Source organism: Streptomyces sp. NPDC101151, from assembly GCF_044768335.1.
Lineage (GTDB): Bacteria > Actinomycetota > Actinomycetes > Streptomycetales > Streptomycetaceae > Streptomyces.
The window spans coordinates 1-56,775 of sequence record NZ_JBIWPP010000023.1 but is presented as its reverse complement, the minus strand read 5'-3'; the positions used below and the strand labels follow the sequence as shown (position 1 = coordinate 56,775).

Annotated in this window: 51 protein-coding genes and 1 tRNA gene (1 of these 52 only partly in view); 25 read left to right on the top strand and 27 right to left on the bottom strand. The window is 71.0% G+C overall.

What is annotated here, in order from left to right:
- Positions 1 to 1,056 carry the 5' portion of a penicillin-binding transpeptidase domain-containing protein gene (locus ACIRU3_RS32415; protein WP_404063864.1) on the bottom strand. It extends 612 nt beyond the left edge of the window, so the window shows 1,056 of its 1,668 coding nt (coding positions 1-1,056); it begins with the start codon at positions 1,054 to 1,056; its stop codon lies beyond the left edge, outside the window.
- Positions 1,057 to 1,152: 96 nt separating this feature from the next.
- Complete coding sequence (locus ACIRU3_RS32410; protein ID WP_404063861.1) at positions 1,153 to 2,787, bottom strand: penicillin-binding transpeptidase domain-containing protein; 1,635 nt, start codon at positions 2,785 to 2,787, stop codon at positions 1,153 to 1,155.
- 281 nt (positions 2,788 to 3,068) lie between these two features.
- Here ACIRU3_RS32410 and ACIRU3_RS32405 point away from each other — a divergent pair, with 281 nt between their 5' ends.
- A complete protein-coding gene (locus ACIRU3_RS32405) occupies positions 3,069 to 4,235 on the top strand; it encodes a PP2C family protein-serine/threonine phosphatase (RefSeq protein ID WP_404063859.1) in 1,167 nt (388 codons plus the stop codon).
- Positions 4,236 to 4,352: 117 nt separating this feature from the next.
- On the opposite strand, the gene crcB (ACIRU3_RS32400) is transcribed toward ACIRU3_RS32405, so the two are convergent.
- From crcB (ACIRU3_RS32400) to ACIRU3_RS32385, 4 genes are all read right to left on the bottom strand, one after another.
- On the bottom strand, positions 4,353 to 4,721 hold the full coding sequence (gene crcB, locus ACIRU3_RS32400; protein WP_404063856.1) for a fluoride efflux transporter CrcB: 369 nt from the start codon (positions 4,719 to 4,721) through the stop codon (positions 4,353 to 4,355).
- A complete protein-coding gene (locus ACIRU3_RS32395; protein WP_404063853.1) occupies positions 4,721 to 5,065 on the bottom strand; it encodes a DUF190 domain-containing protein in 345 nt (114 codons plus the stop codon). The genes crcB (ACIRU3_RS32400) and ACIRU3_RS32395 overlap by 1 nt, the downstream gene beginning before the upstream one ends.
- 83 nt (positions 5,066 to 5,148) lie before the next feature.
- Entirely contained in the window at positions 5,149 to 5,778 is a 630-nt protein-coding gene (gene crcB, locus ACIRU3_RS32390) for a fluoride efflux transporter CrcB (RefSeq protein WP_404063851.1), read from the bottom strand.
- A 492-nt stretch (positions 5,779 to 6,270) separates the two neighbouring features.
- Entirely contained in the window at positions 6,271 to 8,019 is a 1,749-nt protein-coding gene (locus tag ACIRU3_RS32385) for a dolichyl-phosphate-mannose--protein mannosyltransferase (protein WP_404063848.1), read from the bottom strand.
- A 133-nt stretch (positions 8,020 to 8,152) separates the two neighbouring features.
- On the opposite strand from ACIRU3_RS32385, the gene rsmI reads away from it, so the two are divergent.
- The 11 genes from rsmI (at position 8,153) to ACIRU3_RS32330 (ending at position 22,356) form a co-directional block, all read left to right on the top strand.
- Positions 8,153 to 9,001 carry a 16S rRNA (cytidine(1402)-2'-O)-methyltransferase gene (gene rsmI / locus ACIRU3_RS32380; protein WP_404063845.1) on the top strand — a complete coding sequence of 283 codons (849 nt, stop codon included), beginning with the start codon at positions 8,153 to 8,155 and terminating at the stop codon, positions 8,999 to 9,001.
- Between the two features lie 417 nt (positions 9,002 to 9,418).
- Entirely contained in the window at positions 9,419 to 9,850 is a 432-nt protein-coding gene (locus ACIRU3_RS32375) for a hypothetical protein (protein ID WP_404063842.1), read from the top strand.
- A gap of 47 nt (positions 9,851 to 9,897) precedes the next feature.
- Complete coding sequence (locus tag ACIRU3_RS32370; RefSeq protein WP_404063839.1) at positions 9,898 to 10,803, top strand: TatD family hydrolase; 906 nt, start codon at positions 9,898 to 9,900, stop codon at positions 10,801 to 10,803.
- A gap of 157 nt (positions 10,804 to 10,960) precedes the next feature.
- Entirely contained in the window at positions 10,961 to 12,340 is a 1,380-nt protein-coding gene (locus ACIRU3_RS32365) for a ubiquitin-like domain-containing protein (protein ID WP_404063837.1), read from the top strand.
- Between the two features lie 49 nt (positions 12,341 to 12,389).
- Positions 12,390 to 13,259 (top strand): 16S rRNA (adenine(1518)-N(6)/adenine(1519)-N(6))-dimethyltransferase RsmA, encoded by an 870-nt coding sequence (rsmA, locus tag ACIRU3_RS32360; protein WP_404063835.1) that lies wholly within the window; start codon positions 12,390 to 12,392, stop codon positions 13,257 to 13,259.
- The gene (locus ACIRU3_RS32355) at positions 13,256 to 14,167 is read left to right on the top strand and encodes a 4-(cytidine 5'-diphospho)-2-C-methyl-D-erythritol kinase (RefSeq protein ID WP_404063833.1); all 912 of its coding nucleotides are present in this window, start codon (positions 13,256 to 13,258) and stop codon (positions 14,165 to 14,167) included. The genes rsmA and ACIRU3_RS32355 overlap by 4 nt, the downstream gene beginning before the upstream one ends.
- A gap of 105 nt (positions 14,168 to 14,272) precedes the next feature.
- Positions 14,273 to 15,532: a HEAT repeat domain-containing protein gene (locus ACIRU3_RS32350; RefSeq protein ID WP_404063830.1), complete on the top strand. Its 1,260-nt coding sequence runs from the start codon at positions 14,273 to 14,275 to the stop codon at positions 15,530 to 15,532.
- A gap of 48 nt (positions 15,533 to 15,580) precedes the next feature.
- A complete protein-coding gene (locus tag ACIRU3_RS32345; RefSeq protein ID WP_404063827.1) occupies positions 15,581 to 17,386 on the top strand; it encodes an ABC-F family ATP-binding cassette domain-containing protein in 1,806 nt (601 codons plus the stop codon).
- A gap of 326 nt (positions 17,387 to 17,712) precedes the next feature.
- Positions 17,713 to 19,503, top strand: a complete 1,791-nt coding sequence (locus tag ACIRU3_RS32340; RefSeq protein WP_404063824.1) for a PQQ-binding-like beta-propeller repeat protein — start codon at positions 17,713 to 17,715, stop codon at positions 19,501 to 19,503.
- A 67-nt stretch (positions 19,504 to 19,570) separates the two neighbouring features.
- On the top strand, positions 19,571 to 21,418 hold the full coding sequence (locus ACIRU3_RS32335) for a PQQ-binding-like beta-propeller repeat protein (protein WP_404063821.1): 1,848 nt from the start codon (positions 19,571 to 19,573) through the stop codon (positions 21,416 to 21,418).
- Positions 21,419 to 21,648: 230 nt separating this feature from the next.
- Positions 21,649 to 22,356: a LuxR C-terminal-related transcriptional regulator gene (locus tag ACIRU3_RS32330; RefSeq protein ID WP_404063818.1), complete on the top strand. Its 708-nt coding sequence runs from the start codon at positions 21,649 to 21,651 to the stop codon at positions 22,354 to 22,356.
- Positions 22,357 to 22,395: 39 nt separating this feature from the next.
- Here ACIRU3_RS32330 and ACIRU3_RS32325 read toward each other — a convergent pair whose 3' ends face one another.
- Together ACIRU3_RS32325 and ACIRU3_RS32320 are read right to left on the bottom strand one after the other, a co-directional pair.
- A complete protein-coding gene (locus ACIRU3_RS32325) occupies positions 22,396 to 22,734 on the bottom strand; it encodes a hypothetical protein (RefSeq protein WP_404063816.1) in 339 nt (112 codons plus the stop codon).
- A gap of 21 nt (positions 22,735 to 22,755) precedes the next feature.
- Positions 22,756 to 24,447: a sodium:solute symporter family protein gene (locus ACIRU3_RS32320; protein ID WP_404063813.1), complete on the bottom strand. Its 1,692-nt coding sequence runs from the start codon at positions 24,445 to 24,447 to the stop codon at positions 22,756 to 22,758.
- Positions 24,448 to 24,641: 194 nt separating this feature from the next.
- Between ACIRU3_RS32320 and galT the strand changes: the two genes are divergently transcribed.
- Genes galT through galK form a run of 3 tightly spaced genes read left to right on the top strand, consistent with a single transcriptional unit; the run spans position 24,642 to position 27,832 of the window.
- Positions 24,642 to 25,703, top strand: coding sequence for a galactose-1-phosphate uridylyltransferase (galT, locus tag ACIRU3_RS32315; protein WP_404063810.1), 1,062 nt, complete (start codon positions 24,642 to 24,644; stop codon positions 25,701 to 25,703).
- Complete coding sequence (gene galE, locus ACIRU3_RS32310) at positions 25,700 to 26,677, top strand: UDP-glucose 4-epimerase GalE (RefSeq protein WP_404063807.1); 978 nt, start codon at positions 25,700 to 25,702, stop codon at positions 26,675 to 26,677. Before galT ends, galE begins: the two co-directional genes overlap by 4 nt.
- Positions 26,678 to 27,832, top strand: a complete 1,155-nt coding sequence (gene galK / locus ACIRU3_RS32305) for a galactokinase (protein WP_404063804.1) — start codon at positions 26,678 to 26,680, stop codon at positions 27,830 to 27,832. It abuts the gene before it with no gap.
- 23 nt (positions 27,833 to 27,855) lie between these two features.
- On the opposite strand, the gene ACIRU3_RS32300 is transcribed toward galK, so the two are convergent.
- On the bottom strand, positions 27,856 to 28,170 hold the full coding sequence (locus tag ACIRU3_RS32300; RefSeq protein WP_404063802.1) for a hypothetical protein: 315 nt from the start codon (positions 28,168 to 28,170) through the stop codon (positions 27,856 to 27,858).
- Between the two features lie 394 nt (positions 28,171 to 28,564).
- Between ACIRU3_RS32300 and ACIRU3_RS32295 the strand changes: the two genes are divergently transcribed.
- Positions 28,565 to 29,182, top strand: a complete 618-nt coding sequence (locus ACIRU3_RS32295; protein WP_404063799.1) for a hypothetical protein — start codon at positions 28,565 to 28,567, stop codon at positions 29,180 to 29,182.
- A gap of 365 nt (positions 29,183 to 29,547) precedes the next feature.
- Here the strand turns inward: ACIRU3_RS32295 and ACIRU3_RS32290 are convergent, their stop codons facing one another.
- On the bottom strand, positions 29,548 to 30,003 hold the full coding sequence (locus ACIRU3_RS32290; protein WP_404063796.1) for a GNAT family N-acetyltransferase: 456 nt from the start codon (positions 30,001 to 30,003) through the stop codon (positions 29,548 to 29,550).
- Positions 30,004 to 30,265: 262 nt separating this feature from the next.
- Between ACIRU3_RS32290 and ACIRU3_RS32285 the strand changes: the two genes are divergently transcribed.
- Positions 30,266 to 31,033 (top strand): LuxR C-terminal-related transcriptional regulator, encoded by a 768-nt coding sequence (locus ACIRU3_RS32285; protein WP_404063793.1) that lies wholly within the window; start codon positions 30,266 to 30,268, stop codon positions 31,031 to 31,033.
- Here the strand turns inward: ACIRU3_RS32285 and tamR are convergent.
- Positions 30,992 to 31,489 (bottom strand): MarR family transcriptional regulator TamR, encoded by a 498-nt coding sequence (gene tamR, locus ACIRU3_RS32280; protein WP_053661755.1) that lies wholly within the window; start codon positions 31,487 to 31,489, stop codon positions 30,992 to 30,994. The two genes, ACIRU3_RS32285 and tamR, sit on opposite strands and share 42 nt — an antisense overlap.
- Before the next feature lie 88 nt (positions 31,490 to 31,577).
- Between tamR and ACIRU3_RS32275 the strand changes: the two genes are divergently transcribed.
- On the top strand, positions 31,578 to 32,402 hold the full coding sequence (locus tag ACIRU3_RS32275; RefSeq protein WP_404063791.1) for a trans-aconitate 2-methyltransferase: 825 nt from the start codon (positions 31,578 to 31,580) through the stop codon (positions 32,400 to 32,402).
- A 2-nt stretch (positions 32,403 to 32,404) separates the two neighbouring features.
- Positions 32,405 to 32,785, top strand: coding sequence for a VOC family protein (locus ACIRU3_RS32270; protein WP_404063789.1), 381 nt, complete (start codon positions 32,405 to 32,407; stop codon positions 32,783 to 32,785).
- Here ACIRU3_RS32270 and ACIRU3_RS32265 read toward each other — a convergent pair.
- From ACIRU3_RS32265 to ACIRU3_RS32250, 4 genes are all read right to left on the bottom strand, one after another.
- Positions 32,760 to 33,011, bottom strand: a complete 252-nt coding sequence (locus ACIRU3_RS32265) for a type II toxin-antitoxin system RelE/ParE family toxin (RefSeq protein WP_404063786.1) — start codon at positions 33,009 to 33,011, stop codon at positions 32,760 to 32,762. The two genes, ACIRU3_RS32270 and ACIRU3_RS32265, sit on opposite strands and share 26 nt — an antisense overlap.
- Positions 33,008 to 33,262, bottom strand: a complete 255-nt coding sequence (locus tag ACIRU3_RS32260; RefSeq protein WP_404063783.1) for a type II toxin-antitoxin system Phd/YefM family antitoxin — start codon at positions 33,260 to 33,262, stop codon at positions 33,008 to 33,010. The genes ACIRU3_RS32265 and ACIRU3_RS32260 overlap by 4 nt, the downstream gene beginning before the upstream one ends.
- A 62-nt stretch (positions 33,263 to 33,324) precedes the next feature.
- Complete coding sequence (locus ACIRU3_RS32255) at positions 33,325 to 34,002, bottom strand: TetR family transcriptional regulator (RefSeq protein ID WP_404063780.1); 678 nt, start codon at positions 34,000 to 34,002, stop codon at positions 33,325 to 33,327.
- Positions 33,999 to 35,006 (bottom strand): acyl-CoA desaturase, encoded by a 1,008-nt coding sequence (locus ACIRU3_RS32250; RefSeq protein WP_404063777.1) that lies wholly within the window; start codon positions 35,004 to 35,006, stop codon positions 33,999 to 34,001. The genes ACIRU3_RS32255 and ACIRU3_RS32250 overlap by 4 nt, the downstream gene beginning before the upstream one ends.
- A gap of 309 nt (positions 35,007 to 35,315) precedes the next feature.
- Here ACIRU3_RS32250 and ppc point away from each other — a divergent pair, with 309 nt between their 5' ends.
- Positions 35,316 to 38,048 carry a phosphoenolpyruvate carboxylase gene (gene ppc / locus ACIRU3_RS32245; protein ID WP_404063774.1) on the top strand — a complete coding sequence of 911 codons (2,733 nt, stop codon included), beginning with the start codon at positions 35,316 to 35,318 and terminating at the stop codon, positions 38,046 to 38,048.
- 86 nt (positions 38,049 to 38,134) lie between these two features.
- Here the strand turns inward: ppc and ACIRU3_RS32240 are convergent, their stop codons facing one another.
- The 7 genes from ACIRU3_RS32240 to ACIRU3_RS32210 form a co-directional block, all read right to left on the bottom strand.
- Complete coding sequence (locus tag ACIRU3_RS32240; protein WP_404063771.1) at positions 38,135 to 38,641, bottom strand: hypothetical protein; 507 nt, start codon at positions 38,639 to 38,641, stop codon at positions 38,135 to 38,137.
- Between the two features lie 52 nt (positions 38,642 to 38,693).
- Positions 38,694 to 39,296, bottom strand: a complete 603-nt coding sequence (gene pth / locus ACIRU3_RS32235) for an aminoacyl-tRNA hydrolase (RefSeq protein WP_404063768.1) — start codon at positions 39,294 to 39,296, stop codon at positions 38,694 to 38,696.
- A 91-nt stretch (positions 39,297 to 39,387) separates the two neighbouring features.
- Positions 39,388 to 39,984 (bottom strand): 50S ribosomal protein L25/general stress protein Ctc, encoded by a 597-nt coding sequence (locus tag ACIRU3_RS32230; protein ID WP_404063765.1) that lies wholly within the window; start codon positions 39,982 to 39,984, stop codon positions 39,388 to 39,390.
- A 205-nt stretch (positions 39,985 to 40,189) separates the two neighbouring features.
- A complete protein-coding gene (locus ACIRU3_RS32225; RefSeq protein ID WP_404063762.1) occupies positions 40,190 to 41,170 on the bottom strand; it encodes a ribose-phosphate diphosphokinase in 981 nt (326 codons plus the stop codon).
- A gap of 154 nt (positions 41,171 to 41,324) precedes the next feature.
- Positions 41,325 to 42,773, bottom strand: coding sequence for a bifunctional UDP-N-acetylglucosamine diphosphorylase/glucosamine-1-phosphate N-acetyltransferase GlmU (glmU, locus tag ACIRU3_RS32220; protein ID WP_404063759.1), 1,449 nt, complete (start codon positions 42,771 to 42,773; stop codon positions 41,325 to 41,327).
- Between the two features lie 124 nt (positions 42,774 to 42,897).
- Positions 42,898 to 42,969: transfer RNA gene (locus ACIRU3_RS32215), tRNA-Gln, on the bottom strand.
- A 29-nt stretch (positions 42,970 to 42,998) separates the two neighbouring features.
- Positions 42,999 to 43,865: a hypothetical protein gene (locus ACIRU3_RS32210; RefSeq protein ID WP_404063756.1), complete on the bottom strand. Its 867-nt coding sequence runs from the start codon at positions 43,863 to 43,865 to the stop codon at positions 42,999 to 43,001.
- Between the two features lie 166 nt (positions 43,866 to 44,031).
- Between ACIRU3_RS32210 and ACIRU3_RS32205 the strand changes: the two genes are divergently transcribed.
- Entirely contained in the window at positions 44,032 to 45,342 is a 1,311-nt protein-coding gene (locus tag ACIRU3_RS32205) for a sensor histidine kinase (protein WP_404063753.1), read from the top strand.
- A gap of 95 nt (positions 45,343 to 45,437) precedes the next feature.
- Here the strand turns inward: ACIRU3_RS32205 and ACIRU3_RS32200 are convergent, their stop codons facing one another.
- On the bottom strand, positions 45,438 to 45,932 hold the full coding sequence (locus ACIRU3_RS32200; protein WP_404063750.1) for an SUKH-3 domain-containing protein: 495 nt from the start codon (positions 45,930 to 45,932) through the stop codon (positions 45,438 to 45,440).
- Positions 45,933 to 45,993: 61 nt separating this feature from the next.
- Complete coding sequence (locus ACIRU3_RS32195; RefSeq protein ID WP_404063747.1) at positions 45,994 to 46,509, bottom strand: YwqJ-related putative deaminase; 516 nt, start codon at positions 46,507 to 46,509, stop codon at positions 45,994 to 45,996.
- 287 nt (positions 46,510 to 46,796) lie between these two features.
- On the opposite strand from ACIRU3_RS32195, the gene ACIRU3_RS32190 reads away from it, so the two are divergent.
- From ACIRU3_RS32190 to ACIRU3_RS32180, 3 genes are all read left to right on the top strand, one after another.
- Positions 46,797 to 47,792, top strand: a complete 996-nt coding sequence (locus ACIRU3_RS32190) for an SMI1/KNR4 family protein (RefSeq protein ID WP_404063744.1) — start codon at positions 46,797 to 46,799, stop codon at positions 47,790 to 47,792.
- Between the two features lie 10 nt (positions 47,793 to 47,802).
- A complete protein-coding gene (locus ACIRU3_RS32185) occupies positions 47,803 to 51,003 on the top strand; it encodes an SUKH-4 family immunity protein (RefSeq protein WP_404063741.1) in 3,201 nt (1,066 codons plus the stop codon).
- A 455-nt stretch (positions 51,004 to 51,458) separates the two neighbouring features.
- Positions 51,459 to 52,346 carry a cellulose-binding protein gene (locus ACIRU3_RS32180; RefSeq protein WP_404063738.1) on the top strand — a complete coding sequence of 296 codons (888 nt, stop codon included), beginning with the start codon at positions 51,459 to 51,461 and terminating at the stop codon, positions 52,344 to 52,346.
- Positions 52,347 to 52,371: 25 nt separating this feature from the next.
- Here the strand turns inward: ACIRU3_RS32180 and ACIRU3_RS32175 are convergent, their stop codons facing one another.
- The 3 genes from ACIRU3_RS32175 to ACIRU3_RS32165 form a co-directional block, all read right to left on the bottom strand.
- The gene (locus ACIRU3_RS32175; RefSeq protein WP_404063735.1) at positions 52,372 to 54,015 is read right to left on the bottom strand and encodes a cation acetate symporter; all 1,644 of its coding nucleotides are present in this window, start codon (positions 54,013 to 54,015) and stop codon (positions 52,372 to 52,374) included.
- The gene (locus ACIRU3_RS32170; protein ID WP_404063732.1) at positions 54,012 to 54,419 is read right to left on the bottom strand and encodes a DUF485 domain-containing protein; all 408 of its coding nucleotides are present in this window, start codon (positions 54,417 to 54,419) and stop codon (positions 54,012 to 54,014) included. The genes ACIRU3_RS32175 and ACIRU3_RS32170 overlap by 4 nt, the downstream gene beginning before the upstream one ends.
- A 286-nt stretch (positions 54,420 to 54,705) precedes the next feature.
- Positions 54,706 to 56,199, bottom strand: a complete 1,494-nt coding sequence (locus tag ACIRU3_RS32165; RefSeq protein WP_404063729.1) for an MFS transporter — start codon at positions 56,197 to 56,199, stop codon at positions 54,706 to 54,708.
- A gap of 223 nt (positions 56,200 to 56,422) precedes the next feature.
- Here ACIRU3_RS32165 and ACIRU3_RS32160 point away from each other — a divergent pair.
- Positions 56,423 to 56,775: transposase domain-containing protein (locus tag ACIRU3_RS32160; protein WP_404063726.1), on the top strand; the 353-nt coding region annotated here is incomplete at its 3' end.

Sequence of the window (56,775 nt, the reverse complement as noted above, 5' to 3'; positions counted from 1 at the left end):
GTCGGCGTCGTTGTGGAACGTCCAGCCGGCGAGCTTGTACGTCTTGGGGCAGGGGTGCGACGCCTCCGGGGTGACGAGCCCCTTCTCGAACAGCATGGTCGATGTCACGATCTTCATCGTGGAGCCGGGCGCCAGGGAACCCTGGAAGGCGGTGTTGAAGCCGTGCCCGCTGTTGGCGACCGCGAGGATCTCACCCGTCGAGGGCCGCAGGACCACCACCGAGGCCCGCTCCCGCTTGCCGACCTGCTGCTCGGCGACCGCCTGGAGCGTCGGGCTCAGCGTCGTGCGCACCGTGCCCGGTGTGCCCTTGCTCAGCTCCACGAGCGTCTTGTCGGACAGCTTGTCGGCCTTCGACGCCTTGCCGCGCACCACGCGCAGCTCCACGCCCGCCTTGCCGCCCGCGGTCTTGCCGTACTTCTCCCGCAGCCCGTCCAGGACCGTGCCCAGCGACGGGTACGCGGCGGCCGTCATCTCCTTGCCGTCACGGTCCAGCGCCGTGACCGGAGGGGTGCCGGACTCGCCGGTGACGAGCGTGTCGCCGTCCTTCAGGTCCGGGTGGACCACGGAGGCGTGCCAGTCGACCAGCGGCTTGCCGTCGCTCGCCCGCCGCACGACGGTGAGCGCACTGCCGTACGTGAGCGGCTTGCCGAGGCTCCGGTACGACACCGTCGCCTTGACGGAGAACGGCACCTTGGCACCGGTGGCGGCCGCGGGGGCGAGCGTGACGTCCTTCAGGTGGGCGTCCTTGGTGTAGCCGGTGAGCAGTGCGGTGGCGGCGGTCGAGTCGTCGGTGGCGGCCGCCGCCTCGGAGACCCGGCCATGCTGCCAGGCGGTGAGGAAGCGCGTGGAGGCCGTACGGATCTCGGCGGCGGTCAGCGGGCCGCTCTTGACGGCCCGGTGGCCGGCCGACGCGGACGTCCCCTCGTCGGCCGCCGCGCCGCCGTCGTACAGCGCGTAGACGCCGAACCCGGCGCCGCCGACGACCACGGCGATCATCCCGCCGACCACAGCGGGTCCGGTCTTCCGTCGCTCGGCGACGCGCCTTCTGTTGCCCACAGCCTCAGTTCCTCCACGCCTTCCCCAGGGTCCCCGCAGCCCGCACACTCCTCAACGACGGCAACCACACTAAGGTCCCCGCCTTTGTGGGTGATATCAGCCGGCACTCCGTAGCACGCTTGCGACAATCGGACCGGCCGCGTCGATGCCGTGCCCGCCGTCCTGGACCAGCGCGGCCGCGGCGACGTCGTCGCGGTATCCGGTGAACCAGCTGTCGGACTTCGCGTTCCCGTCGACCTCGGCCGAACCGGTCTTCGCGCCGATGTCCCCGCCGAGTCCGGACATGACGCCGGCCGCGGTGCCGCTGCGGGCGGTGCGGTTCATCATGGCGCGCAGCTGCTGGACCGTGCTCTGCGACAGCCCGCGCGCGTGTGCCGGTTCACGGTGGTCCAGGCCCAGCGGCACGATCACCGGCTGCCGGAAGGTGCCGGTCACCGCGGTCGCCGTCACGGAGGCCATGTTCAGGGGACTCATCTGGACCTGACCCTGGCCGATCAGGGCGGCCGCCTTGTCGGGGCCGCCGGTGGCGGGGACCCGGCCGTCGAAGGACGGGACGCCGACCTTCCAGTTGTTCTGCCCGAGTCCGAACCGGTCCTGGACCTCGTTGGTGAGCGTGTCGTCGTGCACCTCGTTCGCGAACTTCACGAACGCCGTGTTGCAGGAGCGGGCGAAGCTGTCGGAGAGGGTGGCGTGGTCGTCCGGGGCCAGATTCTTGAGGTTGTGGAACGTCTGGCTGTTGGAGACGGCGGACGGCGGGCAGGGCGCCGGCCCGTTCGCGGTGGTCAGGCCGTTGTCGATGAGGGCCGCCGCGGTGACGATCTTCATGGTGGAGCCGGGGGCGCGTTCACCGAGGAAGGCCGCGTTGAAGCCGTCGTCGCGGTGGTTGGCCACGGCCAGGACCTCGCCCGTGCTGGGCTTGACGGCCACGACGGACGCATCGGTGTACTTCTGCACGGCCGTCTCGGCCGCCGCCTGTGCGCTCGCGCTCAGCGTCGTCGGGAGCCTGCCCGGCTTGCCCTTGGACAGGGTCAGGAGGGTGGTGTCGGCCGCGCCTTCCCCCGTCGAGTCGGCGTGGCGTATCACCAGCTCCACTCCGGGCCGGCCGCCCGTCTTGTCGCCGTACCGCTTGCGCAGCTCGTCCAGGACCGGGCCGAGAGAGGGGTACTTCTCCTTGGTCAGCACCTTCCCGTCGCGGTCCACGGCCTCGATCTGCGGGTCCGCGGACTCGCCCGTCGTCAGCGTGTCCCCCTTGCGCAGCTGCGGATGGACGACGGAGGGCTGCCAGTCGACCAGCGGCCGGTGGGAGGTGTCGCCGCGCACGACCGTCAGACGGCTCTCGTAGCTGAGCGGCTGGGACCTGCCCTCGTACGACACCGTTGCCTCGACCGTGAAAGGCACGGTCGTGCCGGTGGCCGCTCCGGGCGTGATGTGCACCTTGGTGATGTGTGCGTCCTCACCGTAGGCTCTCAGCAACTCCCGTGCGCCTTCTGGGTAGTTGGTGTAGGCCGCCGCGGTCGCGGCGTCACCCTTCTCCCAGGCGGCGAAGAACTTGCCGGTCGCCTCCTCGACCTCGTCGGTGCTCGGCGGGCCGCTCTTCACGACCGCGCGCCCGCCGTCCGTCCCCCCGTCACCGCTCAGCGCGGACACGATGTTGTAGGCGCCGTACCCGGCCCCGCCCAGCAAGGCCGCACACACGCCGCCTATGACCGCACCCTTGACTCCGCTGCGCATCGCGCGCATCCCCTCCCCGTTTCCCCGTGCGCGCCTGTCACTCACCCAGGGTTTCCTGAACGTGTTCAAAACCAGAGCGCAGGGGAACTGTAAGCGGTTGCGGGGCTCCTGTGGCCGAAGTTGCCGATTGTTGTCCGAACGGAGATGTTGCCCGGCCGCCACGGTGCGCCGGAACGTCCCGGCGCCCGGCCTGGGGCCTGGCCCGGGGCCCGGACGTCCTCGGGCTGCCCGGGTCCTGCGGCAGAGTGGAGCCGCGGGTCCCGGCGAGGCAGGCTTGATGCATGAAGGCGCTCTTGCGCACACCCCTTCTGCCCGGAGCGGGCGGTCACAGCCGGATCCTCTACGCGCTGATGCAATGTGTGCCTTTCCTCCTCGCGCTTGCGGTGCTGGTCATCGAGCTCACGCCTGCGCACTTCATCTACACGGGTCCCTTTCTCACCGCGGTCCCGGCACTGGCCGCGGTGACGATGGGGCCCAAGGGCACCACCGCGGCGGCGGCTCTCGCGCTGGCGATCAGCGTGACCACCGCGACCTACAACGGGGCGTGGGGCACCCTGCAGGTCTACACCAATTTTCTGGCTCTGGCCCTGGTATCCGTGGCCGGGTTCATCACCAGCAGCGCTGTGCAGACGCGCAGACAGAGAGAGCTCGACCAGGTCCGCCGGATCGCCGTGGCGGCCCAGGAGGTCGTGCTGCGGCCCGTGCCGGCCCGGCTGGGTCCGCTGTCGGCGGGCAGCCTGTGCCTTGCGGCCGGGACGGGGGCAAGGGTGGGCGGTGATCTGTACGAGGCCGTGCAGACGCGGTACGGCATCCGGATGATCGTCGGCGACGTCCGGGGCAAGGGACTGTCCGCCGTGCGAGCCGTCGCGGTGGCACTGGGCGCCTTCCGGGAAGCCGTGCACTACGAGGACGAGCTGGTGGAGGTCATGAACCGCTGCGCGGCCGCGCTGCGACGGGAAGTCGCCGTGCCGGGCGCCTACGGTCAGGAAGTTCTGCTGGAAGGGTTCACCACGGCGCTCATCGCGCAGGTGCCGGACGAACCCGTGGTGCAACTGGTCAACCGCGGGCATCCGCCGCCGCTGCTGCTGCACCAGGGCAGGGCCACGGAACTGATGCCGCCCTCACCGCTGCCGCCGCTCGGCCTGGAAGACCTCACCGACGGCCTTCCCGCCAAGCCCGAGAGCTATCCGTTCGTGGCCGGAGACCGCCTGTTGCTCTACACCGATGGGGTGATCGAGGCCCGCAACCGCGACGACGAGTTCTTCGCCCTGCCGGAACACATGGAGGCGATACACGCGGGCACCACCCCGGCGGAATTCCTCGAGCAACTGCACCAGGCATTGATCCGGCATACCGAGGGCGACCTGGCGGACGACGTGGCGATGATCCTCGCCGATCGGCTCGACGGCGCCCCGGGACCGTCTCCCGGCGGGGCGGACACGGGGTAGTGGCCGGGGGGATGACGGCCGAGCACGACCACGACGTCCCGGCGGCCCGGCGGGGAGGGGCTGACGATGAGCGGCCTGTCCCTGTCTCCGTGCCGCGCTACGCCCACGGGCCCGAGGTCACAACCACGTCAGGAGGGCGTAGCCGGCTGCCGCGGCAGCGACGCCCACGAGGAGGCTCCCGATGGCGTTGAGTCCGGCCTCGGCGAGGGAACCGTCCTCGAGGAGGCGGAGGGTTTCGAAGCTGAAGGTGCTGAAGGTGGTCAGGGCACCGCACATGCCTGTGCCCAGCAGCACCAGGATGTCGGCGGGCAGGGCGTGGGCGGCCACGAGCGCGGCCAGGGAGCCGAGGATGAAGGAACCGACGATGTTGACGGTGAAGGTGCCCAGGGGGAAGACGCTGTCGTGGTGGGCCTGGACGGCCTTGTCGGTGAGGTAGCGCAGGGGCGCGCCGATCATGCCGCCGAGGAAGACCAGGAGGACGCTCATCAGCTCATCTGTTCTTGAGTGGTGCTGGGGCTGGGTGGTGCTTCGCCGTACTGGGCAACGATCTGGACCGGTTCCAGCGTGATCAGCGCGGCGGGGGCGACTTCACGCGCCTGGGGCAGGAAGGCGCGGATGCGGTCCTCCTCGTCGATGATGACGACGGCCAGGGGGAGGTCTTCCGCGAGGTCGAGCAGGCGCGTGGTGTGCACGACCGACGAGATGCCGAAGCCCTCGAAGCCGCGGAAGACGCTGGCGCCGTGGAGCCCGGCGCGGTGGGCGCAGTGAACGATCTGGGTGTAAGCCGGTTTGCGGTGGTACTGGTCCCCCTCGCCCAGATAGACGGTCATCCGCAGGACCGGGCCGTTCAGGGGCGGGCGCGTCGGTCGCGGGGGAGGGTTCTCCTCGTGATGGTGCCGGGGAAGATGCGTGTTCATCGCTGCTTCCTTACGGGATCGGATCGCCCGGGCGGCGGGGTGGCCGCTCCGGCGGTCGGCGAGGGGGTGTGGCTGCGTCGGCTGGGTCCGCGGCGCACCGGTAGTCCGGCGGCCCGCCGAGCACCCGCGATGCCGAGCCACACGGCCATCAGCCCGGCAACAAGGCTGGTCAGGGCGTAGGCGTCGGCCTTGGTCCAGTCTCCGAGGGAGAGCAGGTGATGCAGCTCCACGGTGTAGGTGGAGAAGGTGGTGTAGCCGCCGAGGACGCCTACGCCCAGGAAGGGCCGCACATAGCGATTGGGCGGCCACACCTCCATGACGTAGACCATGAGCAGTCCCAGGGCGAAGCTTCCGGAGATGTTGGTGATGAAGGTGGCCCAGGGGAATCCACCGGCCGGTGTGGGCCAGGCGCGGGAGAGGCCGTAGCGGGCGATGCTGCCGAGTCCGCCGCCCAGCGCGATCACCGCCAGGACGTCCGCTTGGCGGGCATGCTCGGCCCTGGCCGGTGGCTGCCGGGGAGGGGCCTGCGGTTTCGCGCCGACCTCGACGTCGGGGTCGACCGGGAGGACCTCCTCCGGCGGCGATGCGTCGTCGCGTGGCCGGGCTGGGGGTTCTCCGCCGGACATCGTCCTGGCTCCTGACTGAGGTGCGCCAATGGGGTCCGCCGGCGGTCCACGCGCCCGTACTCGGCCTGTGCGTCCGACACCAGGGTGGCCCGCCGGGCTGAGATTTGTCCGGGTCGGCTGAGACGCTGTCCGGGACGGTCGGGGCATGATCTTCTCCTACCTGTGGGCGTGCCTGCGTGGCAGGTGCCAGGTAGGGACTGTTGTCGACTGAGGTACACAGTCGCGGTTTCGGCGAGCCCCACCGCCATCGCCCTCAGTCTACGCCGCCGACACGGCGCAAACGAGGTCCCGGCCGTCCTGTCGCGGCTGGTAGGAGGCCTGCGAGTGGCGGCGGTGAGCATGCGTTCGCAAGGGTGTGGACGTCCTCGCCACGATCAGCGGACCGCGCGGCCGAGTCCCGCCGTCCGGGGGCGACCGACGGTCACTGCTGACGGCCGACGACGGCCATGAGGGCGCGGCCGCCGACCGGGCCCTCATGGTGTGTCTGCCCGGCTAGACCCACGTATCCAGCCACATCCGCGACCGCCAGCTGTCGATTGGGATCGCCTGCCCCGTGTACAGGGGCCAGAAGTAGATGAAGTTCCAGGCGATCAGCAGCACCAGGACGCCCGCCGACGACGCACCGATCACCCGGCGGGTGTCGCTGGAGCCCGGTGGGCCGACGATCGCGCCGATCAGCATCGCCACCGCCAGACAGAGGAACGGCAGGAAGACGACCGCGTAGAACAGGAAGATCGTCCGCTCCTGGTACATGAACCAGGGCAGGTAGCCGGCCGCGATCCCGCAGGCGATGGCCCCGGCCCGCCAGTCGCGGCGCATGAGCCACCGCCACAGCACGTACAGGATCGCGAAGCAGCCCGCCCACCACAGCAGCGGTGTGCCGATGGCCAGCACCTCGCGGGCGCACTTCTGGCCGGCATCGGCGGGGCAGCCGTCGGTGCCGGGGGAGGGGGACTCGTAGAAGTACGACACCGGGCGGCCCAGCACGATCCAGCTCCACGGGTTGGACTGGTAGGTGTGCGGGGACGACAGCCCGATGTGGAACTTGTACACCTCGTGCTCGTAGTGCCACAGGCTGCGCAGCCAGTCCGGCAGGAAGGTCCAGCTGCCGCCCCGGCCGTCGGTCGCCGCCCAGTTGCGGAAGTAGCCGCCGGTGCCGTCGGTGGGGGAGAGGATCCAGCCGGTCCAGGAGGCGAGGTAGACGGCGATCGCCACCGGGACCGTCGCGAGGAAGGTGATGCCGGTGTCGTACCTGAGGACGGCCTGGTACGGGTGCCGGGCGCCGGCCACCTTGCGGGCGCCGACGTCCCACAGCACCGCCATCACACAGAACGCGGCCAGGATGTACAGGCCGTTCCACTTCGTGCCGAGGGCCAGGCCCAGCATCAGCCCGGCGCCCCAGCGCCAGGGCCGCCAGCCGAAGCGGAAGGTGTCCCCCACGTGATCGTCCGGGCGTACCCGGCCGTCGGGCCCGGCCGGCAGCGCGGCGGCCAGTTTCTCCCGGGAGCGGTCCCGGTCGATGATCAGGCAGCCGAACGCGGCCAGCACGAAGAACATCAGCACGCCGTCCAGCAGCGAGGTGCGGCTCATCACGAAGTGCAGGCCGTCCACCGCCATCAGCGCACCCGCCAGACAGCCGAGGAACGTCGAGCGGAACATCCGGCGGCCGATCCGGCACAGCAGCAGGACGGAGAGGGTCCCCAGCAGTGCCGTCATGAACCGCCAGCCGAACGGGTCGAACCCGAACATCAGCTCGCCGAGGCCGATGACGTACTTGCCCACCGGCGGATGCACGACGTACGCCGCGTCCGCGGGGATCGCGAGATGGCCGTGCGTCTGCAGCACCAGGTCGTTGGCGTTCTTGTCCCAGTTGACCTCGAAACCGCGGTGGACCAGCGCCCAGGCGTCCTTGGCGTAGTACGTCTCGTCGAATATCACCGCGCGCGGGCTGCCCAGGTTCCAGAACCGCATCAGGCCCGCCATCAGCGTCACCAGCAGCGGACCGCCCCAGCCCGACCAGCGCGTGAGCCGGTCCGTCAGGACCGGCGGGACGCCCAGCACCTGCCACAGGCGCGGACTCGGCTCGGCGTACGGCGGCACCAGCCGGTCGCGAACGTCGCCCGTGGGCGCGTCCTTGGCCGGCGCGTAGCCGAATCGGCGCAGCCGCTGCTGCCACGACGGCCGCTGGTCATGCGGTGCCTGGCCCTGCCGGAGGTCCGTGGAGGACGCGGTACTGGTCACCGCGCCATCGTAGGGAACCGTTCTGTGTGAGTCCCGTGCATGGGCGGTACCGGTCGGGACGGGCTCGCGTTCGGCCGCCCTCTGCGGCCGTCCTCGGGCAGGATCCGGGCCGCGTCCCTGGGAGGATGGGGGCGTGACTGGAACCCTTGTGCTGGCAGGTACCCCCATCGGTGACATCGCGGACGCGCCGCCCCGGCTGGCCGAGGAGCTGGCGGGCGCCGATGTCGTGGCCGCCGAGGACACGCGGCGGCTGCGCCGGCTCACCCAGGCGCTGGGCGTGACCCCCAAGGGCCGCGTGGTGTCGTACTTCGAGGGCAACGAGACGGCCCGCACGCCCGAGCTGGTCGAGGAGCTGCTCGGCGGCGCACGTGTGCTGCTCGTGACGGACGCGGGGATGCCGTCGGTCTCCGACCCCGGGTACCGGCTGGTCGCGGCCGCCGTGGAGAAGGACATCCGGGTCACCGCCGTCCCCGGGCCGTCCGCCGTGCTCACCGCCCTCGCCCTGTCCGGGCTGCCCGTCGACCGGTTCTGCTTCGAGGGCTTCCTGCCGCGCAAGGCGGGGGAGCGGCTGTCCCGGCTGCGGGAGGTCGCCGGCGAGCGGCGGACGCTCGTCTACTTCGAGGCCCCGCACCGGCTCGACGACACCCTCGCCGCCATGGCCGAGGTCTTCGGCGCCGACCGGCGGGCCGCCGTCTGCCGCGAGCTGACCAAGACCTACGAGGAGGTGCGGCGGGGGCCTCTCGCCGAGCTGGCGCGGTGGGCCGCGGAGGGGGTGCGCGGGGAGATCACCGTCGTCGTGGAGGGCGCTCCCGAGTCCGGCCCCGAGGAGCTCGACGCCGGGGAGCTGGTCCGCCGGGTGCGTATCCGGGAGGAGGCGGGCGAGCGGCGCAAGGAGGCGATCGCGGCGGTGGCGGCGGACGCCGGACTGCCCAAGCGGGTCGTGTTCGACGCGGTGGTGGCGTCCAAGAAGGCGGGCGACTGAGCCGTGTGCTCCGTACGGGGGGCTCGTGGGAGGGCGGCGGGAGTGCGCAGGAGCGCGGAACCACGCTGCTGAGCGGTCGGTACGCCGGTGTGCGTCGGCGTTCGAGCGCGCCGCGTCTCGACTGAGCACGCGCCCCCTGGCCTGCGGAAACACGCCCTCTGAGCAGGGATCTTCTCGGCTGAGCGGGCGCCCCATGGGAGGGCAAAAGACCGGCGTGAAAGGCAAAGCGCAGCCCCCTCGGCGGAGCCCCGTTTGGCAAGGAACGTCCAAAACGCCTCCAACACTCGACAGGCCGGATGCATTCGCGCCGGTGGAGGCGTCCACTGGTCGAAGGGACGCACCCGTCCCTCGCCCCAAGGGGTTTCCGGGGGGAATCCCCGCACCGGGGCGCTTGTCCAGCGGACAAGAGGAGCTGGCATGAGTGAGATCGCAGGGCAGACCGGCCTCCGCGGTACGGCCACAGCCGTCGTTCACGAGTCGTACTCGTTCGCCTGCATGCGATGCGGGCACGGCTGGGAGCAGTCGTACGAGATAGAGCACCACACCGACGCCGACGGCCAGGCGTACGTGGTGTACGTGGCCGACGGCCGGGTCGTGCCGTCTCCGCTGAGCCGGCCCGCGTGCCACAACTGCGACGGCCACGTCGTGCGGATCATGCGCGCGGGTCAGGTCGCGTCGGTGCGCAGCGCGGCCGAGCGTCATCGCGACAGCGAGCCGCCGGCCGGGCCGGCGGAGCCCGCGGTGGCGGACGGACGCGCCGTGAGCGCCGGGGCCGCCGAGGCCAAGGACCATCATCACCACTGGCACCTGTCCGATCTCCTGCACCCGTTCCAGCGCCGGGCGAGCTGAGCGGATCTCCGGCGTTCGAACACCTGGTCCTTTCGTAGGATCGGGGCATGTCTTCGAACGCCGGCCGCGCCACCCAGGACGACAAGAACGGCAAGAGCGCCGCACCGCCGCTCCCGGAACCCCTCCGGGTGCCCGTCGCCGACTCCCACACCCACCTCGACATGCAGTCGGGGACCGTCGGGGAAGGCCTCGCCAAGGCCGCGTCGGTCGGTGTGACGACGGTCGTGCAGGTCGGCTGCGACATCAAGGGCTCGCAGTGGGCCGCCGAGACGGCCGCCGCGTACGAGAACGTCCACGCGACGGTCGCCCTGCACCCCAACGAGGCCCCGCGCATCGTCCACGGCGACCCCGACGGCTGGTCGCGGCAGGGCGCCCGTGAGCCGGGCGGCGACGCCGCGCTGGACGAGGCTCTCGCCGAGATCGACCGGCTCGCCGCCCTGCCCCACGTCAGGGGCGTGGGCGAGACCGGCCTCGACCACTTCCGCACCGGTCCCGAGGGCAAGGCCGCCCAGGAGCGGTCCTTCCGCGCCCACATCGAGATCGCCAAGCGGCACGGCAAGGCCCTGGTCATCCATGACCGCGAGGCGCACGCCGACGTCCTGCGCGTCCTGAAGGAGGAGGGCGCCCCCGAGCGCACCGTCTTCCACTGCTACTCCGGCGACGCGGAGATGGCCGAGATCTGCGCACGCGAGGGCTACTTCATGTCCTTCGCCGGCAATGTCACCTTCAAGAACGCCCAGCACCTGAGGGACGCGCTGGCCGTCGCCCCGCTGGAACTGGTCCTGGTGGAGACCGACGCGCCCTTCCTGACCCCGGCCCCGTACCGCGGACGGCCCAACGCGCCGTATCTCGTTCCGGTCACGGTGCGCGCGATGGCCGCCGTGCGCGGCATCGGCGAGGACGCGCTGGCGACGGCCCTGGGCGCGAACACGGCCCGCGCTTTCGATTACTGACAGTGCATCGATAGTAACTGTCGGATAACGCCCACCGGGCTTCGCCCGGACCCCGGTCGCAACCATGTGTAGTCGTGCCGCTTTGGAGAGTGACGAGCGCTCCGCTAGGTTCTGGGGGCCCGATCCGGACCCCTCTGGCCCTCTGGAGCGTGTCGGCGTGAGCAACTCGCAGTACGAGACGTACGGCCCCTACGGCGACGACTCCTCCGTGCACACCGCGGAGACGCTGCCGTACGGGATGTACGAGGACACCTATCGGCCTGCCTACGAGGCCGAGGCGTACTTCGTCACCGAGCCGGCGCTGCCGCGGCCGAGGCCGGTGGCGAGCGCGCCGGAGGCGGTGATTCCGGATCCCGAGCCCGCAGGTGCGGGTGAAACGGATGTGCGCACCGTTCCCAACGGGCGTGCAGTGCGCCGGCGCAGACGGCGCAACGTCGAGCGCCCGGAATCCGCCGTGCGCCGTCTGCTGCCGCAGGCGCTCGTCGTCGCGTTCCTGGCCGGCGGCACCACCGCCTTCGTCGCCAAGGACAAGGCCATCGAGCTGACCGTCGACGGCAGACCGCGCACCCTGCACACCTTCGCCGACGACGTGTCCGGGCTCCTCGCCGAGGAGGGCGTGCGCGTGGGGGCGCACGACATGGTCGCGCCCGCCCGCGGCACGCCACTGGCCAGCGGCGACGAGGTCGCGGTGCGCTACGGCCGCCCCGTGCGGCTCACGCTGGACGGCCAGCGGCGCGAGGTGTGGACGACGGCGAGCACGGTGGACGGGGCGCTCAGGGAGCTGGGGGTGCGCCCGGAGGGCGCGTACCTGTCGGCCTCGCGCTCCCAGAGCATCGGACGCACCGGGCTCGCGATCGACGTACGCACCGAGCGCGCCGTCACGATCATGGCGGACGGCCGCACCCGCACCATCCGCACCAACGCGGCCACCGTCGGCGAGGCCGTCGAGGAGGCCGGCATCACCCTGCACGGCCAGGACACCGTCTCCGTGCCGCCCGCCAGCTTCCCGCGCGACGGACAGACCGTGACCGTGCTGCGGGTGACCGGGATGCGGGAGGTGCGCGAGGAGCAGATCCCCTTCCAGGAGGAGCGGACCGAGGATCCCTCCCTCTTCACGGGCACCGAGGTCGTCGAACAGTCCGGGCAGCCCGGGCTGCGGCAGGTCACCTACTTCCTGCGCACCGTCAACGGTGTCCGGGAGAAGCCGCGCCGGGAGAAGTCCGAGGTGGTGCGGGGGCCCCGCAAGCAGCTGGTGAAGGTGGGCACCAAGCCCAAGCCGCCCTCCGTGCACGGCGCCGACCATCTCAACTGGCGCGGTCTCGCCGCCTGCGAGTCCGGCGGCCGCACGCACGTCGTGGACCCCACGGGGACGTTCGGCGGGCTCTACCAGTTCGACACGCGCACCTGGCACAGCCTCGGCGGCAGCGGACGCCCGCAGGACGCGTCGGCGGAGGAGCAGACGTTCCGCGCGAAGAAGCTGTACGTACGCCGGGGCGCAAGCCCCTGGCCGCACTGCGGGCCGCGGCTGCACGGATGAGCACCGGCTGCCGGACGAAGGGCGTCCGGCAGCCCCGTACCCTTGTCCCGTGAGCAGCCCCACCCCCGACGCCCTCCTCGGCCCCGCCGACATCCGTGAGCTGGCGGCAGCGCTCGGTGTCCGTCCCACCAAGCAGCGCGGCCAGAACTTCGTGATCGACGCCAACACGGTCCGCCGTATCGTCCGCACCGCCGGGGTCCGTCCCGACGACGTGGTCGTCGAGGTCGGCCCCGGGCTCGGTTCCCTCACGCTCGCGCTGCTGGAGGCCGCCGACCGGGTCACCGCCGTCGAGATCGACGACGTGCTGGCCGGCGCGCTGCCCGCGACGGTCGCCGCCCGCATGCCGGAGCGTGCCGACCGGTTCGCGCTGGTCCACTCGGACGCGATGCATGTGGCCGAACTGCCCGGCCTCGCACCGACGGCACTGGTCGCGAACCTCCCCTACAACGTGGCCGTACCGGTGCTGCTGCACATGCTCGAGACCTTCCCGAGCATCGAGCGGACGCTCGTGATGGTGCAGTCCGAGGTCGCCGACCGGCTGGCCGCCGCACCCGGCTCCAAGGTGTACGGCGTCCCGTCCGTGAAGGCCAACTGGTACGCCGACGTGAAGCGGGCCGGTGCCATCGGGCGCAACGTCTTCTGGCCCGCGCCGAACGTCGACAGCGGGCTGGTCTCGCTCGTCCGGCGGGCCGAACCGATCAAGACCACGGCCTCGAGGAAGCAGGTCTTCGCGGCCGTCGACGCGGCGTTCGCGCAGCGCCGCAAGACCCTGCGTGCGGCGCTGGCCGGCTGGGCCGGGTCCGCGGCCGCCGCCGAGGCGGCCCTGGTCGCGGCCGGGGTCTCGCCGCAGGCGCGCGGGGAGTCACTGACGGTGGAGGAGTTCGCTCGGATCGCCGAGCAGAGGGAGGCGGGCAAGTGAGCGTGACGGTCCGGGTGCCGGCAAAGGTCAACGTCCAGCTCGCGGTGGGCGCCGCCCGCCCCGACGGGTTCCACGACCTCGCCAACGTGTTCCTGGCGGTCGGTCTGTACGACGAGGTCACCGTCACGCCGGCGGACGACCTGCGCGTCACCTGCGAGGGGCCGGACGCCGGCCAGGTCCCCCTGGACGGCACGAACCTCGCCGCACGCGCGGCCGTCGCGCTCGCCGCACGCCGGGGCATCGAGCCGGCCGTGCACATCCACATCGCCAAGGACATCCCGGTCGCGGGCGGCATGGCGGGCGGCAGCGCGGACGGCGCGGGCGCCCTGCTCGCCTGCAACACCCTCTGGGGCGCCGGGGCCTCGCGCGCCGAACTCCTCGCCATCTGCGCCGAACTGGGCAGCGACGTCCCGTTCAGCCTGGTCGGGGGTGCGGCCCTCGGTATCGGGCGCGGGGAGCAGCTGACCGTCCTGGAGGTCGGCGGCCCCTTCCACTGGGTGTTCGCGATGGCCGGGCGGGGACTGTCCACCCCGGCCGTCTTCCGCGAGTTCGACCGCCTCGCCGAGGGGCGTGACATCCCCGAGCCGGTGGCCTCGGCCGACCTCATCGACGCGCTCGCCAAGGGCGACCCCGACGCGCTCGCGGCCGCCGTCTCCAACGACCTGCAGCCCGCCGCGCTCTCCCTCTTCCCGGAGCTGGCCGACACGCTCGACGCGGGCCGCGGCGCGGGCGCCCTCGCCGCGCTCGTCTCCGGCTCGGGGCCCACGACGGCCTTTCTCGCCCGCGACCCGGAGTCGGCCACGAAGATCGCCGACGTCCTCCGGTCCTCCGGCACCTGCCGCACGGTACGCACGGCGACGGCGCCCGCGCCGGGCGCCACGGTGACCGGCCTGCCCGCCGCACCGTAAATCGGCTGCCCCGGCCGGTGGCATCCTCCTAGGCTCTCCCGGCCGGTTCCGCCGGGGAGTTCCGCCGGCTCCGCCGGGGAACGGTGACAGCCAGGGGGCAGACACATGGACGCGCAGGACGTGGCACCGCTCGTCGCAGCCGTACGCAGCGGGGACGCCGGGCACGTCCGGGAGCTGCTGGACGCCGGTGCCGATCCGGACACACCCGACGGGAGCGGGAGTGTCCCGGTGCTGTGCCGGGCGATCGCCGCGGACGACCAGCCGGTCGCCGAGGCCCTGGTACAGGCCGGGGCCGACGCGCTGCGGCGGCTGCCCGACGGCACCACGCCGCTGCTGCGGGCGGTGGACGGCGGCTCACCACGGCTGATGTGGGCCGTGTTCCCCGAAGTGGTACGCCGTCCCGGCCCGGCGCGCGAGGAGCTGCTGGAGCACGCACGCCGCCGGGCGCAGACCGACCCGGAGACCGAACTGCGGCGCCTGACCGGCCTGCCGGGCCCGGCCGGGCGGACCCGGGTGGAGGACGAGGCCGGCACCTGGTACGAGAAGCTCACGCTCGGCGGGCTGACGCTGTGCGACGGGCACCTGGCGATCCTCACGGCCGTGGAGGCGAAGCTGCGGCTGCGCCCGCCCTTCGCCGAGCTGCACGCGCGCGCACTGGCCCGCCCGGACCGCGACCACGCGGTGTGGAGCGAGTCGGCGATGGCGCTGGGGCACCGGCTGGACGAGGAGACCTGGGCCACGGCCACCGCCCTGAGCCGCGACCCCGGCCCGCTGAACCGCCTTTTCGCCGCCGACGTGCTGCTGAGCACGGTCATCGCGGACATGCAGCACAGAGAACCCCGCTTCCAGGACCGGGCCCGGGAGCTCCTCCCCTGGGCCGAACGGGAAGGGGACGCACGAGTGCTGGACGCCCTGCTCAACGGGCTGACCTGGGTCGGCGGACCCGAGGCCGAGGCGGTCGGCCTGCCGTACGTCACGCATCCGGATCCAGGCGTCCGCTCCTGGGTGCCGGAGCTGCTGGACGCCGGTCCGCAGGGGCTCGCCCCGCGGAGCCTGGCCGCGCTGCTCGCCCTGGCCCGCGACCCGGACGCCGACGTGCGCGCCGCCGCCTGCCACCGGCTCGGGCACTACCGGGGCCCCGAGCCGGAGATCGGCGACGCACTGCTGGAACTCACCCACGACGAGCGGCAGCGCACGCGTGCCCACGCGGTCGCGGGGCTGGCCCACCGCGACGACCCGCGCTGTGTGGAGGCCGAACACCGCATCGGCCCCGTGGACGGGGAATCCGTGGACGAGATCCTGCCGCTGACGGCGGTCTGGCACTACCTGCGGCGCCAGGAGGAGCGGCAGAAAAGCGACGGCTGACCTCCGACTACCCTGGAAGGTCGATCCATCCCCCTGGGCAGGAGTGAAATGGCCGTCAACCTGGTCAATGTCGAGAACGTCAGCAAGGTGTACGGCACCCGTGCCCTGCTGGACGGCGTCTCGCTCGGTGTGTCCGAGGGCGACCGGATCGGTGTGGTGGGCCGCAACGGCGACGGCAAGACCACCCTCGTCCGGATGCTCGCCAAGCTGGAGGAGGCGGACACCGGGCGGGTCACCCACTCCGGCGGACTGCGCCTCGGCGTGCTCACCCAGCACGACTCCCTGGACCCCGCCGCGACCGTCCGGCACGAGGTCATCGGCGACATGGCCGACCACGAGTGGGCCGGCAACGCCAAGGTCCGGGACGTGCTCACCGGCCTGTTCGGCGGGCTCGACCTGCCCGGGTTCCCGAAGGGCCTGGACACCGTCATCGCACCGCTGTCCGGCGGTGAGCGACGCCGTATCGCGCTCGCCAAGCTGCTCATCGAGGAACAGGACCTGATCGCCCTTGACGAGCCCACCAACCACCTCGACGTCGAGGGCATCGCCTGGCTCGCCCGGCACCTGCAGAACCGCCGCTCGGCGCTGGTGTGCGTGACGCACGACCGGTGGTTCCTGGACCAGGTGTGCACCCGCATGTGGGACGTGCAGCGCGGTGCCGTCCACGAGTACGAGGGCGGCTACTCCGACTATGTCTTCGCGCGCGCGGAGCGCGAGCGGATCGCCGCCACCGAGGAGGTCAAGCGGCAGAACCTGATCCGCAAGGAGCTGGCCTGGCTGCGCCGCGGGGCGCCCGCGCGTACCTCCAAGCCGCGCTTCAGGGTCGAGGCCGCCAACGAGCTGATCGCGGACGTGCCGCCGCCCAGGGACACCAGTGAGCTGATGAAGTTCGCCTCCTCCCGCCTCGGCAAGACCGTCTTCGACCTCGAGAACGTCACCGTGCAGGCCGGGCCCAAGGTGCTGCTCCAGCACGTCACCTGGCAGCTCGGCCCCGGCGACCGCATCGGGCTCGTCGGCGTCAACGGCGCCGGCAAGACCTCCCTGCTGCGGGCCATGGCCGAGGCGGCCCGGACCGAGGGCGAGACGCAGCCGGCCGGCGGCCGCGTCGCCGTCGGCAGGACCGTCAAGCTCGCCTACCTCTCCCAGGAGGTCGCCGAACTCAACCCCGCCCTGCGGGTCCTGGAGGCCGTGCAGCAGGTCCGGGAACGCGTCGACCTCGGCAAGGGACGCGAGATGACCGCCGGGCAGCTGTGCGAGACGTTCGGGTTCAACAAGGAGAAGCAGTGGACGCCGGTCGGCGACCTGTCGGGTGGTGAGCGACGGCGCCTGCAGCTGCTGCGCCTCCTCATGGACGAGCCCAACGTCCTCTTCCTCGACGAGCCCACCAACGACCTCGACATCGAGACCCTCACCCAGCTCGAGGACGTCCTCGACGGCTGGCCCGGCTCGATGATCGTCATCTCCCACGACCGGTTCTTCGTGGAGCGCACCACGGACCGGGTGTTCGCCCTCCTCGGCGACAGCACCCTGCGGATGCTGCCGCGCGGCATCGACGAGTACCTGGAGCGGCGGCAGCGGATGGAGGAGGCGGTCGCCGCCCAGACCGCCGCGGTGCCCAGGACGGCCGGGGCGGACAGGAGCGCCGCCGACCAGCGTGCCGCCAAGAAGGAACTCCAGAAGATCGAGCGGCAGTTGGACAAGGTCTCCGAGAAGGAGTCCAGGCTGCACGCCCAGATCGCCGAGAACGCCACCGACTTCGCCAAGGTCGCGGAACTGGACGCCCAGTTGCGCGATCTGGCCGGGGAGCGCGAGGAACTGGAGCTGCGCTGGCTGGAGCTGGCGGAGGACGCGTAGCGCGCACGCGCGCACGCTGCCGTCCTGCGCAAGGGCGTGCGCGGCTGGATCGCGCGCCTGCGACGCGGCGCACCCACTTGGCGTGCACAGCGTGAACCGGCCGCGCGCAAGGCTGTTGCGTGCGCCGCGTGAAGGGGGCGTGAAGGCGCATAACGGCGGCATCACGGGCCGGTTCTCCCTTGGGAACAGGCGCGGGCTCGGGCCCGTGCGCTGTCGGCGGCGGGTGATAGAAAGAGCCGTCTGAGAACTGTCTGAGTACGACCTTGGGTCCGTGAACGAACCTCAGGGCGTGGCTAAAAATCAGTGAACGAGGGGGAAGAGCGCTGATGAACCAGCCGCCCGACCAGCCGCCGCAGGGCGGCTTCGGAGCACCGCAGGACCAGCCGCCGCACGGCGGTGGATTCGGCGCCCCGCAGCCGCCACCCCCGCCGGCCCAACCGCCCCAGGCACCGGCTCAGCCCCCGCAGCCCCAGCCCGGCTACGGCTACCCCCAACAGCCCGGCCCCTACGCCCAGCCGGGCCCGTACGGAGCCCCCGGCGCACCCGGAGCCGGCGCACCGGGCCCGTACGCCCAGCCCCAGCAGCCCGGCCCGTACGCCCCCCAGCCCGGCTACGGCTACCCGCAGCAGCCGCCCCAGTACCCGGGTGCCCCCGGCACCGTGCCCGGCGGCGCGCCCTTCGGCGGGAAGCCGGCGAAGGGGCGGACCGCGCTGATCATCGGCGCCGCGGTGGCCGCGCTGGTCGTCGTCGGCGGCACCGTCTACGCGGTCACGAGCGGCGACGACGGCGGCAAGAAGAAGCCGGTCGCCCAGCAGAGCGACGACGACAAGCAGTCCTCCTCCGACGCCCCGGTCAACCCCGGTGACGGCAGCGGCGACGGCGGTGCGGACCCGGAGAACCTCAACGAGGGCCGCAAGCCCGGCGAGGCGAAGGTGCTCTGGTACAAGACCGCACCCGACGCCCCTGGGTCCGGCGCCGACGCGCCCGGCATGTGGATCACCGACAAGACGGCGGTGAAGGCGGCGTACAAGCAGCTCTTCGCCTACAACGTCGGCGACGGCAACCCCGCCTGGGACCCGATCACGTTCCCGCAGAAGATCTGCTCGGTCACCCCGCAGAAGTCGGCCGACGACAAGATCGTCGTGGCGTACATGAGCGGAGTCAGCGACCGCGCCAAGTGCAACCAGCTCCAGCAGATCGACCTGAACACCGGCAAGAAGGGCTGGACCGCCCAGGTAGCCGACGGCGAGCTGTTCGACAGCGCGATCAGCATCGAGCTGACCACCAGCGGGAAGACGCTGATGGTCGGCCGCTCGCAGTCGGGCACGGCGTACGACATCGACACCGGACGCAAGCTGTTCGACAAGAAGAAGTACGGCTCGGCCTGCTTCCCGACCGCGTTCGCGGGCGGCTCGGGCCGGCTGGTCCAGGTGGCCTCCTGCAACGCGGGCGCCGCCAACGAGCACGACGAGATCCAGGAACTCGACCCGGCGGGCGGCAAGGTCAAGTGGACGCAGCCGGTCAAGAAGGGCTGGAAGGTCGCGCGGACGTACTCCCTCGACCCGCTCGTGGTCTACCTGACCAACGAGAGCAAGAAGGCCTGGAACATCTCCACCTTCACCAAGGACGGCAAGTTCCGCTCGGAGGTCAAGGTGAACGAGAAGTTCGCCCCGCGCTGCGGCTGGGCGATCCTCGCACGCGACCTGCAGGGCTGCCAGGGCGTCGCCGTCGACGCGGACACGCTGTACCTGCCCACCGACGCCACGAGCGGCGCCAACGAGATCGTCGCCATCAGCCTTGCCAACGGCAAGGAGAAGTGGCGCGTCAAGTCGCCCGCGGACGAGTCGATGTCACCGCTCAAGGCGGAGGGCGGCAAGCTCATCGCCTATGTGGAGCCGTCCTACGACGCGGGCGGCCAGGTCGTGTCGATCCCGGTCGCCGGTGGCGCGCACACGACGGCCAAGCTGCTGCAGAACCCGGCGGGCACCGCGGAGATCGAGAACGCCTTCTTCGACGGTGCCGTCGACTGGGCCGACGGACGCTTCTACATCTCCTCGACCCGGCTCTCCGGCAACGACGACTCGAAGGAGAAGCTGATGATGGCCTTCGGCAAGTGAGCCCCGGCCCGTCTCCCGTCCTCCTTCCGCCGTCCGGCCCCGACAGCTTCACCGAGGTACCCGCGTCATGACCCAGCCGCCCCCGCCGCCCAGCCAGCCGCCGAACCAGCCCCCGCAGCAGGGCGGTTTCGGCCCGCCCCAGAACCAGCCGCCCACGGCCCCGCCGGTCCCGCCGACCCCGCCGGGCTTCCAGCAGGGCCCCCAGCCCGGTGGCGGCCACCCGCAGCAGCCGCCGGCGCCTCAGCCGCCCCAGCCCGGCTACGGCTACCCGCAGCAGCCCCAGGCCCCCCAGCCCGGCTACGGCTACCCCCAGGCGCCCCAGCCCCCGCAGCCGCCCCAGCCCGGCTACGGCTACCCCGGCACGCAGCAGAACCCGTACGGCCAGCCGGCCCCGCCCACGGGTCCCTATGCCCAGCAGCCGGGTTACGGCTACCCGGGCGGCCCCGCCGCGCCGATGCCGCCGCAGCCCGCGCAGTCCGGCGGCGGCAAGAACAACAACGCCCTCGTCATCATCGTCGCGGCGCTCGTCGTGATCGCCCTGATCGTCGGCGGCGGAATCTGGTACGCCAAGTCCGCCAAGGACGACGGCAAGAAGGACGAGACCGCCAGTTCCAGCGGTGGCTCGGGCGGCAAGGACGGCTCCGGCGGAACCACTTCCGGCGGCAAGGAGAAGGCGCCCGCGAACCCCGCGGCCGACATCCTGTTCAAGGTGCCGCTGCCCCAGACGAAGGACACCGTCGTCACCGCGGGTTCCTGGCTGACCGACAAGGTGTACGCCAAGAGCGGGGTCGCGGAGATCGTCGGTTACGACCCCGCCAAGGGCACCGAGCTGTGGACGCTCAAGCTGCCCGGCCCGGTGTGCACGGCCAGCGATCACGTCACCGAGGACAACAAGACGGCGATCGTCTTCCAGCCGGAGATGCCCGCCAAGAACTCCACCGCCGGCTGCACCCAGCTCGCCGCCGTCGACCTCGACAAGGGCACCCGGCTGTGGACCAAGACGGTCAAGACCGGTGATGTCTCGGTCAACCTCCAGAACGTGACGGTCTCTCAGCACACCGTCGCGGTCGGCAGCACCGACGGCGGTGCCGCGTTCGACATCGACTCCGCCAAGGTGCTGTGGCAGCCGAAGCCGGAGGACTCCTGCTTCGACGCCGGGTACGGCGGCGGCGCCAAGCTGGTCGCGGTGCGCAAGTGCGGCACCTACGACAACCGTCAGCTGCACATCCAGACCATCGACCCGAAGTCCGGGAAGGTGATCTCCGACTACCAGATGGCCGAGGGCATCGAGTACGCCAGCGTCGTCTCGACCGACCCGCTGGTGGTGGCCGCCGATGTCGGCGACAGCGCGGGCGACGGCAGCGGCGTCTCGGACTACTTCTCCATCGACAACAAGACCGGCAAGCTGCTCACCCGTATCTCCGCGCCCAGCGACACCTACGCCGGCCGGTGCGACGGCATCAGCCGCGTCGAGGACTGCAAGGAGATCGTCGCCGGCAACGGCAGGCTGTACGTGCCGACCGAGGAGCACGACGACGGCGGCAAGTACAGCAAGACCAACGAGATCGTCGCCTTCGACCTGGCCACCGGCAAGCAGACCGGCCAGCGCGCCACGGCCGGCAGCGACTACACGATCTCCCCGCTGCGCATGGACGGCGGCAACCTGATCGCCTACAAGCGCCCGCCGTACGACAAGGGCGGCCAGATCGTCAGCATCGACGGCGGCTCCTTCAAGGCGACCACGCTGCTGGAGAACCCGGCCACGCAGGACGTGCGGCAGGAGGAGACCGGGATGCTCCCGGAATACTCGGAGATCCTGTTCGGACAGGGCCGGCTGTACATGTCGGCCGTGTACGCGCACAAGACCTCCTACGACAAGGAGTACCTGCTGCTCGCGTTCGGCGCGGGCGGCTGATCGCACGCCCCCGAGCGCTTCAGGGCGCCCGGGGCGAATGCGAGGTATTACCAGGGAGTGCCCCGGATTTCATCGATCCGGGGCACTTCTCCTTCATAGGGGCAGCGCGACGTCGAACAAGCGTGTAGCTTCCGGGGGCATGAAGGCGGGGTGCCGGGGGGCCCTCTGTCGTTGTGGACCGGTGGGCGTCCATAGTGGGGCATCCATGGGGGGGACTGGGGGGTTGCTCTATGGGAGTGCGGCTCATGGTCGTCGACGACCATCGCCTGCTCGCGGAGGCGTTGGCGTCGGCGCTGAAGCTGCGCGGGCACCGGGTGCTGGCGGCGGCGGCGCCGGCGGCGGGTGCGGCGGACCTGGTGATCGCGCGGGCGCCGGAAGTGTGCCTGCTGGGCACGGCGGCGCCGGCCGAGCCCGGGGCCTTCGACCCGGTGGTGAAGATCAAGCGGGAGCGGCCGCAGGTGGCGGTGCTGGTGCTGGGCCCGGTGCCGTCGCCGCGGGGCATCGCGGCGGCGTTCGCGGCCGGTGCGTCGGGGTACGTGCGCCACGACGAGCGGATCGAGGGGGTCGAGCGGGCCATCATGAAGGCCCGGGCGGGGGAGGCGGCGGTGGCCCCGCAGTTGCTGCAGGGGGCCTTCGGTGAACTGCTCAATCCGGCGGCGCAGCCCGATGACGAGGGGCAGCGGCTGCTGCAGATGCTCACTCCGCGCGAGGTGGAGGTGCTGGTCAGGGTCGCCGACGGGGAGGACACCCGGTTGATCGCGGCCGGTATGGGGATCGCGCCGAGCACCGCGCGTACGCATGTACAGCGGGTGCTGATGAAGCTGGGCGTGGGGTCGCGGCTGGAGGCGGCGGCGTTGGCGGCGCGGACGGGGCTGCTGGACCGGGCGGGTCCGGTGACCAACACGGACTGGACGCCTCCTGCGGGGCCGGAATCGTAGGGACTCCGGCCCCGGCCGTCCGCCCGCGACGGGAGGCCGTTACTCCTTCTCCTCCGGCAGCCCCTGCGGGGGCAGCGGCGGCGGAGTGGGCCGCAGCTTGAGCCAGGCCAGGAAGAAGATGCCCAGGAGCAGCATGCCGATGCCGGTCCACAGGTTGATGTTGATGCCCTCGGCCTTGTCGATGGCGGCCTGGGAGTCGGTGATGCCGGTGATCGTGACGATGACGCCGTAGAGCACGAAGAGGCCGCCGATGATGCGGCGCAGGTCGAAGATGCGGGCCGCGGTCGCGGACTTGCCCTGCAGCTCGGTGACTTCCCGCTGGACGTCTTCCTCGCTGTAGTGGAACTGCTCGGGGCGGCCCTCGGAGTGTTCGGTCATGGTTTCCTCATCCTCCCGCGGTCAGAACGAGAACGGGATGTAGCAGGCGGCGGCCAGGACGATCGCGCCCCAGCCCAGCAGGGCGGGCTTGCGGTACCAGGCGTCGTCGCCGGCGGCGGGCGGTTCGGACATGCCGGGGGAGCGGGTGCCGTAGACGAGACCCTGCAGTTCCTCGGCCGGCTTCGGCCTGGTGAACAGGGAGACGGCGAACATGACGACCGCGCCGGCGACGAAGCCCGCGATCGCGGAGACGAAGTTGGCGCCCTGGTCGGTGGGGATCGAGATGATGCCCTTCTTGTAGAACACGAAGTAGTTGACCATCGCGGTCACGGTGCCGGCGAGCAGCCCCCAGAAGCCGGACTTGGCGGACGCGCGCTTCCAGAACATGCCGACGATGAAGACGACGAACATCGGCACGTTGAAGAAGGAGAACAGTGTCTGCAGGTAGGCCATGATGTTCGAGAACGAGGACGCCAGGAACGCCGTGCCGACGGAGGCGGCGACGCCGATCGCGGTGATCAGCCGGCCGAAGCGGACGTAGTACGTGTCCTCGCGGCCGCGCACGACGTAGCGGGCCCAGATGTCGTTGGTGAACACCGTGTTGAACGACGACACGTTGGCGGCCATGCCGGCCATGAACGCGGCGAGCAGGCCGGTGACCGCGATGCCGAGCACGCCGTTGGGGAGCAACTCCTGCATCAGATAGGGGATGGCGTCGTTGTACTGCAGGCCGGAGCCGGCGGTGCCGATCTTCGGGACGAGTGCGGCGGCGACCAGGCCCGGGATCATCACCAGGAAGACGATGAAGACCTTCGGGTAGGCGGCGATCAGCGGGGTGCGCTGCGAGGCGGAGAGGTTCTTCGCGGACAGGGCGCGCTGCACCTCGGCGAAGTTGGTCGTCCAGTAGCCGAAGGAGAGGACGAAGCCGAGGCCGAGGACGATGGTCAGCCAGTTGGCGCCGAGCGGGTTGGCGCTGCCGATGCCGGTGCCGCCCCAGGCGGTGGTGAAGTCGGCGCCGTGGGTGGCGGTGAGCTTGTCGGTCAGACCGCCCCAGCCGCCGACCTTCTTCAGTCCGAGGATGGTGATCGGGATCAGGGCCGCCAGGATCACGAAGAACTGCAGCACCTCGTTGTAGATCGCCGAGGACAGGCCGCCCAGCGTGATGTACGCCAGCACGAAGGCGCCGGCGACCACGATGGCCACCCACTGCGGCCAGCCGAGCAGCGCCTCGACGACGATCGCGAGGGCGTAGAGGTTGACGCCGGCGATCAGGATGGCCGCGAAGGCGAACAGGATCGAACTGAGCAGGTGGGCGCCCCTGTCGAAGCGCAGCAGCAGGAACTCGGGGACCGAGCGGACCTTGCTGCCGTAGTAGAAGGGCATCATCACCAGGCCCAGGAAGACCATGGCGGGGATGGCGCCGATCCAGTACCAGTGCACGGTGTAGGCGCCGTACTGGGCGCTGTTCGCGGCCATGCCCAGGATCTCGGTGGCCGCCAGGTTCGCCGAGATGAAGGCGAGGCCGGTGATCCAGGCGGGCAGCGAGCGTCCGGAGAGGAAGAAGTCGAGGCTCGTCTTCACCGAGCGGCGGGCCGCGAAGCCGATGCCGAGGACCACGACGAAGTAGATCGCCAGGATCGTGTAGTCCAGCCAGTTGGTGGGGAGTCGTAGCTCCGCCGCCAGGTAGGCGGGGGCATGTGTGGGGGTTTGCATGAGTACTCGCTTCGTTGCGCGAACTGATCCAGAGCGGAACCTACGCCTCCGCGTTCAGTAATTGAACACTTCTGATGGTGTTCTTTGTTTGATTGTGATGGTCGCAGGTGTTGTCGGGTTGTGGTCTGTTATGTTTGTTTGTGTTGAGTGATTGGTGCGGGACACACCCTTCGGGGCTGAACAAGGAGTCCGGCGTGAAGAAGACCTCGACCCGGCTGGCCGACGGTCGTGAGCTGATCTACTACGACCTCCGGGACGACACCGTGCGGGACGCCGCCGACCGCCGCCCGCTGGACCGTACGGTCACCACGTCCGAGGTCCGCCGCGATGCGCTGCTCGGCGATTCGGTCGCGATCGCCTCGCACCGTCAGGGCCGCACCTACCACCCGCCGGCCGACGAATGCCCGCTGTGCCCGACACGGGATGAGCGGCTGAGCGAGATCCCGGACTCCACGTACGACGTCGTCGTCTTCGAGAACCGCTTCCCCTCGCTGGCCGGCGACTTCGGCCGCTGCGAGGTCGTCTGCTTCACCTCCGACCACGACGCCTCCTTCGCCGACCTCGCCGAGGAGCAGGCGCGCCTGGTGCTGGAGGCGTGGACGGACCGGACGTCGGAGCTGTCGCATCTGCCCTCCGTCGAGCAGGTGTTCTGTTTCGAGAACCGGGGTGCGGAGATCGGCGTGACCCTGGGCCACCCGCACGGTCAGATCTACGCCTACCCCTTCACCACGCCCCGCACCGCCCTGATGCTCCGCTCTCTCGCCGCCCACAAGGAGGCGACCGGCGGCGAGAACCTCTTCGACGCCGTCCTGGAGGAGGAACTCGCCGGGGAGCGGGTCGTCCTTGAGAGTGAACACTGGGCGGCCTTCGTGCCCCACGCCGCGCACTGGCCCTACGAGGTCCACCTGTACCCGAAGCGCCGGGTGCCCGATCTGCTCGCGCTCGACGAGGCCGCGCGCACAGAATTCCCTCAGGTCTATCTGGAACTCTTGAGGCGCTTCGACCGGATCTTCGGCGAGGGTGAGCCGCCGACGCCGTACATCGCGGCCTGGCACCAGGCCCCGTTCGGCGCGCTGGAGGAGTTCGACGGTGTGACGCGGGACGATTTCGCGCTCCACCTCGAGCTTTTCACCATCCGCCGCACTTCCGGCAAGCTGAAGTTTCTCGCGGGTTCCGAGTCCGGCATGAGCGTGTTCATCAACGATGTGCCGCCGGAGCGCGCGGCCGAGCGACTGCGAGAGGTAGCGAGTTCATGAAGTACCTGGTGACGGGTGGCGCAGGTTACGTCGGCAGTGTCGTGGCCCAGCACCTGCTGGAGGCCGGCCACGAGGTGACCGTCCTCGACAACCTCTCCACCGGCTTCCGCGAGGGCGTGCCCGCAGGCGCCGCCTTCGTCGAGGGCGACATCCGCGACGCCGCCAAGTGGCTCGACTCCTCCTACGACGGCGTGCTGCACTTCGCCGCCTCCTCGCAGGTCGGCGAGTCGGTCGTGAAGCCGGAGAAGTACTGGGACAACAACGTCGCCGGCAGCCTGGCCCTGCTCGGCGCCATGCGCGCGGCGGGCGTCCGCAAGCTGGTCTTCTCCTCCACGGCGGCCACCTACGGCGAGCCGGAGCAGGTCCCGATCGTGGAGACCGCCCCGACGAAGCCCACCAACCCCTACGGCGCCACCAAGCTCGCCGTCGACCACATGATCACCAGCGAGGCGAACGCCCACGGCCTGGCCGCGGTGTCCCTGCGCTACTTCAACGTGGCCGGCGCGTACGGCACGTCCTCCGGTGTCATGGTCGGCGAGCGCCACGACCCCGAGTCGCATCTGATCCCCCTGGTCCTCCAGGTCGCCCAGGGCCGCCGCGACGCGATCTCCGTCTACGGCGACGACTACCCGACCCCGGACGGCACCTGCGTCCGCGACTACATCCATGTCGCGGACCTGGCCGAGGCCCACCTGCTGGCCCTGACGGCCGCGCAGCCGGGCGAGCACCTGATCTGCAACCTCGGCAACGGCAGCGGATTCTCCGTCCGTGAGGTCGTCGAGACGGTCCGCAAGGTCACAGGCCACCCGATCCCCGAGGTCATCGCGCCGCGCCGCGGCGGCGACCCGGCGGTCCTGGTCGCCTCGGCCGACACGGCCCGCGAGAAGCTGGGCTGGAACCCGTCCCGCGCGGACCTCGCGGGGATCGTCGCCGACGCGTGGGAGTTCACGCGGACCGTCACAAGGGAGCAGTAGGTGGGGGAACAGCAGGTCCGGGAGCGCTTCGCCGAGTTGTACGGGGCCGAGCCGGAGGGGGTGTGGGCGGCGCCGGGCCGGGTCAACCTGATCGGCGAGCACACGGACTACAACGACGGCTTCGTGATGCCGTTCGCGCTGCCGCACCGGGCGACCGCGGCCGTCTCCCGCCGCACCGACGGCATCCTGCGCCTGCACTCGGCGGACGTCGAGGGCGGGATCGTGGAGCTGTCGCTGGACGCGCTCGCACCGCAGAGCGACCAGAACTGGACGGCGTACCCGGCGGGCGTGGCCTGGGCCCTGCGCGAGGCCGGGCACCCGGTCACCGGCGCCGACGTCCACCTCGCCTCCACGGTCCCGACCGGCGCGGGCCTGTCCTCCTCGGCGGCCCTGGAGGTCGTGATCGCGCTCGCGCTCGGCGACCTGTACGGCCTCGGCCTGCAGCGCTGGCAGCTGGCCCGCCTGTGCCAGCGCGCCGAGAACGTCTATGTCGGCGCGCCGACCGGAATCATGGACCAGACGGCCTCGGCCTGCTGCGAGTCCGGACACGCCCTGTTCCTCGACACCCGTGACCTGTCCCAGCAGCAGATCCCCTTCGACCTGGCGGCCGAGGGTCTGCGTCTGCTGGTCGTCGACACACAGGTCAAGCACGCCCACAGCGGCGGTGAGTACGGCAAGCGCCGGGCCGGCTGCGAGAAGGGCGCGGCCCTGCTGGGCGTGGACGCCCTGCGCGACATCGCCTACCCCGACCTGGACGCGGCCCTCGCCCGGCTCGGCGACGAGGAAGAAGTCGTCCGCCTGGTCAGGCACGTCGTCACCGAGGACCAGCGGGTGGAGCGCGTGGTGGAACTGCTGCGCGCCGGCGAGACCCGCTCGATCGGCCCGGTCCTCACCGAGGGCCACCTCTCCCTGCGCGACGACTTCCGCATCTCCTGCCCGGAACTGGACCTGGTCGTGGACACGGCCCTGGCCACCGGCGCGCTCGGCGCCCGCATGACCGGCGGCGGCTTCGGCGGCTCGGCGATCGTCCTCGCGGAGGCCACCGACGTCGACACCCTGACCAAGGCGGTCGAGGAGGCCTTCGCCGCGGCCGGTTTCACGGCCCCGCGCGTCTTCGAGGCGGTGCCGGCGGCGGGGGCCCGGCGGGTGAACTGAGACAGGGAGGAGGCGGTGTCGGTTCAGCCCTCGGTGCCGCCGCCCGCGAAGCGCACGGCGGACACGAGCGCGATGCGAATCAGGCCGGGCTCGGGTGGCGGGGCGTCGTAGACACAGGCGACGGTGAGGGCCGGGCGGGTGTCCGTGGGTTCGAGGCGGGTCGTGCAGATCTTCATCTCTCCGACGGCACTGCCGGCCCGCCGACCGAGCGTCGGGGTCTTCTCCAGTTCGGCGCGCAGGGCTTCGACGGCTTCGACATGCCCTCGGCCGATGGCCTGACAGCGGGCGAGGGCCTCATGCGTGACTTCGGCAACGACCGGCTGCCGGCCGTCGGTCACCGCGCTGTCCCTCGTGCCTTCGCCGGGGCGCGGCGGGTGAACTGACGGCATTGGTTCCTGCGGCTCACACCGGCTTCGTACGCGATCAGCGTGTACGGGGCCGGTGTCGTCGTTCCAGGACCGCGGCGCCGGGCGCCGAAGTGCCAAGCCGTCGCAGGGCACTTGGCAAGGGCCGGTAATGTACATGGCGCTCACGGCGGCGTTGCGGTCGCACGTCCGCACCTGTCCGGCAGAGCCGGTGGTGGACCGGGGAGAGACACGGGGGAGGCGCCACATGGCGTGGGACGAGTGAGAGTGGAAGAAGGACCTCCTCGCCGAGACCAACACGAACTTCCGCGCCGACAAGTCGCCCAACCCGATCGGCGCCCTCGGCTCCCAGGTCATCAGCAGCCTCATGCGCCAGGGCCAGTACGACACCGAGTTCCTCGACGACTACCGCGAGAAGCTGTTCAAGCAGGACAGGGGAGCGGGGGAGTCGAACACCGACGACCTGTGGGTCAGGGGCTACGACGCGACGGACCTCGTCTTCGGCGACGGCAACGGCCGGGACCCGCTGGAGGGACTGTTCGACGGCCTCTCCCACAACCCCACCAGTGATGACGGACGACGAGACACGGTCCCACTTCGACGGCCGGGGTCTGGTGGAGATGCGGCTCGGCACGTCGGCGAAGCCTCGTGCGGAGGCGCGCTTGGGTACCAGCTGTTGTCGAGCCACCGGATCAGGCGGTGGGTGCTCCTGCTCGTTTTCCGGCGCGATGACGACCCGCTGGCCCGCCGCCGGGCCGGGCAGACCATCGAGCGGCTGCGGGCGGGCGGCCCGGTGCTGGTGGACCGCGAGCTGCCTCAGCCCCCGCCGCCTCCGGCCCCGGCCCCGCCCCTCACGCCCCGGCCGCCAGCACCTCGCCCCCGCCGGTCGATGGAACCCCAGCCGCCTCCACCGCTGGGCCCGCCCGGGGCCCGGATCCCGCCCCGGCCGCCCGCGCCCACCGTCCCCCCGGACTCGCCGGAATGACGTTCGAGCACCGGCCCGAGCAGGAGCGCTCAGGAACTCGGCCGGGCGGTCGGAAGGCTGAGGACGTGACGACCCCGTCCCCTCCCTGGCAGCAGCCGTATCTGGTACATCCGCCGTATCCGCCTCTGACCGGCCATCCGTCGCCTCCCCCTCCAGAACGGCGGTCCAGGCGGGGCTGCCGCGAGGCCAAGCGCGTTGATTGGATACTTGCCCGGCCTGATGGCCTGTGCCGAGATCCTCATTGGGCCCGCGCCCGGACCCGCCCCCCACCCCGCAACACCTGCTCCGGCAGATCGACGCCGTCATACTGAGGCCGCGAGGACCCATGACTCAGCAGAGCCTGTACCGGCGGCTGCGCGACCGGCTCACCCCAGCCGCTTCGTCAGTGTGTACTCCGTGATCCCCGGTGGATAGTCGGGGATCACGCACACCACGTCGTAGCCCTGCTTCTTGTAGAACTCCGGTGCCTGGAAGTCCCATGTCTCCAGCCGGGCGGCCGTGCAGCCGCGGTCGGTGCGGGCGATGCGTTCGGCCTTGGCGAGGAGGTGGGAGCCGAGGCCCGTGCCGCGGTGGCGGGCGTCGACCCACAGGTAGCTGACGTGCAGCCAGGTCGTCCAGGTGTGGCCGACCAGGCCGCCGGCCAGGTCTCCCGCCGGGTCCAGCGCCCAGACGTGGAGGGGGGCTTCGCGTTCGCCGGGTGTGCCGCGCAGGTCCGCCAGGATCGGGGACGCCGCCGTGTTGGTGTCCCGCAGCCGGGAGCGAAGCAGATTACGTCGGTCCTTGTCGACTTCCGCCTCAATACGAAACATGCGCCACACCATAAACGTGCCGGACGGCCAGTTCTGTAAATCGCCTTCCGCTCTCTGCTCCCATCCGTACTCTGATGAGCAGCACCGGTGGGGGCCGGTGCTGATCAGGGGGCGAGACAGGCGGGTACGGCGCCCGCGGTGGGGGTAGCAGTTTCCGCAACGGCGGCGGCCGTGCGGTCGGCGTTCCTTCCGCAGGTGTCGTGCCCGCGCGGGTCGTCGTTCTCCGGACCTTGGGTATCCCCTGCTCCACGCGGAGCCTGGGGAAGGGGGTTACGTGGTTCGTATCCGAGTCCTGGTCGTCGACGACCATCGCATCTTCGCCGAGTCGCTCGCCGCGGCGCTGGCCGCCGAGCCCGACGTCGACGTCTCCGCCGCGGGCAGCGGCCCGGCGGCGCTGCGCTGCCTGGAGCGCGCGGCCACGGAGGGCCGTCGCTACGACGTCCTCCTCGTCGATGCCGATCTGGGCGGCAATCTGCCGGGCGCCCGCCCGGCCGTGCCCGTGCAGGCGGGCAACGAGGAGGGCCTGGTCGACGGGATCTCGCTGGTCGCGGGCGTCCGCTCGGCGCAGCCCGGGGTGCGGACGGTGGTCCTCGCCGAGAAGGACGACCCCCGGCGCGCGGCTCTCGCGCTGCAGGCCGGAGCCTGCGGCTGGGTCGCCAAGGACTGCTCGCTCTCCCGGCTGCTGACGGTGATACGGGGCGTGCTGCGCGACGAGACGCATCTGCCGCCCGCCCTGCTCACCGGCGTCCTCAAGGAGCTGACGGCCGCGCGCAGACACCGCACCGAGAGCGAGCGGCTGGTGGAGTCGCTGACCCCGCGCGAGCGAGAGGTGCTGCGCTGCATGGTCGCGGGCCTGGGCCGCAAGGCCGTGGCCGAACGGCTGTTCCTCTCCCCGCACACCGTGCGCACCCATATGCAGAACGTCCTCGGCAAGCTGGGCGTCCACTCGACGCTGGCCGCCGTGGCGCTCGCCCGGCGCGCGGGCGTGGGACCGGCCGACCTAGCCGGGGATGTTGTCGAACGGGGCGGTCAACTGGCGTAGCAGACCTGCCAGCTCGGCGCGCTGGGCGCGGGACAGCTCGGCGAGGATCGCCCGCTCCTGCTCCAGCAGGCCCGCCAGTGCCTGGTCCGCGCGGTCCCGGCCCGTGTCGGTCAGCCGGACCAGCACGCCCCGCCGGTCGCTCGGGTCCGGCAGCCGCTCCACCAGGCCCTTCTTGGCGAGCCGGTCGATCCGGTTGGTCATCGTGCCCGAGGTGACCAGGGTCTGCGTCAGCAGCTGACCGGGGGAGAGCTGGTAGGGCGTTCCCGCGCGCCTGAGCGCGGTCAGCACGTCGAACTCCCAGGGTTCGAGCTGATGCTCGGAAAAGGCGAGCCGGCGTGCGCGGTCCAGGTGCCGGGCCAGTCTGCTCACCCGGCTGAGCACTTCCAGCGGCTCCACGTCGAGGTCCGGACGCTCCCGGCGCCACGCTGCGACCAGCCGATCGACCTCGTCCTCCATGGAGATCAGTGTAGTGGTTGTGTCGACATGAAGTCTCTTGATCTCAAGTCTCTTGACATCAAGATATATGGGGAGGAGAGTGGACGGCATGACGACACCCACCTGGGACGCGGCCCAGTACCTCCGCCACGCCGGCCACCGCGCCCGCGCCTTCACCGACCTGCTCGCCCGTGTCCCCGCCCTCCCGGCAGAACAGCCCGCGGGCCGGCCCCGCATCGCCGACCTCGGCTGCGGCCCCGGCAATGTCACCGCCCTGCTCGCCGAACGCTGGCCCACCGCCCACATCACCGGCTACGACAACTCCCCCGAGATGCTCGACAAGGCGCACGTGGACCACGAGGGCGCCACGGCCGGGGGCGGCCGCCTCGACTTCGCCCACGCCGACGCCGTCGCCTGGACGCCCGGGGAGCCCTGCGACCTGATCGTCTCCAACGCCGCCCTGCAATGGGTGCCGGGCCACGCCGACCGCTTCGCCGACTGGATCGCCGCCCTGAATCCGGGCGGCACCTTCGCCTTCCAGGTCCCGTACAACATCGACGCCCCGCTGCACGCCCTGATGCGCGAACTGGCCGCCACCCCCCGCTGGAAGTCGCGTCTCGCCGACGTCCTGCGCCACACCGACTCCGTCCACACCCCCGGCGCATACCTGGACCGCCTGGCCCGTCTCGGCTGCGCGACCGACGTGTGGCAGACGACGTACCTTCACGTCCTTCAGGGCGAGGACCCGGTCCTGGACTGGGTGAAGGGCACCGGCCTGCGCCCCGCCCTGACCGTCCTGGCCGACGACCCCGAGGCCCGGGACGCGTTCGTCACCGAGTACCGGGACCTGCTGCGGGAGGCCTACCCGAGTGCCCCGTACGGCACGGTGCTGCCGTTCCGGCGCCTGTTCGTGGTGGCCGTGAAGGGGGAGTGAGCATGCTCGCCGCCGTCGACCACGTCCAGCTGGCCGCACCGCCCGGCTCCGAGGACACCCTGCGGGCGTACTACGTCGACGTCCTCGGCATGACCGAGATCCCCAAGCCGCCGGTGCTCGCGGCGCGGGGCGGATGCTGGTTCCGGGCGGGAGCCGTCCAGCTTCATCTGGGCATCGAGGAGGACTTCCGGCCCGCGCGGAAGGCGCACCCGGGGCTGCGGGTGCGGGAAATCGAGGCCTACGCGGCCCGGCTGGCGGCGCACGGAGCGCTGGTCACCTGGGACGACAGCCTCCCGGGCCACCGGCGCTTCTACTCCGAGGATCCGGTGGGGAACCGGCTGGAGTTCCTGGACACGGTCAGGCCGTCCGGCCGAGGTGTGTGACGAGGATGTGGACCACGTCGTCGTCGATGATGTAGAGGACGCGGTATTCGCCGATGCGGAGGCGACGGAGATACGGCGCCCCGTAGGGAACCGACGCGGGCGGACGGGGATCGTCGGCCAGTTTGTCGATCGTGTCGAGGACCAGGGCGAGGCCGCTCGGATCCTCTTCCAGGAAGCGTGCTGCGGAGTCGAGGGCGCGAGGTTCGAAGACGATCTCGTAGGTCACCGCTGTTCGAGCCCCAGCCGCCTGCGCACCTCTGCCATGGGAATGCCGGGCTCAAGCGTCCCCTCGGCCTTGCGTCGCCGGTAGTCGGCGATGGCCAGGGCGTCCTCGTAATCCTCTATCACCTGCGGCGACACGAGCAGCGCGGCCACATGCCCGTGGTCGGTGAGGGCGATGGTCTCGCGGCCGTGGGCCGCGCGCCGGACCAGGTCGCCGAGCTGGGAACGGGCTGCGCTGATCGCGATCTCGGTCATACCCTGCATGGTTCCACAAGATGAATCTTGCGGTCTATTGATGTCACCTCTTGCGGTGAATCTCAGCTCTTCCGATGCCCTATCAACCGGGGCTTCTGCTCCAGCCCGTCCAGCCCGTGCCACGCCAGATTCACCAGGTGGGCCGCGACCTCCGCCTTCTTCGGGCGCCGCACGTCCAGCCACCACTGCCCGGTCAGCGCGACCATGCCGACCAGGGCCTGCGCGTACAGCGGGGCGAGCTTGGGGTCGAAGCCGCGGGACTTGAACTCGCGGCCCAGAATGTCCTCCACCTGGGTGGCGATGTCGGAGATCAGCGAGGCGAAGGAACCCGTGGACTGCGGGATGGGGGAGTCACGGACCAGGATGCGGAAGCCGTCCGTGCACTCCTCGATGTAGTCGAGCAGCGCGAAGGCCGCCTGTTCGCACAGCTCACGCGGGTGGCCGGCGGTCAGCGAGCCGGTCACCATGTCCAGCAGGCGCCGCATCTCACGGTCCACCACCACCGCGTACAGCCCCTCCTTGCCGCCGAAGTGCTCGTACACCACCGGCTTGGACACCCCGGCCTTCGCCGCGATCTCCTCCACCGAGGTGCCCTCGAAACCCTTCGCCGCGAAGAGCGTGCGACCGATCTCCAGCAGCTGCTGGCGGCGCTCGGCACCGGTCATACGGGTCCGGCGAGTCCGCCGCTGCTTGTCATTGCCCGGATTGCTGCTGGAGTCGGTCGCCACGGCCTCAATCATGCCGCCTCGGCGGCTTTCCTCCGGCGCCGTGAACCGCCTTCCTCGGTGTTACGGCGGGAATCGATACGCGAGCGTGATGGCCAGCGCACGTCGTACGCCCAGCCGAGCAGCTCGAACCAGCGGATGATCCGCGCGGAGGAGTCGATCTGGCCGCGCTCCACCCCGTGCCGCGCCGAGGTCGGGTCGGCATGGTGCAGGTTGTGCCAGGACTCCCCGCAGGACAGGACCGCCAGCCACCACACATTGCCCGAGCGGTCACGCGACTTGAACGGCCGCTTGCCCACCGCATGACAGATCGAGTTGATCGACCACGTCACATGGTGGAGCAGCGCCACTCGTACGAGTGAACCCCAGAAGAGTGCCGTGAACGCGCCCCACCAGGACATCGTCACCAGCCCGCCGACCAGCGGCGGCACCAGCAACGACACCGCCGTCCACAGCACGAACTGACGGGAGACCATCCGGATGGCCGGGTCCTTGATCAGATCCGGCGCGTACTTGTCCTGCGACGTCTGCTCCTCGTCGAACAGCCAGCCGATGTGCGCCCACCACAGGCCCTTCATCAGCGCCGGGAGCGTCTCCCCGAACCGCCACGGCGAGTGCGGGTCGCCCTCCGCGTCCGAGAACTTGTGGTGCTTGCGGTGGTCGGCCACCCAGCGCACCAGCGGGCCCTCCACCGCCAGCGACCCCATGATCGCCAACGCGATCCGCAGAGGCCGCTTCGCCTTGAACGAACCATGGGTGAAGTACCGGTGGAAACCGATCGTGATGCCGTGGCACCCCAGGAAGTACATGAACACCATGAGGCCCAGATCGAGCCAGCTCACCCCCCAGCCCCAGGCCAGCGGCACGGCCGCCACCAGTGCCACGAACGGCACGACGATGAACAGGAGCAGCGTGATCTGCTCGATCGAACGCTTCTGCTCGCCGCCCAGGGTGGCGGAGGAGAGGGGAGTGTCGTCGGCCCTACGGGATTCTTCGATCACATCGGAACGTGAGGTCATGCGTGTCCCCTGTGGGGTTCGAGGGTCGGGGGAGGCACCGGGTCGCCGGGACCGCGCGGGACGGGAAAGCGATACTTCCCTACGGTTCCGTAACCTACGGCGACGTAAGTATGGCAGCGTGTCGAGCGGCGGCAAGAGCCCCAGAGCCTGCGCGTCCCCATGGACACCTATCCTTGGAGTCGGTCGGACAGCGCGGTCCGCTCTGATTCCTTCCCGGACGCTCCGGCCCGTATGCGGCACCAGCCGCGTGGTGGATCGATGCCCGGGTTCCCTCCCAGATGAGCTTCAACACTGCAAGGAGCCGCACCTGTGAGCAGTGCCGACGACCAGACCACCACGACCAGCAGCGAGCTGCGCGCCGACATCAGGCGACTGGGTGACCTCCTCGGCGAGACCCTCGTACGGCAGGAAGGCCCCGAACTCCTCGAACTGGTCGAGAAGGTCCGCCGCCTCACCCGCGAGGACGGCGAGGCCGCCGCCGAGCTGCTGCGCGGCACCGAACTACAGACCGCCGCCCAGCTGGTCCGCGCCTTCTCCACCTACTTCCACCTGGTCAACGTCACCGAACAGGTGCACCGCGGCCGCGAGCTGCGCGCCCGCCGCGCCGCCGAGGGCGGCCTGCTCGCCCGCACCGCCGACCGCCTCAAGGACGCCGACCCGGAGCACCTGAAGCAGACCGTCCGGCACCTCAACGTTCGCCCGGTGTTCACAGCACACCCCACCGAGGCCGCACGCCGGTCGGTCCTCAACAAGCTCCGGCGCATCGCCGCACTCCTGGACGCCCCCGTCCTCGACTCCGACCGCCGCCGCCACGACGTCCGCCTCGCCGAGAACATCGACCTCGTCTGGCAGACCGACGAACTGCGCGTCGTCCGCCCCGAGCCCGCCGACGAGGCCCGCAACGCCATCTACTACCTCGACGAACTGCACGCCGACGCCGTCGGCGACGTCCTCGAGGACCTCACCGCCGAACTGGAGCGCGTCGGCGTCAAGCTCCCCGACGACACCCGCCCCCTCACCTTCGGCACCTGGATCGGCGGCGACCGCGACGGCAACCCCAACGTCACCCCCCAGGTCACCTGGGACGTCCTCATCCTCCAGCACGAGCACGGCATCAACGACGCCCTGGAGATGATCGACGAACTGCGCGGCCTGCTCTCCAACTCCATCCGCTACACCGGCGCCACCGAGGAACTCCTCCAGTCCCTCCAGGCCGACCTGGAGCGGCTGCCCGAGATCAGCCCCCGCTACAAGCGCCTCAACGCCGAGGAGCCCTACCGGCTCAAGGCCACCTGCATCCGCCAGAAGCTGGAGAACACCAAGCAGCGCCTCGCCAAGGGCATCCCGCACGAGGACGGCCGCGACTACCTCGGCACCAGCGAACTGCTGACGGACCTGCGGATCATCCAGACCTCCCTGCGCGAGCACCGCGGCGCCCTCTTCGCCGACGGCCGCCTCAACCGCACCATCCGCACCCTGGCCGCCTTCGGCCTCCAGCTCGCCACCATGGACGTACGCGAACACGCCGACGCCCACCACCACGCCCTCGGCCAGCTCTTCGACCGCCTCGGCGAGGAGTCCTGGTGCTACGCCGACATGCCCCGCGAGTACCGGGCCAAGCTGCTGGCCAAGGAACTCCGCTCCCGCCGCCCGCTCGCCCCCACCCCGGCCCCCGTGGACGCCGCCGGCGCCAAGACCCTCGGCGTCTTCCAGACGGTCAAGCGCGCCCTCGAAGTCTTCGGCCCCGAGGTCATCGAGTCCTACATCATCTCCATGTGCCAGGGCGCCGACGACGTCTTCGCCGCCACCGTCCTGGCCCGCGAAGCCGGCCTCCTCGACCTGCACGCCGGCTGGGCCAGGATCGGCATCGTGCCCCTCCTGGAGACCACCGACGAGCTGCGCGCCGCCGACACCATCCTCGAGGACATGCTCTCCGACCCGTCCTACCGGCGCCTGGTCGCGCTGCGCGGTGACGTCCAGGAGGTCATGCTCGGCTACTCCGACTCCTCCAAGTTCGGCGGCATCACCACCAGCCAGTGGGAGATCCACCGCGCCCAGCGCCGGCTGCGCGACGTCGCCCACCGCTACGGCGTCCGCCTGCGCCTCTTCCACGGCCGCGGCGGCACCGTCGGCCGCGGCGGCGGCCCCTCCCACGACGCCATCCTCGCCCAGCCCTGGGGCACCCTGGAGGGCGAGGTCAAGGTCACCGAGCAGGGCGAGGTCATCTCCGACAAGTACCTCATCCCGTCCCTGGCCCGGGAGAACCTCGAACTCACGGTCGCGGCCACCCTGCAGGCCTCCGCCCTGCACACCGCCCCCCGCCAGTCCGACGAGGCCCTCGCCCGCTGGGACGCGGCCATGGACGTCGTCTCCGACGCCGCCCACGGCGCCTACCGCCGCCTGGTCGAGGACCCCGACCTGCCCGCCTACTTCTTCGCCTCCACCCCCGTCGACCAGCTCGCCGACCTCCACCTCGGATCGAGGCCTTCGCGACGGCCCGACAGCGGAGCCGGCCTCGACGGCCTGCGCGCCATCCCCTGGGTGTTCGGCTGGACCCAGTCACGGCAGATCGTCCCCGGCTGGTTCGGCGTCGGCTCCGGCCTCAAGGCACTGCGCGAGGCCGGCCTCGACACCGTCCTGGACGAGATGCGCGGACAGTGGCACTTCTTCCGCAACTTCATCTCCAACGTCGAGATGACCCTCGCCAAGACCGACCTCCGCATCGCCCAGCACTACGTCGACACCCTCGTCCCCGACGAGCTCAAGCACGTCTTCGACACCATCAAGGCCGAACACGAGCTGACCGTCCGCGAGGTCCTGCGCATCACCGGCGAAAACGAACTCCTCGACGCCCAGCCGGCGCTCAGGCAGACCTTCACCATCCGCGACGCCTACCTGGACCCGATCTCCTACCTCCAGGTCACCCTGCTCAAGCGCCAGCGCGACGCGGCGGCCGCGGACGCCGAGCCCGACCCGCTGCTCGCCCGCGCCCTGCTCCTCACCGTCAACGGCGTGGCGGCCGGCCTGCGCAACACCGGCTGACGACTCCGTCCGCACACGACCGTGCCCCCGGGCTCGTACGAACCCGGGGGCACAGTCATGTCACCTCACCGCACACCGCCACCACGTCACTGCAGGGCCAGGAAGGTCGCCGTCAGCAGCGCGGCCCCCGAACCCCCCAGCACCCACGCCACCCGCGTCAGCCGCAACCCGCCCGCCACCACCACCGCGGCCAGCAGCAGCGCCCCGCCGAGCGGCACCCACGCATACAGGATCCCCGCCGGCCCGGACCGCACCGCATCCCCGGTGCCTGGCTTCAGGACGACGTCGTACGTCCGGCCCTTGCGCACCGCCACCGACTCGTCGATGACCGCCCGGTCCCGCCCGGCCGAACCCTTCGACGCCGACGTGAACGGCCCCGAACACGTGCCCCCGTCACACCGGGTGACCTGAATCGTGCCGCGCTCACGCCCCTTCGTCAGCATCACGTGCTGCGCGGTCCCCCAGGAACCCCACACACCGGCGAACAGGATCAGCGCGGCGAGCACACCCATCGAGGCGACCTGCCCGAACCGCAGCGCGGTCACGGAGGCCTGGCGAGCGGTGGCAGCTGTGGCAGGCATGGCCGGGATCATTGGCCATACCCATACGGCCGGTCAACTCCGCTGGGAGGGATGCCAGGACAAGTCAGGAGTTGTACGCGCCCTGCGCCCGCTCCAGCCCCTCCGTCACCAGACACTCCACCGAATCCGTCGCACGGTCCACGAAGTAGTCCAGCTCCTTGCGCTCCGCCGACGAGAAGTCCTTCAGCACGAAATCCGCGACCTGCATCCGCCCCGGCGGCCGCCCGATCCCGAACCGCACCCGGTGATAGTCCGCACCCATCGCCTTCGTCATCGACTTCAGACCGTTGTGCCCGTTGTCGCCACCGCCCAGCTTCAGCCGCAGCGTGCCGTAGTCGATGTCCAGCTCGTCATGCACCGCGACGATGTTCGCCACCGGCACCTTGTAGAAGTCACGCAGCGCGTTCACCGGCCCCCCGGACAGGTTCATGAACGACATCGGCTTGACCACGATCACCCGCCGGCTCGCCGGCCCCACCGGACCGACCCGCCCCTCCAGCACCTGCGCCTGCGCCTTGCCCGCCCGCTTGAACTTCCCACCGATCCGCTCCGCAAGCAGATCCACCACCATGAACCCCACGTTGTGCCGGTTCATGGCGTACTCGGGCCCCGGATTACCGAGCCCGACAACGAGCCAGGGGGCGCTAGCGGGGGTCGTCACGTCCAAGTCTCCTCACGTGCAACAGCCGCTGCTCCCCCCAGGGAAGCAGCGGCTGGAGCGATACGGCCCGCTGTGGACACAGCTGCCGAAACGAAGCTTAGGCCTCCGCGACCTCTTCGCCCTCGGTCTCCTCGCCCTCCACGGCCTCCTCGGCCTGCGCCTGCAGGACCTGCAGGACGACCGTGTCCTCCTCGACGGCCAGGGTCACACCGGCCGGCAGGGTGATGTCCTTGGCGAGGACGGAGGCGCCGCCCTCCAGGCCCTCCACGGACACGGTGAGCGCCTCGGGGATGTGCGTGGCCTCGGCCTCGACCGGCAGCGCGTTCAGAACGTGCTCGAGCAGGAAGCCACCCGGGGCCAGCTCGCCCTCGGCGTGCACGGGAATCTCGACCGTGACCTTCTCGCCCCGCTTGACCAGCAGCAGGTCGACGTGCTCCAGGAAGCCCTTGATCGGGTCGCGCTGCACGGACTTCGGGATCGCCAGCTCGTTGGTCTTGCCGTCGATGTCCAGGGAGATCAGGACGTTCGGCGTACGCAGCGCCAGCAGCAGCTCGTGGCCCGGCAGGGTCAGGTGCAGCGGGTCCGAACCGTGGCCGTACAGGACACCCGGAACCTTGCTGTCACGACGGATACGACGGGCGGCACCCTTACCGAACTCGGTACGGGTCGCGGCGGCGATCTTCACCTCGGACATGCTTTTCACTCCTCGTAGGACTGGGAAACGAACAAGGTCACCCGGCCACGAACGGCCTGCTACGAAGAGCGCGTCGATAACGGACCGCCGCGATCGCGTACACGACCACGGCCTCCCTCGCCGAGCAACTGCAGCAGTCTACTCGGAGGGGGAGGCCGCACCAAAAGGATCTTCAGCTAGCACGCCAGGGAAGCCTGCAGAAACCTCACTGCTCGTCGAAGAGGCTGGTCACCGAACCATCCTCGAACACCTCACGCACCGCACTCGCAACCGTCGGAGCGATCGACAACACCGTGATCTTGTCCAGATCACGGCCCAGCTCCGCCGGCGTCGGCAGCGTGTTCGTGAACACGAACTCACTCACCCGCGAGTTCTTCAACCGGTCCGCAGCAGGACCCGACAGCACACCGTGCGTCGCCGTCACGATGACATCCTCCGCGCCATGCGCGAAAAGAGCGTCCGCAGCCGCACAGATCGTGCCACCGGTGTCGATCATGTCGTCCACCAGCACACACACCCGGCCCTTGACCTCACCCACCACCTCGTGGACGGTCACCTGGTTCGCCACGTCCTTGTCGCGCCGCTTGTGCACGATCGCCAGGGGCGCCCCCAGCCGGTCACACCACCGGTCCGCCACCCGCACGCGGCCCGCGTCCGGCGACACCACCGTCAGCTTGTCCCGGTCCACCTTCTTGCCCACATAGTCCGCAAGCAGCGGAAGCGCGAACAGATGGTCCACAGGCCCGTCGAAGAAGCCCTGGATCTGGTCCGTGTGCAGATCGACCGTCAGGATGCGATCCGCACCCGCCGTCTTCATCAGATCCGCGATCAGACGCGCCGAAATCGGTTCACGACCCCGGTGCTTCTTGTCCTGCCGCGCGTAACCGTAGAACGGCACAATCACCGTGATGGACCGCGCCGACGCACGCTTCAGCGCGTCGATCATGATCAGCTGCTCCATGATCCACTTGTTGATCGGAGCCGTGTGGCTCTGGATCAGGAAGCAGTCCGCACCACGAGCCGACTCCTGGTAACGGACGTAGATCTCGCCATTCGCGAAGTCGAAGGCCTTCGTCGGAACGACCCCGACACCCAGCTGCTGGGCGATCTCCTCGGCAAGCTCGGGGTGGGCGCGGCCGGAGAAGAACATCATCTTCTTCTCGCCGGTCGTCTTGATCCCGGTCACAGCACTGTCTCCTCAGAGGTGTCTAGCCAGCCGACCGCTCAGGCGACCTCTCGGCTGGGCATGAGAGGCCATATCAGCTGGTAGGGATGCGGGTGTGCACGCGTGCGGATGTGCACTTATCACGGTACGCCGTGTTGGGCGCACCCGTTTCCGGTCAGTCCTCGCCCTCGCCCCGCCGGGACGCCGCCTCGGCCGCCTTCGCGGCCGCACTCCCAGGACGCTTCCGGGCCACCCAGCCCTCGATATTCCGCTGCTGACCACGGGCCACGGCCAGCGAACCGGGCGGCACATCCTTCGTGATCACGGACCCGGCAGCGGTGTAAGCGCCGTCCCCGACCGTGACAGGAGCCACAAACATGTTGTCCGACCCCGTCTTGCAATGCGACCCGACCGTCGTGTGGTGCTTGTTCTCACCGTCATAGTTCACAAACACACTCGCCGCACCGATGTTCGTATGATCACCGATCGTCGCATCACCGACATACGACAGATGCGGAACCTTCGTCCCCTCACCGATCGACGAGTTCTTCGTCTCCACATACGTACCGATCTTCGCCTTCACACCCAGACGAGTACCGGGCCGCAGATACGCAAACGGACCCACCGACGCCTGCGCACCGATCCGCGCACCCTCCGACACCGTGGTGTCCACCCGCGCCCCCGCACCCACCCGGGTGTCCTTCAGCCGGCTGTTCGGCCCGACCTCCGCACCCTCACCCAGGTGCGTCGACCCCATGAGCTGCGTACCGGGGTGCACAACGGCGTCCTGCTCGAAGGTGACGGTCACATCCACCCAGGTGGTGGCCGGATCCACGACCGTCACCCCGTCCAGCATCGCGTGCGTCAGCAGCCGGTCGTTCAGAATGCGACGGGCCCCCGCCAGCTGCACACGGTTGTTGATCCCCGCGATCTCCCGATGATCGCCGGCCACCGAAGCCCCGACACGATGACCGGCCTCACGCAGAATCCCGAGCACGTCCGTCAGGTACTCCTCACCCTGACTGTTGTTCGTCCGCACCTTCTTCAACGCGTCCGCGAGCAACTGCCCGTCGAACGCGAACACCCCGCTGTTGATCTCCCCGATCGCCAGCTGGGCGTCGGTGGCGTCCTTGTGCTCCACGATCGCGGTGACGGCACCGGTCGCCTCGTCGCGGACGATACGGCCGTAACCGGTCGCGTCCGGGACCTCGGCGGTGAGGACCGTCACGGCGTTGCCGTCCGCGTGATGAGCGGCGGCGAGCTGCTTGAGCGTGTCGGCGGTCAGCAGAGGGGTGTCCCCGCACACCACGACCACCGTCCCGTCCACCGCCCCGCCGAGCTCCTCCAGCCCCATCCGCACGGCGTGCCCCGTGCCGTTCTGCTGCGCCTGCACGGCCGTGCGGACAGCGGGGTCGATCTCGGTCAGGTGCGCGGTGACCTGCTCGCGGGCGTGGCCCACGACGACGACCAGGTTCGCGGGGTCCAACTCGCGAGCGGCGGCCAGCACATGACCGACCAGGGAACGGCCGCAGATCTGGTGCAGGACCTTCGGTGTGGCCGACTTCATGCGGGTGCCCTCACCCGCTGCGAGAACGACGACGGCTGCCGGGCGAATGGCGCTCACGGGGTTGCCCTTCGGCTCTGGATGGGTGGGGGTGACAGCCGCAGGATACCGGGGTGGGGTTGGGGGGATATGAGTGCGGGCCCTGACGGTGGTGTCACCGATCAGGACCCGCACTGTGCATGTGCTCCCCTGCCAGGACTCGAACCTGGAACAAATCATCCAAAGTGACCCGTGTTGCCAATTACACCACAGGGGATGGCGTATGCGGCCTAAACGGGCATTTGGTCAATCCGTTGAGGCTGCGGCACCTACTATGCCGCACCACCAGCCTTCGATGCGACGGTACAAGTCGGCACCCTTCAGGACTTTGATCACCAGGCATCCCCGATAGGTCTCGCCGATGTTCTTGCGGACCGTCTTGGGGTTGTGCCTCTTCAGCGTGGTCCTGTTGAAGGTGGAGGTGTCCGCGCCGACCAGGTCGGCCCAGTATCGCTCGGCCCCTTCGACGTCTGCGTTCTCGTGAATCATCACGTGATGTCGCGCGCGCTCCCGCTCCACTTGGAGCAGGTCGAGCCAGGCGAGGTAGACCTTGATCATTCCTGGGTCGCTGTTGACGAAGGCGACGTTCTCACGTCGGTCGTACGGTTTGTCCTTCGAGCCCTCGGCCCAGTAGAGGCCCACCCCCACCAGGAAGAGTTCGCGGGCGGACAGGTCGCCGATGGCCTGCTCGGCCTCTTCCTTGGTGCGTCGGCGCGCCTCGTCGCGGACGCGCAGCCTCTCCTCCCAGCCCTTCCGGGCGATGGCTGCCGCTTCTTCCGGGCTGCGCCTGCGCTCGGGCCTCGGCAGGTCCCGGACCCACAGCGACACCGAACTTCGCGAGCACCCCAGCGCAGCCTCGATCTGGTCGTACGTCCACCCCTGGCGCCGTAGCTCCCGTGCCTTCTCGCGCAGGTCGTCCTTGGCGCGCGGCCGCTTCGTCCACTCCGGCGCCGGCTCCCCCTTCACCAGCCGATTGAGGATGTCGTTGTTGAAGATCTTCAGCTCGTCCCGGATCTGCCGGAGGCTGTAGCCCTCGCGCCGCAGTGCGACCGCTCGCTCCCGCAACCCCTCGAAGTCCTCATACCTGCCGACTTTGCCCTGTGCATGTGTCATACGCATACCGTCCGAGCGGAATGTGGGTTTCCGGCGTCGAACGGGTGGGGTTCAGCAGTTCGAGGGATACCTGCTGGTTTTGGGGTCATTCGATTACGGAGTGTGGTCCGCGCCGGTAGGCGAAAGTCACCGGAAATGCCGTGGCCGGCGCCCTTAGGCTGGATGCATGACCACGACGGGGGAAGACCAGGCCAGGGCCCTGACCGGCCCATGGTGGTGGGCCAGGTGGCGCAGTGCGGTGCTCGACGGGAGTCTCGCGCTGGTGTCGGCCGTGGAGTGCGGCGCGGAGGGGATTCCGTTCGCCCGGGACGCGGGGCTCCCGGTGTCGTTGGGGATCGTGTTCGGGCTGATGGCCGGTTCGGTTCTGCTGGTGCGCAGGAAGTGGCCGATCGCTGTCGTGCTGGTCGCGATCGCGATCACGCCGGCCCAGATGGGTTTCCTGATGGGCATCATCGGCTTGTACACGCTGGCGGCGTGCGAGTTGCCGCGTCGGATCATCGCGGCGCTGGCGGGGATGTCGTTGCTGGGCACGATGATCGTGACGTTCGTGCGGGTGCGGCAGGACATGGCGCGGGGTGATCTGACGCTGGGTGACTGGTTCGTGCCGTTCGCGTCGATCACGACGTCGTTGGGGCTGACGGCTCCGCCGGTGCTGCTCGGTTTGTATGTGGGGGCGCGGCGCCGGTTGATGGAGAGTCTGCGGGAGCGGGCGGACAGTCTGGAGCGGGAGCTTCAGCTGCTCGCGGAGCGGGCGGAGGAGCGGGCGGAGTGGGCGCGTAATGAGGAGCGGACGCGGATCGCTCGTGAGATGCATGACGTGGTCGCGCATCGGGTGAGTCTGATGGTGGTGCATGCGGCGGCTTTGCAGGCTGTTGCCCGGAAGGATCCCGAGAAGGCCGTGAGGAATGCGGCGCTGGTGGGGGACATGGGGCGGCAGGCGTTGACCGAGTTGCGGGAGATGCTCGGGGTGCTGCGGGCCGGGGACGGTGTGGAGCGGCGTGCGGCGTCGGTGCCGTTGGCTGCGGTGGGGGTGGCGGCTGCGGAGGCGGCGTCGAAGGCGGTCGGTGAGGAGGGGGTCGACGGGCCTTCGCTGTCGGAGCTGGGGGAGTTGGTGGGGCAGTCCGCGGCGGCGGGGATGGTGGTGGATCTGTCGGTCGAGGGGGAGGTGCGGTCGTATGCGGTGCAGGTCGAGCAGACGGCGTACCGGGTGGTGCAGGAGGCGTTGACGAACGTCCACAAGCATGCGGCGGGTGCGAAGACGCATGTGCGGTTGGCGCATCGGGGTGCGGAGATCGCGATGCAGGTGGAGAACGAGCCGCCGCCGGAGGCGGGGTCGGTGTCGCCGGTGCGGTTGCCGTCGGGTGGTAATGGCCTGGTGGGGATGCGGGAGCGGGTCATGGCGCTGGGTGGTGTGTTTGTTTCTGGGCCGACGGATGTGGGGGGTTTCCGGGTGTCGGCGGTGATTCCGGCGGTGTAGGCGGGGGTCCGCCCTTCGCTGTGGCTGAGCCGTGCCTGTGGCTGGGCCGTGCCGTGCGTGTGCCGGGGCCGTTGTCCGCGTCTGTGCGGGGTGGGTCAGGCGACGGTCAGGCGTACGGGTTCTGTGCCGGTGATGAGGGTGGACAGGGCGTGGTCGATGCCGGGGCCGACGTACCAGTCGCCGGTGTGGTCGACGGTGTAGACGCGGCCTTCGGCGTCGATGGCGAGGAGGGCGGCGGTTTCGGTCTCCTCGCCGAGGGGGCTGACCTCGGTGCCGAGGGCGCGGCCGAGGTCGCCCAGGGTGCGGGCGAGGTGGAGGCCGTGCAGCGGGTCGAGGTGGAGGGTGGCGGGGGCGACCTGGCGGCCGGGGCCGGTGGGGGGGATGTGGAGTCCGCCGAATTCGGCCCAGGCTTCGACGGCGGCGGGGAAGACGGTGTGCCGGTGTCCGGCGGGTGAGGTGTGGTCGCGCAGGGTGTCGGCCCAGATTTCTGCCTGCTTTATGTCCCAGCGTCCGGGGTGCCAGCCGGCTGTGCGCAGGGCGGCGTCGACGGGCACGGGGAAGCGCGTGGTGGAGCTGCGGTCTGGGTGCATCTGCCCTTCGATCGTCGTGTGGGCCGGGTGGTTCGGGTGGGTGCGGGGTGTGGCCGGCCGGTCAGCTGTCGGTTGTGGCCGGGTCGACGACGCGGACGCCGAAGTGGGCGCTGAGGGCGGTGCAGGCGCGGCAGGGGGCGGCGAAGCTGCCGTGGAGGGGGTCGCCGTCCTCGCGTATGCGGCGGGCGGTGAGTTTGGCCTGTTTGAGGGCTTTGCGGGCTTCGCCGTTGGTCATGGGTTTGCGGGTGGCGCGTTTGCTGCGGGTCGCGTCGGCTGCGGTGATGTGCCGGGAGATGAGGATGGTTTCGGCGCAGCGGCCGGTGAAGCGGTCGCGTTGGGCGCTGGTGAGGGTGTCGAGGAAGTCCTGGACGAGGGGGTGGAGGGCCGGGGGCTGGTCGCCGCGGGCGGCGGTGCCGGTGAGGGTGGCGCCGCGGACGGAGAGGGCGGCGGCGACGGTGGGCAGGATGCCGTCGCGGCGGTGGAGGAGGGTGGGGGCGGGGGGTGTGTCGGTGCCGCTCCAGCCGATGCGAGGGTCGCCGGCCCGCACGTCGTTACCTCCGGTCTGCAAGGTATTCATGATCGTCTTCCCCTCCCCGGGCATCCCCCCGAAGGACACAGAGTGCCAAAGGCCGTGGCTGGTGCGGAAGCTGGGGCGGCGCGACACGCCCGGGTTTGGGCGGGCTGTCACGGCAGGGTGACGGCTGGTCACGGTTGTGGGGGGTTCGGTGGTGCGGGGGTGGGGGGCGGGCGGGCCGGTGGGATGAGGTGGGCCGGTGACCGGGGTTCGTGTACCGCATAGGCTGTGGCCATCCGCGATCGACACCGCCGTTCAGGCCAGAGACAACGCCGCAGGGGGCTACCGCCATGACGACAGGTCGGCTCGGGCAGCAAGCCGCGCCGCCGAACGCGGCCTATGCCGGGCAGGTCGTGCACTTCCCGGATCCGGTTCGGGCGGCACGTCACCCGAGAGGGGTACGGGTTGATGAGCGTGGTTACCCGGATTTCTCGGCTTATGCGCGTGCGGCGGCGGAGATCGCCGATCCGCCGGAGGGTTTCGGTGTCGACGAGTTGCGGCTGACGGACTACGTGTCGGCGAACGCGGCGCTCGCGGCGTCGGGGCACGAGTTGTGGGACACGGTGCCGGATGTGGCGACGCCGCACGGGTGGACGTGGCATCACGTGGTGGGTTCGCGGCGGCTGGAGTTGGTTCCGGTCGAGGTGAAGGCGTTGCTGCGGCATCACGGCGGGGTGGCTACGGCTCGGGTGGACCAGGGGAAGCGGGGGACGCGGCCGTTGCAGGAGACGCGTCCGGCGCACTTCGGGCTGCCGAAGTCGGGTGTGGCGGTGACGGAGTCGCAGGTGCAGGGCGTCGAGGAGGATCTGGGCTACCGCTTGCCGGGTGCCTACCGGTCTTTCCTGAAGGCCGCGGGCGGTTCGGCGCCGGTGGGTGCGGCGCTGGATGCCGAGTTGGGGCTGCTGGTGGACCAGCCGTTCTTCACGGTGCGGGACGAGGCTGCGGTCAATGACCTGGTGTACGTCAACAAGTGCCTGCGTGACCATCTGACGAAGGACTACCTGAGCGTGGGTTTTGTGCAGGGTGGTCTGCTCGCGGTGAAGGTGAAGGGCGAGCGGTCGGGTTCGGTGTGGTTCTGCGCGTACGACGATGTGCGGGACGCGGATCCGTCGTGGCCGCCGGCCGAGCGGGTGGAGCGGTTGCTGTTGCCGTGCGGTGAGGATTTCGACGTGTTCCTGTCGCGGCTCGCGGGCAATCCGCCTGAGTTGGAGACGGTGGCGAGTCTGATGGTGGACGGCGGTTTCGCGCGTGCTGTCCCGGTGTCTTCCGTGCCGGTGGGGGAGTGAGCTGCAAGCGATGGTGACCTTCGCGCAGGCGCAGGAGCGCGCCGAGGAGTGGATCAACGGTGACGTCCCCGCGTACCAGCATCGTGAGGTGCGGGTGCGGGAGTTCGAGCTGGGTTTTGTGGTGTGGGGCGAGGACCGTGCGGAGGGCCCGCGTTCGGATGCGGGTGCGCAGCGGCTCGTGATCGCGCGGGACAGCGGTGAGGCGACGTTGTGGCCGGCTCTGCCGGTGGGTGAGGTGATCCGCCGGTACGAGGAGGAGTACGGCCGGGGTGACGAGGTCGAGGACGCGGTTCCGGCGCCGGCGGCTGCTCGGGTGGATCTGAATCAGACGTCGTTCCTGTTGAGTCCGCCGGAGTGGTTGCAGGAGGCGGCGGACAAGCTGGGGATTCCGGACCGGCGGTCGGGGGAGGCCGCGGGCGCTGCGGCTGCCTCTGGTGCTGGTGCTGGTGCTGGTGTCGGTTCCGGCCCGGTTGGTGGGGGTTCCGCCGGGGGCGGTGCGCTTGCCGAGACGCAGGCCGGGGTTCCGGTGGCGGCGGATGCCGCGCCTTTGGCTCCGGGGGTGCCGGCTGGGACTGGCGGTGCGGGTCCGGCCGCTGGGTCCGGGAGCGGTGCGTCGTGGCCGGCTGCCGGGGCGGGCGGTGCCCAGGGTGGTGTGCCGGGGGTGGGGGCGCCTGGTGGGGTGCCGGTTGCGCCGAGTGCGCCGGTTGCGCCGAGTGCGCCTGAGGTGCCTGTGGGTGCCACGCCGTGGGCCGGTACGGACACGAACGCGGATGCCGGTGAGGACCGTTCGGTGCCGTTGCCCGCGACGGTGTTCGCGCCGCCGTTGAGCGATGTGGATGATGTGCCTCCGCCGCGGTCGACGGCTGCGCCGGACGCGAAGACGGCGCTGATGTCGGGGGGCAGCCAGCTGCCGCCCACGGCGGTCGCGCCGGCGCTCGACCGGTCGAACGGGTCGGGAGCGCAGAACTTCCCGCCGGGCGTGCAGGGCGGTGCGCCCGCTCCTGGCGGTACGCCGGGGGTGCCCGGCCTCGCGCACGCGCCGGGCGCGCCTGGTGGGCCCGGGACGCCCGCTGCTCCTGGTGCGCCGGGCGCCGCGCAGCACAGCACGCCCCCGCCGCCTCATGGAGCGCAGCCGTACGGCTACCCGCAGGCGCCGGGGGCACCGGGCACGCCCCCGCCGGGCGGGCCCGCCTACTCTCCGGGCCCCGACACCCCGGCCGCGCCCCTGGCGGCCCCCGGTGTGCCGGGTGCTCCGCAGGGCAGCACGCCTCCGCCGCCTTCGGGCGCGCCGTACGGCTACCCGCAGGGTCCGGGTGCGCCGGGTGTCCCCGGCGGTCCGCAGGGTGCCCCTGGTTACGGCTATCCGCAGGGGCCGGAGGCGGCTCAGAACGCGCCGCAGCCGCCGGCCGGTCCGGGGCGGCCGCTCGCGCCGAACGCCGGGGACATCGCGGACGCCGCGACGAGCAAGGCGGCACCGCCGCCGCGCAAGGCGCGTGGCGGGGTGGGCGCGCCGCCTCCTCCGCCGGGCGCGCCGGGTGCTCCGGGTGCGCGCTCTGGGGGTACGCCTCCGCCGCCCGCGCCGGGTGCACCTGCGGGCGGGTACGTGCCGACGCAGCTCGTGTCGGCGCTCGGGCCCGAGGGGCCGGGCGTGCCGGGCGTTCCCGGTGCTCCGGGCGTTCCCGGTGGTCCCGCGGGTACGGACGCGGTGCGGGCGCCGAATGCGCCGGGCGCCCCGAACCCGCCCGGCGCGCCGGGTGCTCCCGGTGGCCCGCCTCCGGGGAATGTGCATCACGCGGCCACGATGCTGGCCGACCCGAGTCGGATGGGAGGGGGCGCGCCGCAGCCTCCGGGCGGCCCGGGCATGCCGCATCCGCCCGGCGCTCCCGCGGCTCCGGGTGCCCCGGGGATGCCTCCCGTCCCTGGCGCGCCGCAGCCCGCAGGCGCTCCCGGTGCACCCCAGCCTCCGGGCGCCCCGGGCATGCCGGGCGCTCCCGGTGCCCCCGGCGGGGCGCGTGGTGCCGTGCACCACGCCGAGACCGTGCTGGCCGCCCCTCCGGTGGGCGGCCCGGGCGCGCCTTTGCCGCCGCCCGCCCCGGGCGCACTCGGCGCACCGGGTGCTCCCGGCATGCCGCCCGGCGCCCCGGGTGCCGCGCAGCCGATGCCGCCGGGTGCGATGCCGCCGCCGGGCGGGCCCCTGCCGGGGCAGCCTCCGGCGTACGGCTACCCGCAGCAGGGGCAGCCGACGGTCGGTCCGGGCTACCAGGCCGTGCTGCGCTACCGCGCGCAGGACGGTTCGGAGCAGCAGTTGATCCGGCGTTCGGCGCCCGGTACGCCGCATCCGGAGTGGCAGATCTTCCACGAGCTGCGGTCGATGAACGTGCCGCCGGACCAGGTGCTTGAGCTGCACACGGAGCTGGAGTCGTGTGAGCTGCCGGGTGCGTACTGTGCGCGGATGATCCGGGAGCAGTGGCCGCAGGCGCGGATCACGAGCATCGCGCCGTACGGCACGGATCACGCGAGCCGGCAGCAGGGCATGCGGCAGTTGCTGGCGCACCAGGGCGAGTTGCACCAGGTGGCGGACGGTCCCGCGCGGCCGGCACCGGTGCGGGCGCCGTTGCCGCCGGTGCAGGCCGCGCCGCCCGTGCCGCCGGAGGCGATCGCGCAGGAGCTGGCGGCGGCGTTCGGGCCGGGGGTCTTCCGGTTCGAGCAGCAGGCGGTGTCGCGGCAGGGTGTGCCGCCGATCGTGGCGCACACACTGGTGGTGTGCGGGCTGCCGATGGACCTGGGCCCGTTCTTCTGGGCGCAGGCCCAGCCGGGCCGTCCGGTGCCGACACTGGCGGAGATGGCGGCCGAGCGCGGGGTGCAGCCGGCCTCGGACGCGGGTTCGTACCTCGTGATGGGCACGGACTTCGGCAAGGCGATCTGTGTGCAGTACGGGACGGCGAACATCGTCGCCGTGCCCGTGGAGGCGGGTCCGGGCGGTGCGCCGGTGCCGCCGCAGTTCGTGAACACCGGGCTGCCGGAGTTCGCCCGGTGCCTGGCGCTGCTGGGCCGGATGTGGCGGCTGCGGTTCGGGCTGAACCAGGAGCAGGCGGGCCGCTGGACCGTCGACTTCCAGGCCCAGCTGGCGGCTCTGGACCCGGCGGCACTCGGTTCGCCGGAGAGCTGGTGGTCGGTGCTGCTGGAGCAGATGTGGGACGGGCTGCTGTAGTCCGCGCCCCCGGAGCCTGACCGCCTCATGCCCTTCACGCGCGCGCGTGAAGGGCATGAGGCGTATGTGGACTTCGGGACGATCCGTCCACCGCGCACCCGGCCCGCGCCGCCTGCCCGCTCCGCCGCCCGGCCTGGCGCCGCCTGCCCGCCTGCTCCGCCGCACGGCCGGCCGTGATCCGGCCCCCTTCGCTGCGTACCCCGTCCGCTGCCTGCCTCCGGCCGCTCGCGTCCGTCCGCAGCACGGCCGTCACCCTGGAGGAGGACGTGCTCGGGACGGGCCGTCCGAGACCTCGACTCACCCGATGAGACGTGTGCGTGGGGAAGCGCGGCAGGCGGGGGACGCGGACCGTGACATGTCTGCGGAGTGTCGTGTTATGAACACTTACGCCTGATCCATCAAGATGTGCGCGAAATCGTCCTGTCGTGTATGTCCGGTGGAGAGGGGTTCCCAGGGTGAGCAGCGCATCGATGACGCCGCACGGCTTCCCGACCGTCCGGGGGCGCGCCTACCGCCCCGATCAGGTCGACGCGTACACGGAGGCGCTGTCGCTGGACCGGGACGCGGCGTGGGAGCGCGCCGCGCGTCTGACGGTGCTCGCCAAGGACATGGGCGCGGAGGCCGAGCGGCTGCGTGAGGTGGTCGCGCAGCTCGAGCCGCAGACGTACGAGATCCTCGGGGAGCAGGCGCAGCGCCTCCACCAGCTCGTGCTGCAGGAGGCGGCGGACGTCCGCGACCGGGCGCGGCGCGAGGCGCAGGAGCAGATCGCGCAGGCCGAGGCGTACGCCCTCGGCGTATGCGAGGCGGCGAAGGAAGAGGCGGACGCGCTTCGCGCGGACGCCGAGGAATCAGCCCGCCAGTACCTCCTGGCGGCGCAGGCCGAGGCCGAGGACCTGCGCATCGGCGCCCGGCGTGAAGTGAAGGAGGGGCGCGGGGGGGCGCTCACCGCGGTGCGTGAGGCACGGCAGCGCACCACCGGCATGCTCGAGGAGCAGACCAGGGAGCACGCGGACCGGTTGGCCGCGACCGAGCGCACGGAGGTCGAGCAGTTGGCCGCGCTGGAGGCCGGCTGTGCCGAGCGGATCAGCCGTGCGGAGGACGCCCTGGTCGAGGCGAAGCGCGCTCGCGCAGAGGCCGAGGAGTCCGCGCGCCGCTGCCAGGAGGAGGCGGTCACGCGTGCCTCCGAGATCATCAACGAGGCGCACGAGCGTCAGGAGCGCATCGCCGTGGACACCGAACGGATGCTGCGCGAGCACAGCGAGACGTGGGACGACGTCCAGGCGCACATGGACCACGTCCGCAGCAGCCTCATCTCGCTGACGGGCAGGGCGGCCCTGGAATAGCGGCCGCACCCGCGTCAGGGTGTCCTCAGTCGCCCCTGCGCACCGCCCCGGCGAGGATCCAGCCCTCCACCGCCTCGTACTGGTGCCGCTGCTCCTCCGCCTTCCGGCGGCCCGAGACGACCGTCCCCAGCCAGCCGAAGAAGAAGCCGGCCGGGATGGAGACGATGCCGGTCGTGGTGAACGGGAACCAGTTGAAGTCGGCGTGCGGGAAGGCCGAGACGGGTGAGCCGGAGACGAGGTTGGTGCCCGGCATGAGCAGCAGCACGGTCAGCGAGCCACCGAGCAGTGTCCCCATGAGCCCGCTTCGGGTGTAACGGCGCCAGAAGAGGCCGTACACCAGGGCGGGCGCGAGGGCGGAGGCGCCGAGGCAGAAGGAGAGGGTGACCAGGGGCTGCAGGCTGTGGTGCTGCACCAGGGTGGCCAGCAGGATCGTCGGGACGCCTATGGCGAGCGCCGAAAGGCGGGCCAGGGCCATCTCCCGGCGGGCCGGCATCTCCTGCACGCGGGCCGCGAACACGTCGTGGGCGAGGGAGTTGGCGCAGGCGAGGATCATCCCGGCCACCGAGGCGAGCAGGGTCAGGAAGATCGCCGTCGTCACCATGGTGAACAGGAAGGTCTCCGCCGTCGACACATCGGCGCCGAACGCCGCCCGTGAGCCCAGCAGATAGGCCGTGTTGCCCTGGGCGTCGGCCCCGGCGATCACCGTGCGGCCGACGAGGGCCGTGGCACCGAACCCGACCACCGTGATGACCAGCACGAACAGTGCCACGATCGACACCGCCCAGGACAGTGAACGGCGTACCTGGCGGGCGCTGGAGGCGGTGTACATGCGCATGGTGATGTGCGGCAGACAGGCTCCGCCGAGCACGATCGTCAGCTCCGAGGTGATCATGTCCAGGCGGGCGCCCGGGTGGCCTGCGAACTGGAGCCCGGAGTGCAGGAAGGCCGGTCCGGCCCCGCTCCGGCGCGCCGCGGTGTCGAACAGGGCACCCGGGTCCCAGGCGAAGCGGTGCAGGATCAGTACGGCGACCACGGCGCCTGAACCGACCAGCATCACGATCTTCAGGATCTGGATGAGTGCGGTGCCCTTCATGCCGCCGATCGCCGCGTAGCTGATCATCAGCGCGCCGACTCCGACGACGCAGCCGGTCTTCACCGACTCGTTCGAGAAGCCCAGGATGAACGCCATCAGCTGTCCGGTGCCGGCGAGTTGGACCAGCATCAGCGGCAGCAGCGAGGCGATCGTCACCGCGCAGGCCGCGATCCGTACGCTCCGGCCGGGCATCCGGCGGGCCAGCGCGTCGCCCATGGTGAACCGGCCCGCGTTGCGCAGCGGTTCGGCCAGCAGGAACATCAGCAGCATCAGCGACAGTGCCGTACTGAGGGCGAGTACGACACCGTCGTAGCCGCACAGGGCGATCACCCCGCCGGTGCCGAGGACGGTGGCGGCGGAGATGTAGTCGCCGGCGATGGCCAGGCCGTTGCGCAGCGGGGACAGGGAGCCGTAGCCGGTGTAGAACTCGTCGAGGTCGTCGTGGTCCGGGCCGGTCATCACGCACAGCAGCAGGGTCAGTGTGGCGACGGCGGAGAAGGCGACCAGCGACATGGTCTGTGCCGAGTCGCTGAACCCGGTGAAGCCGGTGAGGTCCGGGGCGGCGCTGGTGCTCATCGGGCCGCTCCTCGCCGTGCGTCCAGTTCGGCTTCCTTGCGGATGCGGTCCGCGAGCGGGTCGACATGGCGGCGCGCGGTGTGTTCGTACAGGGCGATCGCCAGCCAGGTGACCGGCAGTTGGAGAAGGGCGAGCAGCAGGCCGGCCGGGATGCCGTCGGCGACGGTTCGCGTCATGACGTGCGGCGCGAACGCGGACAGGACGAGGAACAGGGTGAAGTAGCCGAGGGCGGTGAGGGTGGCGGTGCGGCGTTGCCAGCGGTAGGCGCCGCGCAGTACGCGCAGGTCGCTGTGGTGCCCGAGGAGTTCGCGGGGCCGGGCGCGGTGCGGGCGTGGGGGTTCGGGGGGCTGGGGCTGCCAGGGGTAGGTCAGGTACGACGGCTGGTGCGGCGGGTCGTAGGACATCCCGGGGCTCCTTGCGTGGCTCGGGTCCGTGGCGGCGGACCGCAGGGAGGTGGGGGGTGGGCGGAGCCACGCACGCTACTCGCGGGTACCCGTGCCGCGCGGCGTTTTCACCGAACTGGCCGGTCGGTATGCGCTTACTACGGGAAAACGGGTCTGACCTCGGGTGTTACCCGCGTTAACCCCGGGGATCCCGGGTGGACAGGCGCGGCACCGGTGCAAAGGAACAGGCGTACGGCTTCCTGGACTTGGGGGCTGCTCCGGCCGTACGGCTTCCTGGCCGTGCCGGCTACTCCGGCCGCACCGGGAAGCGTCGGGGTGCCACCACCAGCAGCACCAGGAAGGCCAGCGCCGCCGCGCAGGCCGCGCCGAAATACACCGCGTGCACCGCCGCGGCGATCGCCCGCCGGGTGGCCTCCGGAGCCGTACCGGCATCCAGCGCGCGCGTGACGGACTCCAGGTCGCCCGCCCCGCCCAGCCGTGCCGCAAGCACCCCGTTGGCGACGGCGCCGAACACGGACGCGCCCACGGTCTGCCCGGTCTGCCTGCAGAACAGCACCGACGCGGTCGTGGTCCCCCGCTCCGACCAGCCCACGGTCGACTGCACCCCGATGATCAGCGGCAGCTGGAACAGCCCCAGCACCCCGCCCAGCAGCAGCATCAACAGGGTCGGCTGCCACCAGGATCCGGGATACGGCAGAAACGGGAAGGCGAGCAGGACCAGCGTGCCCAGCCCGATGCCGATCAGTGCGGTGTCACGGAAGCCGATGCGCCGGTACACGTGCTGGCTGAGCGCAGCCGATCCCGACCAGGTCAGCGTCCACACGCACAGCACCAGACCGGCGGCCGCAGGACCGAGTCCGAGCACCGACTGGGCGTACGTCGGCAGGAACACCGACGGCGCCACCATCAGCAGCCCCAGCGCACCGAGCGCCAGATTGACGGCCGCGATCGTCCGGCGCCGCCACACCCACCCCGGGATGATCGGCTCCGCCGCCCGCCGCTCCACCCACACCACCGCACCCGCCAGGGCGAGTCCGGTGCCGAACAGCGCGAGCGAGGGCGCCGACAGCCACGCCCAGGCCACCCCGCCCTGCACCAGCGCGGTCAGCAGCACCCCGCCGCACGCGAACACCGTGAGCGCGCCCGCCCAGTCCACGCGCGCGCGGGCGGCCTTCTCCCGCTCGGGCTCGTGCAGGTGACGCACGATCAGCCACAGCGCGGCCGCGCCGATCGGCAGGTTGACCAGGAAGATCCAGCGCCAGCCCGCGTACGCGGCCAGTACACCGCCGAGGCCCGGCCCGGCCACCGCCGACACCGCCCACACCGTGGACAGCTTGGCCTGGATCTTCGGGCGCTCCGCCAGCGGGTACAGATCGGCGGCCAGCGTCTGCACCGTCCCCTGCAGCGCCCCGCCGCCCAGCCCCTGCACGATCCGGAAGGCGATCAGCGCCCCCATGTTCCAGGCGCCCGCGCACAGCAGCGAGCCCAGCAGGAACACGGCCGCTCCCGCCACCAGGACCGGCTTGCGGCCGAAGGTGTCGGACAGCTTGCCGTAGACGGGCAGGGTGACGGTGACGGCGAGCAGATAGCCGGAGAACAGCCAGGAGAAGAAGGAGAACCCGCCGAGATCGCCGACGATCTGCGGTACGGCCGTGGAGACGATGGTGGCGTCGAGCGCGGCCAGCGCCATCGAGAGCATCAGCGCGGCGACGACCGAGCCCCTTCGGCTGCCCCGTTCCGTCGCGGCGCCGTCGCGTATCGCGGGTCTCGTACTCCCCACCGGATCCCCTCCCCGTGCCCCTTGCAGCTATCTCCGGCAACAGCTTCCCACGGCACCGGGAACTTGACCCTGACGCGACGTGAGGGTGGAGCCTTGCCGGGCCGGAGGGTGGAGCGGACCCCGAGAACGACTCCACCTGGCGGTGGACGTCCCCTAGGGGCAATGCCGTTGTTTTAGGTCTCGGGCGTGGGTTCCTGGGTAGGGGTCCCAGGGGGTGGGTTGGGTGTCTTCGCGCGTGTCTGAGTTATCGGGCCTGGGGCTGTTGACCTGGGTGTATCCACCAGGGTTGGTGGATCGGGTGGTCGCGGCTTGCGGGTGCGCTGAGCAACGCAAACGGCTGCTTCCCGCGCGGCTGGTGGTGTACTTCGTGCTGGGGTTGGCCCTGTTCTCGCCTGCCCCGTATCTGGAAGTGCTGCGCCATCTCGTCGAGGGCTTGCGGGGCTTGGGGCTGCTGGGCAACTGGCACATTCCGGCGAAGTCATCCCTGTTCAGAGCCCGGCAGCGGCTGGGTTCGGAGCCGCTGCGGGTGCTGTTCGCCACGACTGCGAAACCCATGGCCACCGAGGCGACGCCCGG

Bases quoted from the DNA above. Each gene is read 5' to 3' on its own strand.
- ACIRU3_RS32295 (WP_404063799.1), top strand. From the start codon at position 28,565: ATGCGCCAGGGCCAGTACGACACCGAGTTCCTCGACGACTACCGCGAG.
- ACIRU3_RS32345 (WP_404063827.1), top strand. From the start codon at position 15,581: ATGGCCGTCAACCTGGTCAATGTCGAGAACGTCAGCAAGGTGTACGGC.
- ACIRU3_RS32210 (WP_404063756.1), bottom strand. From the start codon at position 43,865: ATGACACATGCACAGGGCAAAGTCGGCAGGTATGAGGACTTCGAGGGG.
- ACIRU3_RS32200 (WP_404063750.1), bottom strand. From the start codon at position 45,932: ATGCACCCAGACCGCAGCTCCACCACGCGCTTCCCCGTGCCCGTCGAC.
- ACIRU3_RS32205 (WP_404063753.1), top strand. From the start codon at position 44,032: ATGACCACGACGGGGGAAGACCAGGCCAGGGCCCTGACCGGCCCATGG.
- ACIRU3_RS32240 (WP_404063771.1), bottom strand. From the start codon at position 38,641: ATGATCCCGGCCATGCCTGCCACAGCTGCCACCGCTCGCCAGGCCTCC.
- ACIRU3_RS32350 (WP_404063830.1), top strand. From the start codon at position 14,273: ATGGACGCGCAGGACGTGGCACCGCTCGTCGCAGCCGTACGCAGCGGG.
- tamR (WP_053661755.1), bottom strand. From the start codon at position 31,489: ATGGAGGACGAGGTCGATCGGCTGGTCGCAGCGTGGCGCCGGGAGCGT.
- crcB (WP_404063851.1), bottom strand. From the start codon at position 5,778: ATGTCCGGCGGAGAACCCCCAGCCCGGCCACGCGACGACGCATCGCCG.
- ACIRU3_RS32175 (WP_404063735.1), bottom strand. From the start codon at position 54,015: ATGAGCACCAGCGCCGCCCCGGACCTCACCGGCTTCACCGGGTTCAGC.
- ACIRU3_RS32410 (WP_404063861.1), bottom strand. From the start codon at position 2,787: ATGCGCAGCGGAGTCAAGGGTGCGGTCATAGGCGGCGTGTGTGCGGCC.
- ACIRU3_RS32230 (WP_404063765.1), bottom strand. From the start codon at position 39,984: ATGTCCGAGGTGAAGATCGCCGCCGCGACCCGTACCGAGTTCGGTAAG.
- ACIRU3_RS32185 (WP_404063741.1), top strand. From the start codon at position 47,803: ATGGTGACCTTCGCGCAGGCGCAGGAGCGCGCCGAGGAGTGGATCAAC.
- ACIRU3_RS32325 (WP_404063816.1), bottom strand. From the start codon at position 22,734: ATGACCGAACACTCCGAGGGCCGCCCCGAGCAGTTCCACTACAGCGAG.
- ACIRU3_RS32170 (WP_404063732.1), bottom strand. From the start codon at position 54,419: ATGTCCTACGACCCGCCGCACCAGCCGTCGTACCTGACCTACCCCTGG.
- ACIRU3_RS32330 (WP_404063818.1), top strand. From the start codon at position 21,649: ATGGGAGTGCGGCTCATGGTCGTCGACGACCATCGCCTGCTCGCGGAG.
- ACIRU3_RS32195 (WP_404063747.1), bottom strand. From the start codon at position 46,509: ATGAATACCTTGCAGACCGGAGGTAACGACGTGCGGGCCGGCGACCCT.
- crcB (WP_404063856.1), bottom strand. From the start codon at position 4,721: ATGAGCGTCCTCCTGGTCTTCCTCGGCGGCATGATCGGCGCGCCCCTG.
- ACIRU3_RS32260 (WP_404063783.1), bottom strand. From the start codon at position 33,262: ATGACCGAGATCGCGATCAGCGCAGCCCGTTCCCAGCTCGGCGACCTG.
- galE (WP_404063807.1), top strand. From the start codon at position 25,700: ATGAAGTACCTGGTGACGGGTGGCGCAGGTTACGTCGGCAGTGTCGTG.
- ACIRU3_RS32250 (WP_404063777.1), bottom strand. From the start codon at position 35,006: ATGACCTCACGTTCCGATGTGATCGAAGAATCCCGTAGGGCCGACGAC.
- ACIRU3_RS32255 (WP_404063780.1), bottom strand. From the start codon at position 34,002: ATGATTGAGGCCGTGGCGACCGACTCCAGCAGCAATCCGGGCAATGAC.
- ACIRU3_RS32290 (WP_404063796.1), bottom strand. From the start codon at position 30,003: ATGGTGTGGCGCATGTTTCGTATTGAGGCGGAAGTCGACAAGGACCGA.
- ACIRU3_RS32270 (WP_404063789.1), top strand. From the start codon at position 32,405: ATGCTCGCCGCCGTCGACCACGTCCAGCTGGCCGCACCGCCCGGCTCC.
- ACIRU3_RS32335 (WP_404063821.1), top strand. From the start codon at position 19,571: ATGACCCAGCCGCCCCCGCCGCCCAGCCAGCCGCCGAACCAGCCCCCG.
- ACIRU3_RS32370 (WP_404063839.1), top strand. From the start codon at position 9,898: ATGTCTTCGAACGCCGGCCGCGCCACCCAGGACGACAAGAACGGCAAG.
- ACIRU3_RS32320 (WP_404063813.1), bottom strand. From the start codon at position 24,447: ATGCAAACCCCCACACATGCCCCCGCCTACCTGGCGGCGGAGCTACGA.
- ACIRU3_RS32375 (WP_404063842.1), top strand. From the start codon at position 9,419: ATGAGTGAGATCGCAGGGCAGACCGGCCTCCGCGGTACGGCCACAGCC.
- ACIRU3_RS32340 (WP_404063824.1), top strand. From the start codon at position 17,713: ATGAACCAGCCGCCCGACCAGCCGCCGCAGGGCGGCTTCGGAGCACCG.
- ACIRU3_RS32395 (WP_404063853.1), bottom strand. From the start codon at position 5,065: ATGACCGTCTATCTGGGCGAGGGGGACCAGTACCACCGCAAACCGGCT.
- ACIRU3_RS32190 (WP_404063744.1), top strand. From the start codon at position 46,797: ATGACGACAGGTCGGCTCGGGCAGCAAGCCGCGCCGCCGAACGCGGCC.
- ACIRU3_RS32275 (WP_404063791.1), top strand. From the start codon at position 31,578: ATGACGACACCCACCTGGGACGCGGCCCAGTACCTCCGCCACGCCGGC.
- ACIRU3_RS32405 (WP_404063859.1), top strand. From the start codon at position 3,069: ATGAAGGCGCTCTTGCGCACACCCCTTCTGCCCGGAGCGGGCGGTCAC.